The organism is Rossellomorea vietnamensis, from assembly GCF_008180415.1.
GTDB classification, from domain to species: domain Bacteria; phylum Bacillota; class Bacilli; order Bacillales; family Bacillaceae_B; genus Rossellomorea; species Rossellomorea vietnamensis_C.
The window spans coordinates 1-57,671 of record NZ_VTEI01000008.1 but is presented as its reverse complement, the minus strand read 5'-3'; the positions used below and the strand labels follow the sequence as shown (position 1 = coordinate 57,671).

The following is a 57,671-nucleotide window of genomic DNA, read 5'->3' as shown; positions in this document are numbered from 1 at the left end:
GGCTCCCAAAAAAACAGTTCATCAGCTGAGGATGGACAAAGCGGTCACGTTAAATGGAGTGCCCGTGAATTGGACATATCCACTCAGAAAAGGAGATAAACTTCACTTCTCAATCGAGGAAAAAGATTATGGAGTCATCCCAGCAGAGATACCGCTGCATGTACTTTACGAGGATGAGCATTTGCTGATTGTCAATAAGCCAGCCGGGATGAATACACATCCCAATGATCCGGCAGTGGAAAAAGACGCTCTTGCCAATGCCGTTGCCTGGCATCTTCAGCAAAATGGGGAAAAAGCAGAGGTACAGCATATCCACCGGCTGGACCGGGATACAACAGGGGCTGTTATTTTCGCCAAGCATGCTTTGGTCAAAGGGATTTTAGACCGCCTTCTTGCGGAAAGAAAAATTAAAAGAACCTATTGGGCAATCGTCCAGGGGTTAATGAAAACGAAGAAAGGCACCATCAACCAGGCAATCGGCCGGGACAGGCACCATAATACGCGCCGGCGGGTTTCTCCATCCGGCCAGGCTGCCACTACTCATTATCAAGTCCTGCAACTCAATGAAACCAAAGGGCTGAGTCTTGTGCAACTGGTTCTGGATACTGGAAGGACCCATCAAATCAGAGTTCATATGAGTGCAATCGGACACCATCTTGCGGGGGACACGCTGTACGGAGGAAAATCAATCGTAAAGAGGCAGGCCCTTCATGCAAAGTATATTGAGCTGCTTCACCCGCTGACTGAGGAAAAGATATCTCTGGAGGCTCCTTTTTTAGATGAAGATCCACTCTTCACTGTATTCTTTGATCTATAAGCAGCTTACAGACACAAAAAAACAGGCATCCCATCGGATACCTGTTTTTTTATAAATCGATTATTTTAAACCGTTTTTCACAGCTTCTGTTACAGCTACAGTACGTTTTGCCTGATGCTTGACAGCTGCTTGCACATCTTCGACCATGTTTCCTTCCTGATCGACTGTTACACTTGTGCCGTATGGGTTTCCGCCAGCTGCGAATAATACTGGGTCAGTGTAACCTGGTGCAGCAAGGATTGCTCCCCAGTGCATCATAGTTGTGTAAAGGGCAAGGATGGTTTGTTCTTGGCCGCCGTGCGGGTTGGCAGCTGAAGACATTCCGCTCACTACTTTATTCGCAAGTTTGCCTTGTGCCCAAAGTCCGCCTGTGGAATCAAGGAATTGCTTAACTTGGCCAGGAACGTTTCCGTAACGTGTTGGTACACTGAAAATGATTCCATCTGCCCACTCAAGATCGTCTGTAGTTGCTACAGGTACGTCTTTTGTGTTTTCAAGATGCTGTTTCCAAGCCGGGTTGGAAGAAATAGCTGCTTCTGGTGCGATTTCTTCAACTCTTAATAGTTTTACTTCTGCACCTGCTTCTTTAGCTGCCTCTTCTGCCCATTGTGCAAGTTGATAGTTAGTACCAGTAGAACTGTAGTAAATTACCGCGATATTTGTCATTTTAAAATCTCTCCTTTTCCTTCTCTATATTTTTAACCTGGTGACAGGTTAAATTCTTTCCAATACATCTAGGTTCTAGACCCATTCGCTACCTATTACAATTCCCTATGTAGCCCGCAATAAACTATATGAGTTCATTTATCACGAAAATATTTATCTTTAATTCGAGATAATTATATCGCTTATGAAGCTTGTCTGTCAAATAAGAAAATTAAATAATTTTGCTATAGCACGTTTATACGTTAAAGCGCTGAGAAGGACAGTCCCTCTCAGCGCTTTTGATGCTGTAAAGTTTAAAAATCAAAATTATCGGGATCGGCCCCGAATCTTTCGTCCATATTAAGTGAGTTGATTTGAGTCATGTCTTCGAGCGTAAGACTGAAGTCAAAGATCTCACTGTTTTCTTTCATTCGGTTTGCGTGGATTGATTTTGGAATGATGATGGTATTATTTTGCAAGTGCCAGCGAAGAATGACCTGCGCCGGTGTTTTACCATGTTTATCTGCGATATGGTTTAAAGTCGGTTCCTCAAGAAGTTTTCCTCTTGCAATCGGTGACCATGCTTCTACCGCAATGCTGTGATTGTGGCAGTATTCTCTTAGTGACTGCTGACTTAATCGTGGATGAAGTTCCACTTGGTTAATGACCGGCTTTTCATTGCTTGCATTCATTAAGTCATTCAAGTGATGTTCCTTGAAGTTGCTGACACCTATCGCCTTGACAGTTCCTTCCTCATACAGCCGCTCAAGAGCTTTCCAGGTGTCTTGGTATTTCCCGGCCACAGGCCAGTGGATCAAATAGAGATCAAGGTAATCCATGTCCAGCTTTTTCAGGCTGTCTTCAAAGGCTCTTAACGTACTATCATAGCCTTGGTCAGTATTCCACACCTTGGAAGTAATGTACAGGTTTTCCCTTCCGACTGAGGATTCTTTTACAGCTTGGCCGACGCTTTCCTCATTATTATAGAGAGAAGCTGTGTCGATTGATTTGTATCCTAAATTTATTGCCGTTTTGATAGCACTGACTGCTTCGTCGTGGTCTTCCATTTGATAGACTCCCAGACCGAGATAAGGAATTTCCACCCCGTTATGAAGCTTAAAAGTGCTTTGTAGATTCTTAACCATTTGCATTACCTCCTTTTTTCTATTGTACAAATCCTGTCATGAAAACGCTAAAAAAATGCCCTCTCCCGGCTGACAGGAAAGGACGATTTTTTCACACTCTAGTAATCCCGTTCGTTCTGCATCCCAGGATTGTTTTATTCCAACAAAAAGTCAGCTTTATCTTTTCCGAAAAAATAAAGCCTGTGCAGAGGCCTGGTCATTCCAACATATAAAAGTTTAATATCAAGCTCGTTTTCTTCTTTATATTGTTCATCTATTGAGGCAATGATGACAGCATCAAACTCGAGCCCTTTTGATAGATAGGAAGGAACGACGACTATCTTATTTTTAGGAATGCTTTCCTGTTCGGCAAGAAGCTTCACTCCTTCAGGAAATCTCTTTTCCAAAAGGGAGGCAATCTTTTCACAGTCCCTCATTGTTTTGCCTATTACAGCAAAGGTCTTGAAATCATCTTCTTCCCTCAGCTCGGAAATCAGCTTGGACAGCCTCTCTGTTAATTCTTCTTCCTCTGTATAAGAGAAGAATTCTGGCTTATTTCCATGCCTGACAACCGGTGTGACTTGTGGAAAGTCATTGGGCAGTTTTTTTAACAGTTTATTGGCTTCTTCCATAATTTCAATCGTGGTTCTGTAGCTTTTTTGCAGCTCCGTATAGGTGGCACGCGGAAAGATCTCTTTGTAAACGGGCTCCCATGATTCTAATCCCCGGTAGGAATGAATCCCTTGGGCAAGGTCCCCGACAAGGGTAAACATGTCCGTTTGCAATGCGGTTTTCAGTGCATACAGCTGCAAGTAACTGTAATCCTGAGCTTCATCAATGACAACATTTTTAGCTTTATAAAAAGAATCAATCCCGTAAAGAGCAGTCTGCAGATACAGCAGAGGAGCAAGGTCTTCCATCTCAAAGGTTTTTTTCTTTAACTTTTTCAATGTGTATTCACAAATTTCCCTTGCCTGTGCAGACGACAGTTTTCCATTACTATAATGAACGAGTTTATCCCAATCCGAGAATAATTCTTCATAATATCGAAAGAGTGATTTTTTCTCAAATTGCTTCATGTACTGAGTCAGGCCTGTTCTGATCGACTTTTGGACATTCTTCATTCTTTCCGCTTTTTTATCCAAGGCTTTGGAAATATACTCTTTTCGATTGGCAGCGTATTTCTTGTGGTAGAGTGCTTTTTCAATCTTTTCATCAAAAAATTTCTCCACTTTATCAACCATTATCTTCTTATTGGAACGCACATAGCTTTGCAGCAGCAGTTTCAATTTTTCAACTCTTCTATAGAGGGGCATATACGTGTAGTCATCTTTCAGAAGAGAGGTGAATTTCTTCGCAGAGAAAAGCCGGTACTTATCGATGACAAAATCCTCTTCTGGATAAAATCTGGTTTCAATTTCAGCAATATAGGCATCAAGGATTTTTCTGAAATCCTTTGAACCTTTCCAGCCGGATATCCAGGCGGCCTGCTTGGCTTCCTCATCCGTTTTTTCAATCAGACGAATCAACTTGTTATCTTCAGCGAGCTTCAGTTCTTTTTCAAGGCAGGTCATGACGTAATCACTGAAGGTCGTCTGGCGCACCCTTTCCACTCCAAGTTCTGGCAGAGCCTCCGAGATATAGTCAATGAACAGATTGCTGGGTGCAAGAATCATCAGCTGACGCGGATCGAAATGCTGTTTGTAGTTATAGATAAAATAGGAAATCCTGTGAAGGGCAATAGTTGTTTTTCCACTTCCCGCAGCTCCCTGGACAATAATTGGCTTATTCAGATCAGCACGGATGATCCGGTTCTGTTCCTCCTGAATGGTGGAAATGATTTCAGTCAAGCGGTTGCTGGAGCTTTTCGAAAGCGACTCTTGAAGCAGTTCATCAGTAGTGGTCAAGTCAATATCCCGGATTTCTTCCAGGCTGCCGTCCTCAATCATATACTGTCTCTTCAAAGAAAGGCTGCCCTGGTAGGTTTCATCTTCAGCTTCGTAAGACACCTCCCCAATTCGCCCCTCATAATAAAGGTTTGCAATCGGTGAGCGCCAGTCGACAATGATTTGCTCCTGGTTTTCACGCTGATAAAGCGACGTCTTTCCGATATAATGCCTTTCTTCTTCCTCGGAATCGTCATGCTTAAAATCAATCCTGGCGAAATAAGGTTTCTTCTTGGCTTTAAGAAGCGCTTCCAACTCTTCCTTCGACATCTCGAAAAAGCTGGCGTTGGTCAGGATATCAATGTAGGCGGCGGAAGACTCCAGCCAGTCGACATCACCAAAGGCACTTTCAATATTCTCTTTGAATTTGTCTTTGCTTGTCTGGGCAGTTTGAATGACAACATCGATGTAGCGTTTCGTAAATTCGAGCCTGTCTTTTTCCTTAAGAAAATCGGGGTGGTATTGAGTTTCGTTCGTCATGTATTTCTCCTTTCCATGTGATTTCAGCCGCAATGGAGAAAGTTGACAATTATGTAGGCGTTTTAGTGAGCAGAAGAACATATTATCAGAAAAATGGAACGAATACAATAACTATTCTCGGAAAAGATGGATTACATGTTATTACGGTGTTAGGGTCACATACTTGGGCGCTGGTTTTACCCTAAGGTGTCCCTCGAAAATCCTGTGAGGGACACCTAGGGCCTGTTTTTCTACTTCAGGTGGCTCTCATGGCTTCCACGAAGGACACCTGAGTACTTTTTACACGCTCTTGGTGTATCTCGAGAACCCGGTGAAGGACACCTGGACACTGTTTTTCCACTTCAGGTGGCTCTCATGGCTTTCACGAAGGACACCTGAGTACTTTTTACACGCTCTTGGTGTATCTCGAGAACCCGGTGAAGGACACCTGGACACTGTTTTTCCACTTCAGGTGGCTCTCATGGCTTTCACGAAGGACACCTGAGCTCGATTTTCGCCCTTTTGGGTCCCTCGAAAACCCTATGAAGGACACCTGGACACTGTTTTTCTACTTCAGGTGGCTCTCATGGCTTCCACGAAGGACACCTGAGCTCGATTTTCGCCCTTTTGGGTCCCTCGAGAACCCGGTGAAGGACACCTGGACACTGTTTTTCCACTTCAGGTGGCTCTCATGGCTTTCACGAAGGACACCTGAGTACTTTTTACACGCTCTTGGTGTATCTCGAGAACCCGGTGAAGGACACCTGGACACTGTTTTTCCACTTCAGGTGGCTCTCATGGCTTCCACGAAGGACACCTGAGCTCGATTTTCGCCCTTTTGGTGTCCCTCGAAAACTCCTCGAGGGACACCTGGACACTGCTTTTTCCCCCTGATATCTTTCAGAACTCGTTCGCTCATCTCCTCCCCTTTCAACACCGGTCATTGAGCCCAAAAAATATGAGACTGACGCATCCAGCCATCAGTCTCTTTTCTTGAATCGTATGGATGTCCTTCTGCCTTTGACCGGCGGAAGATCATCATCTTTTTCATCTTGCATTCTCTTTAAAATTTCCCGGATTTCGGTCAGGACTTCCAATTGAGTTGCTGCCTTGATTTCATAGGAATTGCCTTTTCCACGCAGCCGGTTGAAGATTTTTATCATGAGGAAGATCGACGCCGCCACGAGGAAGAAGTCGACCAAGGCCTGAATGAAAGCTCCATAATAGATGACTTCAGCCTTAATTCTATAGCTCATCCCTGCAAAATTGACGCCGCCAAAAAGTATTCCAATGACCGGCATCATCATATCTTTGACCAAGGATTCCACGATTTTGCTGAAGGCTGCTCCGATCATGACAGCCACAGCCAAGTCAAAAACATTTCCTCTTGAAATGAACTCCTTGAATTCTTTATACATGATGTCCTCCAAGCCCGTTACAATTTTTAACCTTGTAACACTCTATGCGGCGGAACACTTCTTAAGAAGCATGATCGTGCGGGGGAACCATTCCTTTGAAGGAATTTACTTTGACAATATAAACAACTTCAACAATCATTCCAACAATAAGAGCTGCAAACAATGAAACTGACACGATATCGTTAAAAATCAGCATTAGGGGAAGCGCCATAATCAGAATTAGATTGAATACAAGATAAAAGGTTTTAAATCCAGAGACAGACCCCTGCAGTTCATCCTCATCCTGTACCGTCTCCTGCAGAGCTGACAGCAGGTTCATATGAAAGAAAAGCGACAGGATGGAAACGATTCCTCCTATGATTACATACCAAGTGACATCCTGCCCCGTTTCATTCAAATTAATAGTAGTGAACCCAAAGATCTCTGTAATGGACAACAAGCCCAGTATGACCGCAGCTGTCTTAGCGTAAGAAAGCCATTTTGAATAAGGCAGTTCCTGCAACCCTTTATATAAAAGAATATAGCCAATTCCATCATGGACAAGATCCAAGGTGACAATCCTTATATCGATCAGCACAAACAGCAGACCCCAGACAAGCAATTTGACTCCCCGTTCCATTATTGATCCCCCTCTTCCCTGAGTTTTTTTAATTCTTTTATTTGTTTGGAAGTTAAATAAGGCTTTTCGCTAATCCGGATCAAGCTCTGCTCTATCTTTTCATCTTCAGTTTGGAAAACTCCTCTGATGTCTGCTTCTATCGCATGGATATTGCTTTTATACATAAGGGATTTATCAACCACCGCATTTACTTTTATCATCTCACCTCTTGCTGCTTTGATTGGAAGAGCGATGTCTGCTGCGCTCTGTTTTTCATTAGAGCTTAACAATTGTTCATGATTGCCGCGTGAATAATTTCTGCTCATCTTTTCCACACCCAGTTTCAAAACAGGATCTACCATTTCCGGAAACGGAAGAGCGATTTCTGTTAATCCTCCATCTCTCTTTACGCCTCCAACCGTATAGGATTCCCCTGTATTGCTGCTGCCGCTTGTAGAAAAATTAACGACAAGGTCTTCTGGATCTGGACTTTTCATGGGAATCAGCTTGATTGAGCCGATATCCCCTTGAATTGCTGTTCCGTTTGAAAAATGAAAAATCAATTTATCCAGAATCACTTCCTCCTGCAAACCATCAATACTGATGATCGCTTCGTGCTGTTTGTATATCCCTTCTCTACCTGTGATAGAATCATGTTCAACGAAAATCATTTGACCAGGAAGTGCTTCTGACTCTACGCTTACCAACTGAAAATGATCATCTTGGTTGGTAATATAGTACAGAGGTATATAATCAATCTTTGATTGAAAGTACTCTTTTTCATAATAATGGGTTAAAAGCAGCGGCTCTTGCAGCTGGGAAGACTTTAAATATGTAAAAATGCCGTAAAACAAGATTCCATAGGCCAGCATAATGATCATCAATGTCTTTATTTTCATCTCTTTTCCCCCTTCCATTTATTTTATCAAAAGCTCAATGCCCACAGACCATTTCACACGAAAAAACCTGGGAAGCAGTAAAATGCTTTCCCGGTTCGATAAAATTAAGCTCGACTAAAAGGATTTTTTAAAGATCATCCTGTGGTCAAATGATAAACTTAATGACGATTACAACTAAAAGTAAAAAGGCGAGCGCAAACATGGTAATCATCAGAACTTTTTCTTCTTTATTTCCCTGCAACAAAAACACCCTTTCTGCTCTAAGTATTAGTGATTTTTTCTTGTTTCGTTTCAGAGCCTGGACAGCAAATTGCTGCTATATGACTCGTATCTTTTTTATCTTTAGTAAATACTACTGTGTAAGTACTGATTATGAAAACAAATGTGCAGCTATGTACTTCTGATGCCCGATCCTTGACGCGTAATGGCATCTTCTATAAGATGTCACTATTAATCCTTACATAGAGTAAGAGAATCACTAAAAGATACCATATCTACTTTCTATAAACAATTCAGGGGGTTATCATCTTGGAAAACATCTTTGATGCAATGAGAGAAAGACGTTCCACTAAAAGTTATGATTCAACCAAAGAGATAGCAACAGATGAACTTGTAGAAATCCTTCAATTAGCGGGCAGAGCTCCGTCCGCCTGGAACTTGCAGCAATGGCATTTCCTTACTTTCCACAATAAAGAAGCTCAGGAAAAGCTGCTGCCAATCGCCTACAATCAACAGCAAATTGTCGACGCTTCAGCCGTCATTGCGGTTCTTGGTGATCTGGAAGCGAATAAAAATGCCGATCCCGTTCTCGATCCTTCCATCGAAAAAGGCGAAATGACACATGAGTTAAAAGATATTCTTGTACGTCAAATTGAAGGTGCTTATTCGCGGGCGCTTTATCCCAGGGACGCTGCATTCAGCAATGCCTCTCTGGCCGCAATGCAATTAATGCTGGCTGCCAAAGGAAAAGGCTGGGATACCTGTCCAATCGGCGGATTCAACCCGCAAAAACTGATGGAAGAGTTTCATGTTTCAGATCGGTATGTACCCATCATGCTGATCACCATCGGAAAACCCATTCAGGAAGCACGAAAGACGGACAGGCTTGATATCAAAAGCCTTATCACGTGGGCAAAGTAAATTCAAATGTATTAAAAGGAGCAGATGTTGGGCTTCTTTTTTTTTGTGGCTGTTTGTTTATTACCCCTGTTAAATATTTTCATGTGCTGTGTATGCAAAATTTCATGCTGGAGTCTCGGGAATGCCGTTTACTGAACTCTTCTTAATAGACAGTAATAACGAGATTGTGAAATATTTTTGTGGATTCATTATCCTTGCGGGCCATCTCGGGGTTAGGGGCTACTAACTGCGCAGTGCCTCTCCTTATTGGGCCGCATCCATCCATTGCGGGCCATTATCTGCACAACCCCTTCTTCTTAATGGCCCGCATCCACCCGTTGCGGGCCATTAACTGCTCAATCTCTTCTTCTCACTGGACCGCATCCACTCGTTGCAGGCCATTATCTGCATGATCTCTTCTTCTCATTAGACCGCATTCACCCGTTGCGGGCCGCTAACTGCGCAGGGGCTTCTCCCCATTGGGCCGCATCCACTCATTGCGGACCATTATCTGCACAATCTCATATTAACAGCCCGCATTGAGAGTGTTCGTGACTTTTCAGCAGCAAAAATGGCTGGCAACCTATGCCGCCAGCCACTCCAATTACTCTATTTTTAAAAGCTCTTTAGTCACTCCCCGGATGATTTCAGGGAGAGTTGAAAAGGTGTATGGTTTATAGACTCTCTCTGTCCATTGGTGGCCGTCTTTTCCGTACACGCCAATGTTTATTGAGGGGATGTTGAGGTCACGGATCCGGTCAATCGGCACAGGATAAAGTTGTTCGATCATCGGCATATTGTCCTTAAAGGCTTCGATTTCTTCATCACTTTCATGCAGAGAAAGGAAGCTTCCGTCCGCCAGATACGGGAAAAATCGTTTGATTTCGAATTCCTCTCCCGTTTCTTCGGCGGTTTTTTCTAAACATGCCTTCAATACTGAATTTACTTTTTTTCCGTATTCATTTTCGTTGTTTAAGTAGTTATGCGGCAGAAACGGCGGCGAGAAGAAGATGATGATCCTTGGTGTTTTGTCAGGATCGAGCTTCTGCAATGCCTCCACAATGGCGAACGCAATCTCACGGTTATCTTCGCCCTTCATCTCACTCAGTGTTTCATTCATCACCTTTTCAGGATTCAATCCTTTTTCGCTAAGATCTTCTACTAAATCTTCGAAGGCCGTCACCTCAACCTTCCATGAAACCTCCCTTTCCGGAAAGTCATGCAGGCTCCGGTATTTTTCATAGGTTTCCTTTGAAGAGGCTTCCAATTCCATGACTGAGTCTTTGGCAATGTTCATAAGCTCCTCCAGCACCTCTTTAGATGTCTTTTCATACACAAAATAGTTGAAATACATCCGGGTTTCCAGCGGAGTCTGTACATTATAGACGTTTTTCTTATCTTTAAGGTACAGACAGGACGGCGGGAGGACAAACTCCCCCTCTATGTCTTCAAGCAGGTCAATGTTCTGATTGACCCTGAGATTGATATGAGATGCAATCCTGGTCGGATCAATGGATGTCAGGATATCGCCGACATGCGCTTCACGTCCTGCTATATAAAAACAAGGCAGCAGTTTTCCGGCAGCACCTGTGTATATATATCGTTTACAATCACCATCATAGACAGGAGATATAAAGTCATTGTTGATGGCAGCGAGAAATTGAGTTCCTTTCATCTTTAATCTGTACAACTCATCGATCGCCGTAATCATTCCAGCATGTTCACTTTCTTCATCTGGATTAAACAGGAATAGCAGACTTCCGTCCAAATCTTCTGACATGCTTGAAAAATAAAGAAGGTTAGCCAGGTGTACAGCTATCCCGCTTTGCATATCAAGCGAGCCACGGCCGAACATCCACTTGCCTGATTGAGCATCGTTCTTTACCTTCTCATCTCCATCATACCTGGAGAAAAACGTTTCCAGAAATTCAGGGTCGTGTGCAGCTGGTTTAAGGATTCCGTAATCATCTGTCCCTACAGTGTCCAAGTGTGCATGGAAAAGCAGGGTTCGTTCCGACTTTCCACTTATTTTCGCAAAAACGTTGAAGCGTCCGTTCTCGTCACCGGGAACGGGCTGGGTCCAGAGGTGCCCCGGATTCTGTTGAAAATAAGGAAACGTTGAAATAATAGTCTTGATCTGCTCAGCTTTCCTTCTTTCTCCATCGGTGTTATTATAGCTTTCCTGATCGATTAAAACTTTCGTTAAAAATTCAATCTGGTCATAGACAGATTTCCCTTGAAGTTCACTGTACACTTCTGAACACCCTTTCATTTCTGTGTTTTTACTATCTTACCGAAGTCACCTTTCATTTGGAAGTAATTACGGTTAAAAAATTGTATAGAATTAGATTATCCTCTTGAAAAAACAACCATTAACGAATAATATAGAAATTGCGTTTAAAAATCGTTCGTCTTTTTGGAGGTTTCTCTATGTTTAAATTAAAAGAACATAATACAAGTGTCAGAACTGAAATCATCGCAGGTATAACAACTTTTTTAACAATGGTATACATCGTGATTGTCAACCCGGTTATCCTGGCAGATGCAGGGGTCCCTTTTGACCAGGTATTCACAGCCACGATCATCTCGGCTATTGTCGGTACATTATGGATGGCTCTGTTCGCCAACTATCCGATTGCAATTGCTCCTGGAATGGGCTTGAATGCGTACTTCACCTATTCAGTAGTAGGCGCCAATGAAAATATCTCTTATGAAACAGCTTTTGCAGCAGTATTTGTTGCAGGGATCATCTTTGTTATCTTGTCCCTTACACCTTTTAGAAAAAAATTAATCGAAGCAATCCCAGAGAATTTAAAACACGGAATCACCGCTGGTATCGGGTTATTCATCGCTTTTATAGGCTTGCGTCTGACCGGAATCATCACGTCTCATCCAGAAAACCTGGTAGCACTAGGTGATCTTCATTCTTCTTCAGTAGTGCTGGCGTTGGTCGGCCTGGCTGTCACGTTGGTTCTAATGGTCCGCAATATTCATGGTGCGCTTTTCCTTGGCATGATCGTTACAGGAATCATCGCTTTCTTCACTGGGGATTTGAAGTTTGAAGGAATCGCGTCTCTTCCTTCTCTTCCTGAAGGATTAATTGTTGGCAATCCTTTGACTGCATTTGCCGATGTTTTTCAACACAGCTTGTATGCAGTCGTTTTCTCCTTCCTGCTAGTAACAATCTTTGATACTACAGGAACAATGATCGGCGTTGCCGAGCAGGCAGGATTGATGAAAGGCAAATCAATGCCTCGTGCAAGAGCAGCCCTTTTGGCCGATTCTGCTGGAACAACCATTGGAGCTATGTTTGGTACAAGCCCAACGACAGCGTATATTGAATCTTCCGCTGGTGTTGCAGCAGGAGGAAGAACAGGTCTAACCTCTTTGACCGTTTCCGTTTTGTTCCTCGTTGCCGCGTTCTTCGGTCCGCTGGTCAGTGCGGTTTCAGGCATTTCAGCTATCACAGCCCCTGCCCTGATTATCGTCGGCAGCCTGATGATGGGAAGCATCTCTCATATTAAATGGGGAGAGTTGGATGAAGCATTCCCTGCCTTTTTGATCATTCTCAGTATGCCGCTGACATCCAGTATCGCGACAGGCATTGCTCTTGGATTCATTTCTTACCCGCTCTTGAAAGTGGTTAAAGGACAATGGAAACAAGTTCACCCGCTTGTATACCTGTTCGCCGTCCTGTTTATGTATCAATTAGCATTCCTGCCTCACTAATACAGTACCCTAAGCCTGAACTCCGAAAGTGGAGTTCAGGCTCTTTTATTTGGAGTATGTTAGAGGTAGTTATCAAATTCTTAAACCCATGCCGGCTCTTTGGGGACATGTTCTTAGGAGTTCGACCCCGTTCATGGACCCAAGGCGGCCCCTTGCAGAAATGTTCTTCAATATTCGACCTAATTCATGTCCTTAAGACGGCTTTTCGGGGACATGTTCATTGTATTTTGATCCGTTAAGGGCATTGTTTACCCTTGTCTAAAGAAATAGTGCCTATTTCCAGTGTTTAAATCAATTAGGAGAATTTCTTCCTATGTTTAAACTCTTTCAGATGGTACTTAGAAAATAAGGGAACTTTTTACCGTTATTTGTGATCAGCTCATTTTACCCCTTTTTTTGGAAGAAGCACCTAATTTAATTCCAGGGGTTAGCATGCCTCTATGCAGGCTTTTTAGAAACATTCTTTGAAATAAAACCTCTCTCAGGTATTCAAGGCACCACCTTGTTAACATATTCTCCTGAGTCAACATACATTCATGGCCACAATCACCAAGATTCTCTCCTCAGCAGGATAAACCTAACGATTTACACCTATACAGGAGCAATCTTGGGAAAACTTTAAAGTCACTAAATTTTCACGTGATTTTTCAAATAGCTTATGGTATATTTAACTTGTGAAATAATTCACAAACTATTATTATACAAACAAAAACAAACCTAACCAAAAAACTCAAACAAGGGTGATTACATTGGCAAATTTCAAAAGTAAAGTTGCTTTAATTGGAACTGGATTCGTTGGATCAAGTTATGCCTTTGCATTATTGAATCAAGGCGCTGCCCGTGAACTTGTATTAATTGACTTGAATAAAGAAAAAGCAGAAGGAGATGCACGCGATCTCAACCACGGCCTTCCCTTTTCTTCTCCATTGAAAATTTGGGCCGGCGACTACAGTGACTGCAGCGATGCCGACCTTGTTGTCATAACTGCTGGTGCCAATCAAGCTCCTGGCGAAACCCGATTAGACCTTGTTGAAAAAAATATAAAGATTTTCAAAAGCATAGTTGGAGAAGTAATGAAAAGCGGATTCGATGGCATATTCCTGGTAGCAACCAATCCGGTTGACATATTGACCTATGCGACATGGAAGTTCTCCGGGCTGCCGAAGGAAAGAGTAATCGGTTCTGGCACCATTCTTGACACTGCCCGCCTGCGTTATCTTCTCAGCGATCATTTTGACATTGATGCCCGAAACGTCCATGCCTATATCATGGGTGAACACGGAGATACTGAATTTCCTGTTTGGAGCCATGCAACCATCGGAGCGAGTCCTTTACGGGAGATGATTGATATGGATGCACCTCAAACCCAAAAAGAACTGGAAGAGATTTTTGTCAATGTGCGTGACGCTGCCTATCACATTATTGAAAGAAAAGGTGCCACCTATTATGGAATTGCAATGGGGCTGGTGAGAATCACGAAAGCCATTTTCAATAACGAAAACAGTATCCTGACCGTTTCTGCTCTGTTGGAAGGAGAATTCGGCATGGATGACCTTTATATCGGAGTACCGGCGATTATTAACCGTGACGGCATTAAAAAAGTGATCGAAATGCCTTTGAATGAGAAGGAAAAGGAACAGTTTGACAACTCTGCCACTACCTTGAAAAATGTAATCCAGACAGCTTTTCAGCAATAAAGATTGAATCTAACTTACCATTACAGCCCCTGGCACAGGCGAATGCCCCTCTGCATATAGTGAAAGTGACTATATTTGAGAGGGGTATTATCTATGTTTGATTATCGGCAAATGCAATTTCCCGGGTTTCCCCCCGGACAAGGCGGACCCGGATTTCCTTCTTTTCCTCCAAGCGGCCAAGGGCAGGGCTTTCCAGGATATCCTCCCGGTCAGCAAGGGATGGGCCAGGGGCAGCAGGCTCCGGCTGGACCTCCGCCTTCCTTTACTCCGACACAGGCCACAGCACAGACACTCAGCACAGGAGGACAGGGACCAAGTGCTTTTGCAGTCGATCCCGGAGCCATCCGCGGATGCTTGTTCCGTTACACATACCTTTGGCTTACCAGCGGCCAGTCCTTCTGGTTCTACCCAACTTTCATCGGGCGCCAGTCGATTTCAGGGTTTAGATGGACCGGTTTCAGATGGGTGTTCTATGGAACTGACCTGCGGAGAGTCCGTTCCTTCCAGTGTTTTTAGGTGATGGGCATGTACTATCAGCAGCCCTACAGGAATGTAACGGAAAAGAAGAGCAGCAGAACCGTGACCGTCACAGGCGAACAAACAATAGATGCCCGGCCTGATATGGCGGTTGCCCAAATTGGAGCAGTAACCAGTGATAAGGAATTAACAGAAGCACAAAGAATGAATACAGAGATAAGCTCGGCCATCTTAAATTCCTTCAAGCAGAATGAAATCGCTGAAAAGGATATCCAAACATCCACTTATCAGATTTATCCACAGTATGATTATCAGGATGGAAAGCAGCTATTCAAAGGATATGAAGTAAGGCAGGTTTTTTCAGTTAACATCCGAAACATTGAAAAAATTGGTGAAATCATTGATGACGCTGTCCAAAGCGGGGCTAACATTATAGAAAGAGTCCAATTCGCTATAGCGGAACCTGGGATCTTTTATCAACAGGCATTGACGGAAGCTTATGCGGATGCGTTTGAAAAGGCCCAAGTCCTTGCAGCATCTTCAGGGATGACACTAAGTCCTGCCCCGCTGGAAATCAACGAAGATACCAGTATTCCGATGATTCCAGCTCCCGGAAAAGCATTTGTCCTGGCTGCCGAAAGTACAGCACCCGTCCAGCCAGGGGAGATTGGGATTACAGCCCGGTTGACGGTGAAATATAAGTTGATGCCGTAATCCCGGGTGAGTGGATTGTCATTTTCCACTAGTTAAAATCTCCTGCTGCTCCGTCTTCAATAATGGGTATAGAAGAAAAAACACCTTTGATGGTGTTTTTTTCTTCTGAAACCCATTATTCATGTCAATTTTTCCTCTAAAGCTTTACTACATAATGATATTGAATTTGAACAAAATAAAGAAGTCCCAAGAGGACATATGAATTCAGGGGGGTTATCAGTTTGCAGATAAACAATCAAGCACAGCAGCAGCCAATGTCTATGCCTATTCAGCCTTCACCAACAGGACAGCCGCAAGCAAATCACGGCGGCCATGAAGTATTTGATGCTCATGAAAATTTATCAACAATGGTGGATGTACTGGATCAGTATTTGATGTTTCAGCAATATATCACTGACCCTGAGCTCAATACAATTCTTACACAGCAGCGCAGTTTTATTGAACAAACTTACAATTGCGCAGTTGAAGCCTTTTCCACAGGAAAGGACCCATCTCAGCCGACACAGCAATATAAAATGATTGAAAATAACACTGTCACTTATGGACTTACTCCTTCGCAGCCAAGAAAACCTGCGGAAAGTCTTCCAGAAATCAATGATATGAAGATATCCGGCCAGATGCTTGGTTTGACCAAGTCAACAGCCTCTCTTCTTACGATGACGGCTTTAGAAGTGACCAACCCTGTTCTTCGCAGGGTTTATGCAGACAGTGTGCCTAACTTCATCGAGATGAGCTATGAGATCTTTTTATACCAAAACAAGCATAAGTATTATCAGGTGCCGCGTCTTCAGCAGCAGGATATGCAGCAGATGCTTCAAGGATTTGCTCCTTCAACAGGGGCTCCTATGACACAAAATAATAAGCTTCAATAAGTAAAAAGGGATTTCCTTAAAATAGGAAATCCCTCTTTTTTTCATTAGGCTGTTTTCAAATACATTGTCGATTTCTAAAAAATTCAAAGGCTACTTCCCCCCAGAGGTTTTTCACTCAAAACGGGGAGAGCCGCAAAGGTTAGAACATTAATTAATCAATCATATTGGCCGATTTTTTATAACAGCTTTCCATAGCCGACAGGACAGAAGCACGGAATCCTGTTTTTTCAAGAGTGCTGACGGCTTCGATCGTTGCACCTCCGGGAGAACAAACGGCATCTTTCAAAGCTCCTGGGTGGGTTTCGGTTTCGAGTACCATTTTCGCAGCACCAAGAACAGCCTGGGCAGCCATCTTATAGGCTTTTTCCCGTGCAATCCCCTGCTTGACCGCACCATCAGCAAGAGCCTCAATGAACATGAATACGTAAGCCGGCGATGATCCGCTGACGGCAGGTACCGCATCCATTAAGTGCTCCTCCAGCACCTCTGCACGCCCGAAGCTTGAAAACAGCTCGACTACTTCTGCCAGTTCATCAGGTGTCACGTATTCATTTGGGCAAAGGGCGCTCATTCCTTCTCCTACCAAGGAAGGTGTATTTGGCATCGTCCGAACAATTTTCACTTCTTGGCCGAGCTGTTCTCCCAAGGAACGCAATGTGACACCAGCAGCAATCGTAATGACTATAGCCTTCTCTTTTAGTGCGCCTCTCACTTCTTCAATAACTGCCTTATATTGATCGGGTTTAACCGCAAGAAAAAGGTAGTCGGAGGATTGAGCGACGGCCACATTATCCTTTGTCGTTTTTATATGGAACTCCTTATTGATTTCGCTGATCGTTTTTTCTGTTAAAGCGCTTGCTGTAACATTTTCCGCAGAAGCAATCCCTGAAGACAGCAGACCGCCTAAAATGGCCTTTGCCATATTCCCGCTTCCTATGAAACCTATCTTTTTTTCCATCCTATTCACATCCTGTATCGTATAATTGCTTACTGTTACAGTATTATAACGGAAGTTGGTTTTCAAGGAATTGCGCTATTTCACTTTGCTAAGAATACTCTCGTAATCGAGTTCCACTATCAATTCATTGTTCACCAGCCTTTTCTTTATGCCTGCAACAACCCCTGCTTCTCTTTCTGATAAGCTGCTCATATCGAACTTTTTATGAAAAACAGTGTAAAGAACGATATCCCTGAGCCTTAAAAATAATGGGATCCGCTTGATCCATTCCTCATCAAGAGTATTTTCTTCGAAGTAGCCGGACAAAAAGCTTTTCAGAAACTCTTCACCAAAGCGGGAGCGTTCTTCAAGCTCCTTCCCTGGCATCTTAGCCCATACCGCGTAGAAAAGAGGGATGGCGATATCACTGGCATACCAGTGGTAAGAACAGTCATCAAAATCAAAAACATGAATCTCTCCTTCATGAAGGAAGAAGTTTCCAGAATGAATATCAGAATGAACCAGTCCATATTCCCCCCTGCCTGTCGAGAAGGAATGAAGTTTTTCAATTAATTCTTCTCCTTCTTTTATAATTGCTGTATCCTCTTCGGACAGGTAAGTACTCATATTCTTTAAAAGGTCATCTTCGTACCAGTGTTCCCGGTGAGCTCTCCCTTCAGAGAATCCTTTTGCCGCCTTGTTCATCTTTCCAATCGTTCTTCCCCATTCTTTGAAAAGCGGAGGTGAAAATAAGTCTGATTGGACCCTGACCGGCTCCCCAGGGGCTTTATCAAATAAGCAAACAAAGAAAAATGTATCTCCCGCTGGAATTTCCTCCACCAGATTTCCGGCTAAGGAATGACTGACCAAAGAGACATTCACACCTTGTGCATTAAGGTAATTCACATATTCCAATTCTGCCTCCACTCCAGCCCTGTTTCTGTGGGAGCTGTGTGTCAGCCTAAGAATATAGGGTATTCCTTCTCTATGTACTTCATATACGTAATTCTCGAAATCTCCAAGTTTTTTCGCTTTTGTAACCTCCGCACCGTAAAAATCGGCTGCTTTCTTTAGAATTCCTTCATTAAAGAGGTCCTCAACCCACTTTTCCATTTGTATACCCCCATTTCTAATATGTCTATACTATTCGGCACCCGTAGGCGGAATCCTCTGTAATACTTTATTGCGCTGAGAGGGACTGTCCATTTTAGCGGGTAAAAGTGTTAAAACAACACAGTGAAAAAGACAGGTTTCCCTGTCTTTTCAGGCGTACATTTTGTTTTCTTCTTGTTTGAAAAAGCTTTTCATAGCGTGGAAAACGTCTGCCTTTTGTTTCAGTATGAAGTATCGGAATTGTTCATCCTTGATGTTCTTATATGCGCTCATCAAAGTGGAATGGCGGTTATACTGGTTGACCTCTCCGTAGCCGAACATGTTCGAGACTTTCATCAGTTCTTCGACAAGCTTTACACACCGGACATTATCTGAAGTTAAATTGTCGCCATCCGAGAAGTGGAACGGATAAATATTGTATTGCGAAGGCTGGTATTTCGTTTCAATTAGCTCCAATGCTTTTCGGTATGCAGATGAACAAATCGTTCCCCCGCTTTCTCCTCTTGAAAAGAAATGCTCTTCCGTTACCACCTTTGCCTCCGTATGATGAGCAATGAACTCAATCTCCACTGTCTCATACTTCGTTCTGAGGAAGCGTGTCATCCAGAAGAAGAAGCTCCTGGCCATATACTTCTCCCATACTCCCATACTTCCGCTCGTATCCATCATCGCCAGCACGACGGCTTTTGACTCAGGCTTCAGCACTTCGTTCCATGTCCTGAATTTCAAATCTTCCTGATAAATCGGGTGAAAGCTTGGTTTTCCGCTTATAGCATTTCTTTTGAATGCTGTCATCATGGTTTTCTTTTTATCAATATTGCCCATTAATCCAGTTTTACGGATATCATTGAATTCTATATTCTCCACCGTTTGGACGTCTTGTTCTTTTTTCTTCAAGTTGGGCAGTTCCAATTGGCTGAACAGCGCCTCTTCGATTTCCATCATTGATACTTCCGCTTCATAGTAATCTTCTCCAGCCTGATCCCCTGCACCTTGGCCTTTACCAGGACCTTTTTGCTGTGAGCCGTCTCTAGCTACCACATCTCCAACCTGACTGTCTCCCTGTCCCTGGCCCACATGTTTATTCTTATCATGATTATAACGAATTTTGTACTCATCAAGTGAGCGGATCGGAATCTTTACTACGTCTTGGCCATTTGACATGATAATGTTTTCTTCAGAGATTAAATCGGGGAGATTATTTCTTATCGCATCTTGAACTTTTTCCTGGTGTCTTTGTTGATCATCATAGCCTTTGCGGTGGAGGGACCAGTCTTCCTTCGAAATCACAAACTGATGTTTATCCATTTGACTCATTCTATTCCCCTCCTTATTAGATTTTTCACAAAGATACAAAAAGTTGCATATACTGTCTTGAGTGCCAAAATTAGAAAAGCAACAGAGTTAAAAACTATTGCTGATTACTCTATACTATGCAGAAGCGCCGATAAATTTACAAATAATTTCGACAATTGTACACTCACCTATAAAATAGACAAGCCTGCTTTTTCCGGGTAATCAGCTGTGTATAAATAAGTATTAAAGGGATTGGCTGCTTATGAGTAAAAACCTCCGAAAGTAAAAATTGGGCGCTGGCGTCATCTAAACAATAAAGTCTTCAGCGACCTTGGGCAGCAGATCCCTTCTTGGTTACCTTTTTAATCAATACTCTGACACTTTGGGCAGCTAGAACCCTTCTTGGTTACCCCTTTCACCAAAACCCTGGCACTTTGGGCAGCTAGCCCCCTTCTTGGTTACCTTTTTCATCAATACCCTGGCACTTTGGGCAGCTAGCCCCCTTCTTGGTTACCTTTTCATCAATACCCTGGCACTTTGGGCAGCTAGAACCCTTCTTGGTTACCTTTTTCACCAAAACCCTGGCACTTTGGGCAGCTAGAACTCTTCTTGATGCCCTTTTTCACTAAGATCCTGTCATTATAGGCAGCTAGATCCCTTCTTGGTTACCTTTTTCATCAATACCCTGGCACTATGGGCACCTAAAACCCTTCTTGGTTACCTTTTTCACTAAAACCCTGGCAGTTTGGGCACCTAGCCGCCTTCTTGGTTACCTTTTTCACTAAAACCCTCTGGCTTTGGGCAGCTAGAACCCTTCTTGGTTACCTTTTTCACCAAAACCTTGACAGTTTGGGCAGCTAGCCCCCTTCTTGGTTACCTTTTTCATCAATACCCTGGCACTATGGGCACCTAAAACCCTTCTTGGTTACCTTTTTCACTAAAACCCTGGCAGTTTGGGCACCTAGCCGCCTTCTTGGTTACCTTTTTCACTAAAACCCTCTGGCTTTGGGCACCTAGAACTCTTCTTGGTTACCTTTTTCACTAAAACCCTCTGGCTTTGGGCAGCTAGACCCCTTCTTGGTTACCTTTTCACTAAAACCCTCTGGCTTTGGGCAGCTAGATCCCTTCTTGGTTACCCCTTTCACCAAAACCTTGACAGTTTGGGCAGCTAGCCCCTTTCTTGGTTACCCCTTTCACCAAAACCTTGACAGTTTGGGCAGCTAGATCCCTTCTTGGTTACCTTTTTCACTAAACCCCTCTGGCTTTGGGCAGCTAGCCCCCTTGTTGATGACCTTTTTCTCCAAACCCCTCTCGCTTAGGGCAGCTAGAATCCTCTTGATGACCTTTTTATTAAACTCCTCTCTCTATTCCCCACATCACAGCCTTCATAATAAACAGAAAGCCGGCAGCCCCAAAGAAAGGCTGCCAGCTCTGAAATTAACGGTTCAATAAGCTTCCTACATATTTCAATAGATCATTGGCTGAAGTGGAATTATAACCATGCTCATCTATCAACCGTGCAACGACTTCATTAACCTTCTTCAGCTGCTGCTCATCCGGCGTTTTGGAAGATGTCGTGATTTTGACGACGTCTTTCAGGTCGGCAAACAGTTTCTTTTGAATTGCTTCTCTCAAGCGGTCATGAGAGTTATAATCAAATCTTTTACCTTTGCGGGCATATGCGGAGATACGTATGAGAATTTCTTCACGGAATGCTTTCTTCGCATTTTCAGAAATGCCGATTTGCTCTTCAATGGAGCGCATGAGCTTTTCATCCGGATTGATTTCCTCCCCGGTCAATGGATCGCGCAGCTTCGCTTTATTGCAGTAGGCTTCTACATTATCAAGATAATTGTCCATAAGTGTTTTCGCGGATTCCTCATAAGAGTACACGAATGCCTTTTGGACTTCTTTCTTGGCAATATCGTCATATTCTTTTCGGGCAACAGAAATGAAGTTCAGATACTTCTCCCTCAGTTCCTGTGTAATGGAAGGATGCTGATCCAGTCCTTCTTTCAGGGAACGAAGAACATCCAGTGCGTTAATGGACGACATATCTTTCCTGATGATGGTGGACGAAATCCTGTTGATGACGTAGCGGGGATCGATTCCGCTCATTCCTTCATCCTGATACTCTTTTTTCATTTCTTCTAAATCCGCAGAGTTGAATCCTTCCACATTTTCTCCATCATATAATCTCATCTTTTTAATCAGATCGATGTCTCCGCGCTTCGGTTCTTTTAAACGTGTCAAGATCGTAAACATCGCAGCTACTCTCAATGTATGCGGGGCAATGTGGAAATCCGACACATCACTTTCCCGGATCATTTTGTCATAGATTCTTTCTTCCTGGGTGACTTTCAAATTGTATGGAACCGGCATGACGATAATCCTGGAGTGCAGGGCCTCATTTTTCTTGTTGGAAATGAATGATCTGTACTCGGTCTCATTTGTATGGGCCACAACTAATTCATCTGCGGAAATGAGCGCAAACCTTCCTGCTTTAAAATTGCCTTCCTGCGTCAAAGACAGTAAGTGCCACAGAAACTTTTCATCGCACTTCAGCATCTCCTGGAACTCCATCAGTCCGCGGTTTGCTTTATTCAGCTCGCCATCGAATCGATAGGCGCGCGGATCAGATTCCGACCCATATTCGGCGATGGTGGAAAAGTCAATGCTGCCTGTCAGGTCGGCAATGTCCTGTGACTTAGGATCTGACGGGCTGAACGTACCGACACCGACCCTTTTGTCTTCAGAGAAGAAGACCCTTTCCACAAGAACGTCTTCCATTCTTCCGCTGTACTCTTTTTCAACTCTCATCGTATTTAACGGTGATAGGTTGCCTTCGATTCTAATGCCATACTCTTCATAAAAGTCAGCCCGCAAATGCTGCGGGATCAAATGCAGTGGATCTTCATGCATAGGGCAGCCTTTAATTGCATAAACCGCACCATTGTCTGTCCGCGAATACGCCTCGATTCCCCTTTTCAGCATTGACACTAACGTAGATTTCCCCCCGCTGACCGGACCCATCAGCAGAAGAATTCTCTTCCGGACATCCAGGCGTTTAGCAGCTGGATGGAAATACTCTTCCACCAGACGCTCTAAAGCCTCTTCCAGTCCAAACAGCTGACCACTGAAAAATTTATACTTCCTAACACCATTAACTTCTTCTACCCCTGCATCTTTAATCATATTGAACACACGTGAATGTGCTGACTGAGCTACAATTGGTCTTTCCTTGATAATGTTCAGGTAATCAGCAAATGTGCCTTCCCATTTTAACTTTTCTTCTTCTACACGATAGCCTTCAATCTTTTTTAAAATATCCATAAAGGACCTCCCCTGTCACTTGTTGAGAGCGATTATTATACTCTATGCCCGCCAAGAGACAATCATGCTAATTAAAGAAAAATGGGACTCGTGTTTGAAATGTTGTCATAATCTAGAAGAAAAATATCAGGCTTAACATTCACATCAGCAGGGAAATAGGCTATACTAAGAGAAGGATTGACTTCGAATCAATTATTGAGGAGGATTACATAGATATGGGTACAATTATAATCTTAGGCGTTACTGCCACATTCCTTTCAGCGATCTTTACAGCCGGCTACAATAACAAGCCTGGCACGAACAAAGACTGATTAAAAAACCCCATGCCGTCACTCGGCAAGGGGTTTTTTCAGATGTATTTACTTCAAATCATATTTCTTCTTCTCGACAAACTCTTTCATATACATACGCTTCTTAGCTGAAAGCATTCTGGCCATCTGCGCTGACCAGGTATCGACTCTCTGTCCATTCGTTCGTTTATGGTAATAGCTGGCCACCGTTTCATCATACTCTTCCAGCTCTTTTGCCACCGATTCCTTGTCAGAACGATACGTATTTTCATGATACACATGAGACAGCGGCCTTCTTGGCTTAAGATCGTTATCTTCATCAGGAACACCCACTGCCAGGCCGAATAAAGGAATGACTCTGTCCGGGATATCAAGGACTTCAGAGACAGCACCAAGGTCATTTCGGATTCCGCCGATGTAGCAAATCCCTAATCCCATTGATTCAGCAGCAACACTTGCATTTTGTGCAGCAAGAGCAGCATCAATCAGCGCCACCATAAACTTCTCTGTGCTTTCTAGCGACTGTGCTACTTCCGCACCTTCTTTTTCCCCGATGACCTCATGACGGTAAAGGTCCGCACAGAATACAAAGAAGTGCCCGTTCTTTTCCACATAGCTTTGATTGCCGGCAATGGCGGCAAGTTCAGCTTTCTTCGCAGAATCCGTAACACCCATGATGGTATACGCCTGGATCATGCTGGAAGTAGAGGCTGCCTGAGCGCTTCTTACCAGGGTTTCCACCTGCTCCCTTGACAGTTTTTCATCCTTGAACTTTCGGACAGACTTATGAGATAAAATTGTTTCGATAGTTGAATTCATTCATTTCGACCTCCATGACATCTTTTATATCCTCTATGTTAAGCTTCCCCTTTTTTCTATACAAATAAAAAGAACCGGAAAACCGGTCCTTGTAAAAAATCCTATTTCAAATGGAGATAATCCTGCTGGCGCAGCGCTTCATATATAAGAATCGCAGCGGTATTAGAAAGATTCAAGGAACGGACGTTATCATTCATCGGAATTCTCAGGCAGCGGTCCTTGTTGTTCTCGATGATATCATCCGGCAGCCCGGTCGTTTCTCTTCCAAAGATGAAGAAATAATCCTTATCCTTGCCGGTATAATCATAGCCGGAGTGAACGTTCGTCCCGTACTTTGTAAGATAGAAGAACTCTCCGCCCGCATTCTTTTCAAAAAATTCCTCAATGGAATCATAATAAACAATCTCTACAAACTGCCAATAATCAAGACCTGCCCTCTTCAGCATTTTGTCATCTGTTGAAAAGCCCAATGGCCTGATCAAATGCAGGGTCGTGTCTGTCGCTGCACATGTTCGGGCAATATTGCCTGTGTTAGCCGGAATCTCTGGTTGATAAAGTACTACATGTATACCCACTATTCGTCACCTCGTTAATAAACTCTATGTGACATTATACCACTGTTTTTTTTCTGAGAACAACACTCTAGGCATTATCCTCAATTGTGAAGAATTTGTATTTGATGTTGGGCGTGTAGGCAGTCGAGTCCTCATAGTTCCAGTACCTGAGCCTGCTATTCGTGGTATGGGCGTTGACAAGCGGCAGCCCAAAGGCATCTTTGGACGTCACGATGGTGTTGTGATTGTACCTGCCGTCTCCCTCGAAGTCATAGCAGATAACATCCCCAAGCTTCAGCTCATCCGGACTGCTCACTTCCCTGGCTTTCAATCCTGCATTGGAAGATGGCAGATACATTCGAAGGGCATGGGCTACTGACCAGCTGAAACTCCAATTGTTATTTCTCATCCACCAGCCTTTGCCGCGGCTCGGGTATCCCCTCATGGGTGCGTTGCCGGCATGAAGGCACTGCGAGATAAAATTGGTACAGTCGACTTCAAATTTTTTATAAGCAGGATTATAGCTGTTCCACCACTTCTCTGCATATTGAACGGCCTTCAACCGGTCGTAGTTATACGACAACCGTTCACTCTCCTCGTCTTCCAGTTCGCGCAGATTAATAGCGGGTGTCACCTGCTGGCTGTAATTAACCGGAAGCTCATCGTCACTCACCAGCTCTTCTCCATAAAAAAAAGCCTCTCTCGCCTCTATTTCCTCTTCAATATGAAGGAACCCTTTTTGTTTGATCAGATATTTCAGGTGAACCGTATAGTCCACACGGCTTCCATTTTCAACTTCAGCAATCGTTTCAACTTTCCCTATTCCTTCAACCTTCACAATCTCGCCTTGCCTGTCTCTTAATAACTCATTCTTTCTCTGAATCTTTTCAGAACCGTCGCCGTCAAAAAACTTTAAGATTCTCTGCTCCAGCACTGTCTTCAGTTGCTTTCTCATTTCCCCGCCTCCCTCTCTAGATATTTCTATGACAGAAGGAAGGCAGGCAAAACTAATAATGGGGGAAAGCTTTTTAAAAAGATGCTTTTGCAAAGATTGTATTGTTTTAAGAGTATAGGATTTCCGCTCCAATCCTTCTAAGTAAAAGATGGTGGTGGATAAAATAGCATCCAAAAGCAGCAATCCTCTAGAAAAGAGCCTTTTATCATGATTGGATTGAGCCGGGCTCATATCCCGCTTTTTGAACCCCGCTCAAAAATAGGTGTCACACATTGAAATTGCAAGAAAAAATGGGTATCACCCCCTGACCATCCGTCCCAATTTTGCATATTTTAGTTATATAGGGTTTGAAAATAAGGGAAGGAGGAAGCGTTATCAAAATATTGCTCTCATTGTTTCTCAGTTTCTCTTTGTTCTGTTTTCTTAACGGAATGGCCCAGTTTTCAGCCGCTGAGAAAACCGGAAGGACATTGATTGTTGCCCACAGAGGTGCTTCGGCTTTAGCGCCTGAAAATACTCTTTCTGCCTTTGATGCCGCGGTCAGTCTTGGAGCAGATTATATAGAAGTGGATATTCAAATGACGAAGGATGGCAAACTGGTTGCCATGCATGATGTGACTGTGGATCGGACAACGAACGGAACCGGGAGAGTGAAAAATCTTACCTTTTCTGAATTAGCCTCGCTGGATGCGGGCAGCTGGTTCGGCCCATGGTTCAAGGGAGAAAGAGTCCCCTCGCTTGAAAGCATACTTGACCGGTACAGCGGCAGGACTGGTATTCTGATTGAACTTAAACATCCTTCCATTTATCCTGATATGGAAGAAGAGTTGGCGAAAACCTTATCAAGCCGGATATCCTCAAGTGCCCCCCCTCCTAACATAATCGTACAGTCTTTTGATAAGCAATCCATTCAGGAATTTCATCAATTGCTCCCCGCTGTACCGACCGGCCTGATTGTATCGGCATCAGAGTACTCTTCCGAAGAAGACATGCTGGCGGTTGATGGCTTTGCTTCTTTCATAATCCCTCAATCTACGTTGGTTGATGCAGGATTTATGCGGCAGGCAAAGGAACGAAACCTGAATGTCTTTTCTTGGACGGTTTCAGATCCAGGGACCGCTCGGACACTGCGCAATCTCAATGTAAATGGCATCATCACCAACTATCCAGTCAAGGAATACCACTATTCCAACGAAGTACACCAGAGGATTTCCTTTCTCATTAGTGCTATTACCTTTATCGTTATGCTTGTTCTAAAAAGATGACTCAGTTTTCTTGTACCACTCCTTCAGCATCTTTGTGAGCATGTGCTGTAAGAGTTAATGTTCACTCTTTATGCAAATTCCCCCTCAATTTAAATCAGGAGGCTTTAGCCTGGTGCTCAGTGATCTGCGCCTTAAGACTACACCATTTGGCAGAGGCGATGAGAGGTTTTTTTCCAGCAATCTATTCCTCGCCAGCATCCCCAGTCTCTTCCTCTTCTGTCTCTACGTCATCAAGAGGCAGCCACTCAAGCAGTTCAGCGATCACTTTGTTTACTTTCCCATTCACTTCTTCGCCGCCGAACTTGATGATGGCTTTACTCAATAATCCTTCATTGTCTTCTGTCAGTTGCAGCAGGGGCTTGTCTTCCACCGATTCATTATACAGCTCGATAAAGGCGTCCAATCCCTCAGACAATTGGTCGATGGCCTGGCTGAGCTGATTTCTTTCCTTATCATCCACTTTCACTTGTATCAGCTCCTTTGGTCGATTTCTTTTAGTATGTCCAGGTAAGAAGGAAATTTTTTATTCTTTTGAATTTGACTCAGGTGGAATGAAGTATAAAAGGATTGGCTTTTCTGAGTGTACATAGATGACTTTCAGCCAATCAAGGCTTACATACTTACATGGACATAATCTTAAGGAGGCATACATTATTGGATACACCTTCATTCATCCTCACTCTAGTCGCTCTCAGTGCGCTTTTACTCATAAGCAAGTGGGTAAGAATTGTAACTCCTTTATTTCAAAGATACTTTATACCCACTTCCATCATCGCCGGGCTTCTCGGTTTGGCAGCAGGCCCTCAGGTGCTTGGTAAAATAGTTCCTGGTGAAACTTTTGATTCCGGTCTTTTTACAGAAGGAATCATGGAAACATTCGGACTCATGCCGGAAATCTTGATTACGATTATTTTTGCTGCCTTATTCCTGGGCAAATCCCTCCCAGGTCCAAAGTCAATATGGAAGCAGGCCGGCCCTCAGTTATCGTACGGACTGACAGTCGGTTGGGGGCAATATGTCATTGGGCTATTGCTGGCGTTGTTTGTTTTATCAACCTTCTTCGATCTGCCTCCCGCAGCTGGAGCACTGATAGAAATCAGCTTTCAGGGAGGACCGGGAACTGCAGCCGGATTATCCAGCACTTTTGAATCCTTGAATTTTGAAGATGGTGCGGACCTTGCCTTGGGATTGGCGACAATTGGAATTCTGTCGGCAGTCATTGCCGGGATGATCATAGTCAACTGGGGAATCCGAAAGAATAAGACGAAGCAGGCTGAGAAACCTTCCGAGCTTTCTCAATCGGAAAAGAAAGGCATCTTTACAGAGGAGGGGGTATCCGCTGGAAACTTGACCACCCGGCAGCAATCGATCGAATCACTCACCATTCATGTTGCTCATATTGGTGCAGCAATCGGTATCGGATTGCTAGTGCAATGGGCCTTTGTTGAACTCGAAAAACTAACTTGGGGCGCTATGTTCGATGTGTATATCTTTGAATATGTCCCCCTCTTTCCGCTGGCTATGGCAGGCGGTGTCGTGGTGCAGCTTTTATCCAGGAGACTTTTTAAATACAACATCATAAATAGAGATCTCGTAAAACGCATTCAGGGACTGTCCCTGGATTTGCTCATCACGGCATCCGTGGCGTCCCTTTCCCTAACAGTCATTGGCAATAACCTTCTGCCGTTCCTGATTCTTGCTGCGGCAGGGATTCTCTGGAATGTCCTGGCTTTACTGTTTTTAGCACCAAGAATGATGCCTGATCATTGGTTTGAACGTGGAATTGTTGATTTTGGACAATCAATGGGGATGACTCCAACAGGGCTGCTTCTTCTGCAGATTGTTGACCCTGAACGAAAAACACCAGCCTTTGACAGCTTTGGCTACAAACAGTTACTATTCGAGCCAGTGATGGGCGGCGGATTATTTACGGCTGCTTCCCTGCCTTTAATCGTGCAGTTTGGAGCAGTACCGATGCTCATTCTTACATCCGTCTTATTTGTCGTATGGCTTCTGATCGGACTGCTTCACTTTGGTAGAAAATAATAACCTCTATGGAAGAATATCTCAACATGAACCATGTAGTGCAAGGAAATGATAGTCACGACTACTTTTTAAAATGGGGGATGTTTTATGCACGATGTGTATAGAGATATGGTGACGGTTGAAGATGAAAACGGACAGCGTGAAGACTATACAGTAGAAGCTTTATTTGAAATGAAAGGCCGCTCATACGCAATGTTGAAATCTGATCATTCCAATCACACAATTGTTATGAAGGTGGAGGAAGAAGGAGACGATCAATATCTCGTCAGCATCAAAAATGAGGAAGATGTTGATTCCATCCTGGATGCGTACCAAGTGGCAGTGGCAGGAACGGAAGATTTGGAAGTGGACAGGCAATAAACAGACCGTACTGTAAATTCTGCTCCAGGTGTGCGGCCTCCTTTGGACCAAGGTACTAAGGAGGCCGCACCACTTTCGCTTTAATCCATCCTGACCTTTTAAGGCCATTTTGAATTCAAAGTCCTAAGTCATTTACGACTCATTAGCACCGGCCCTTCTGTTAGAACTAACTCTTCCCCTGATAGGTATAACTCAGCTCCCCATTCAAAAGGCCTAGCACTCCACCGCGATGATAAGGCATCCTCTCATCTGCCGTTTTAATATCGACCCATGAAATGGCCTCTATTTCTTCTTGATCCAAAATAGAAATCTCACCTTCCAACACTCTTGTTTTAAAAGTAAAAAACAGGGGATGAACCTCTTTCTTCAAGAAAAATGCTTCATTCACAGCAAGAAGTTCTTCCACTTCCACTGTTAGATTGGTTTCTTCCTTTACCTCGCGGATCACTGCCTCTTCAAGGGTTTCCCCTGTTTCAACAGCACCTCCTGGAAGCGTCCATACTGACCCGGCATTCTTGACCATGAGCACCCTTTTTTCGAGCTCATCAAAAACCAGTGCATACACAACATCTTCTCTTTTCATAAGCAACACTCCTTCCTATTAAGATGATACCGCTTCTTTTGTGTCAGGCTCACTCTCGGCTTCTTTTATATGAAGTTTTTTCATGATAACAGCATAGAGGGCAGTGCCGGAGAGCCCCAGTGAAAGCAGCAGGATTCCCATGGATACGGGCGGAATCCATTCCCCTGCTATGATTAAAAGCGAGGCGACAATGGTGGCTCCGTAAAAAGTCATGCTGTAGCACGCCATGTAGGTGCTTCTTGCATGAGAAGGAGCAAGATCCCCTATCATGGCCTGCTTTATGGGAACATACATCAGTTCCCCGATGGTGCCGATAAACATCGCTATGAACAAGAACATTATGTTATTGGTGAAAGCAAAGGTGCTGTAGCAAACGCAAAAAATAAACATACCAGTTACAAGTGTCCAGCGGTCTTTCCATTTCTTCGTCAAAACTAATACGACAGCCGACAGGAGGACGACTAGTAAAGTACTTTCCGTCCGCAGAAAACCAAGCATTTTTGTTCCATCAATTATAAAATCAAAGTTCAGCAGGGAAACCGATTGTTCAGGAATATCCCTTTCCAGCCGGATTCCCACGTAGTTCGTGAGGGATTCCTCTAAAGACAGAATCAGTACCGCTCCAATAATATAAAACATGAACAGTTTATCTTTCATCACAGCGGCATAATCCCGAAACATTGATGCAGGGGCAGTATTTTTGGCAGGTTCTGATGAAGAGGCAGGTGTGTAGGTCTCTGAGATGAGGAAAACTGTGACAAGGACTGAAAGCAGGGAAATCGCCGATACTCCTATGAATAGCTGGAATAAATAGTCTTTAAAAAGGAACGCTCCGATTATCCCTCCAATCGCGGAGGCCAAGTTGCCCAGCCAATAACTGATCGTGAACACAAACTTTCTGGAGCCTGTGTCGGTGACATCTATCATCATCGCCTGTGCAGCAGGCTGAAACATCCCTCCGCAAAACATGTTGATGATGAACAATCCAGCTGAAACATAAGGAAGATCAAACCAAGGAGAGTTGCACAGCGAAATCAATAGATAGGATAGTAAAATGCCAATTTCGGCATAAATCATGATTTTCCTGCGTCCGATCTTATCAGAGATATGGCCTCCGATAAAACCGCCGGCAACTCCGCAGATGACGATCAAAACAAGGAGGATACCTGTTACCGCGGCACCAATCCTTTCAGCAAAATAAATCGCCAGAAAGGGAATCACCGCCATGGAGACGAGTCCTCCTAAAAATTGCATAATCAAACGCAGTCTAATATTGGGATGAATATCTTTCAGTCTCACTCCGTTTCCTCCTCATCATTTCGTCACTGGGCCGAATAAACGCAACGCCTGGATAGTCAGGCTATTCCATATAGAGTGAGTGGACTCATCGGTGAATGTCAGTCTCATTCCATTGAGGATCGATAAATACGATTCGGCAATCAGCGAAGGAGACTCTTTATAAAAAACGCCCTCTCTCTGCCCTTCTTCAATGACAGGAATCACACTGCCTACAAAGTCATTGACAAACGACGCCAATTCCTCAAAAAGCGCGGGAAAGCGTTCCGGGCTTCCCAGTACCTGTTGAATTAAGCGCAGGAATTCGCTTCGGTCAGAAAATAGATTGATATGACATTGAATCATTTCCTTGATTTTTTCCAAGGGGCTTCCCTTAAATTGATCATTTACCTCTGAAAAATATGGTTTGATTTCTTCGAGCGGCTCCAAGATTGCTGCCTCATACAGCGCTTGTTTGGTCTCAAAGTATGTAAAAACCGTCCCGAAGCTGACTCCAGCCTCTTTGGCCACGGCTGCGATGGTTGTTTCTGCAAAGCCATTTTCACTGAATTGCTTGACGGCTGCTTTTAAGATACTGCTTCGTTTCAATTTCTTCTTTTCACTCATCGATTGAGTTTCGGGCATAGTTAAATCTCCTTTTAAAAAATGATTGATTGATCAATCAAATATATCATACAGTTCATAAATTGTAAATATTTCCTTTCGATAACTGTAAAAAAAGCCGGCCACCTATCTCTTTACAAGATAAGAAGCCGGTTCCTAATGAACGAATGATCAATTTCTTTTTGTACTAAATTGCAAGCCTGCCATCCGCTTCTCCCCCGTTAAGGTGAAGAATGCGACTGCACCAAGCGAAGCGGTAGTAAATAGAATTGCTCCCATCGGAACTGCAGTCGACTCATTAATGCCGACAAGCGGGGATACAATCGATCCCACCACAAGAGGAAGCATTCCTAAGACGGCACTAGCACTACCTGCGCGATGGCCCTGATGTTCCATCGCCAGAGTGAAGGTGCTTGTCAGAACCATTCCCATCGATGTCATATAAATGAAGATCGGGATGACAACCGCCGCCAGAGGGCCCTCAATAATTGTCATGACGAGAAGGAAAGCAGTCGCGCTCACAGCGATGATAACAGCCGCTCTTAGCAATTTTCTTTCCGGAATGATGCCTCCCAGCCTGCCAATGAGGAAACTGCCTGTTATAATCGCCAGGCCGTTAATCCCAAAGAGAATGCTGAATACCTGGGGAGATACTCCATAGATACCCTGGTACACAAACGGCGTTCCTGCAACATAGGCAAAACTTCCTCCATGAATCAATCCGATGGTCAGCACGTATCCGATAAAGGACCGGTCCACAAGCAAGCTGCCCATTGTCCTGACAGTACTTCCAAGAGTACTCGGAATCCGCTTTTCGGGCGGAAGAGTTTCCTTCAGCTTCAGGGCGATGACTGCTACAATCACAAATCCAAGAAACCCAAGAAAATAAAATATGGTATTCCATGTGGAAAAAGGAAGAAGCAGTATAGCTCCGCCCGTTATCGGGGCAATCATCGGTGCTGTCGCATTGATGACCATCAACAGAGCGAAGAATTTCGTTAACTCTCTTCCGCTGAACACATCCCGTACAACTGCACGCGAAAGCACTACTCCTGCTGACGCAGTGAAGCCCTGCAGAAATCGAGCAATAATAAGCACTGTGATACTTGGTGCGATGGCACAGAGTATCGAGGCCAGGGCAAATAAAAAGATAAAAAGCAGCAAGGGGCTCCTTCGCCCTTTTGCATCACTGATCGGTCCTACCACAATCTGACCGGCAGCAAGTCCAATCAGACAGCTTGTCAAACTAAGCTGAACCTGTGAAGCCGTTGCCCCAAGGTCACTGGCTATGCCAGGAAAACTCGGCAAGTACATATCGATATTCAGCGGGCCGAGCACACCCAGCATTCCCAGTAGAAAAGCCAGGGCTATCCGTTCTCTGCCTGTTGGTTGTTGTATCATGCTTGTTAAACTTCCTTCCTTTAATACACTTTCAATGTATAAAACTCTTATACTTAAATTTCCAATAAGTTCAATTGATTCTAGCAAAAACCTATTCATAGGACAATAAATTTGTCTTTTTATATAGGCTCTTTTTGTAAACTTGTCGCTATTCTATACTAATTCCGAAAAACTAACTATAATTCACCTTAAAAACCTGGTTATCATGAAAAGAAAAGAGTTGTTTCCCCGATTAGAGAGAAATCCCTTACAATCCGGCTCTTGGGATTTTTCCGAAAGCAACAATATATGTGAAACCAGCCTATATTTATGATTAACTTTGTTCTGGTCTCTTCGTGTGCTTGTTTCCACGCCGTAGCGCTTGGGAATAGGGACTATAAGGAGGTTGGAGAATGATTATACTCAGCTTTTTTCTCATATTATTATTTGTGGGTGTCCACTTTTTTGTTAAGTACTTTACCAGTTTGATGGAGCAGCCTCGGAAACCGCTTCTTTCCATTGCCAGCGGAGCATCAATCGCATATGTGACCGTGCACTTATTCCCTGAATTTCAAAAACTTCAAAAAGAATTCAACCTATTATGGAGTATACCGGAAAGGTTTCACGACTATAGCTTGTACCTGATTGCCACCATCGGCTTCCTTGCCTTTTACTCTATCAACCACTTCGTCAAACGCCGCAAGCAAAATGGAGAAAATCCTAATTTTATGGTATTCAGCATCCATATCGGGGCATTTGTCATTTACAATTCCTTTATTGGGTATTACCTTATCAAAGGGTTGAAGCAGGAGCCGAAGCACTTGGTCATTTTTTCAGCAGCCTTCTTATTGCATCTCATGGTCAACGATGTCGGCTTACGGCTGGACCATAAAAAACGCTATGATCCAGCAGGTTCGACAGTTCTGTCCCTATCTGTCGTCGGAGGCTGGTTGCTAGGATGCTTTGTCACCCTTCCCACACCTATCTTTGCCCTCTGGTTCAGCTGGCTTGCAGGCGGAATCCTTCTCAATACAATAAAAGAAGAACTGCCAAGTGAACGCAAGAGCAGACTGCTTCCGTTTGTTCTCGGAATCGTTTTGGCTTCAGCCTTATTTGTCCTCTTATAGTAAAGCTGTTCTTAGAAATCGGGTAGAAAAGGACGTTATCTTCCTGAATTTATATTAAATAGCAGTAAATTTACAGAGGACCCTATAGCAGACAACCAAAAACGGACCAGGCCTTTGCGGCAGGTCCGTTTTTAAGTAGCCGAAAGCATCTCCAGCCCCTTATGAATTTCAGAAATCACTTCTTCATCCTTTTCTTTTTCAAGAAGCCTTTGCAGAGCTTCTTCCGCTTCCTTGCCGCCTATCTTCCCTGCTGCCCACGCAGCTGTGCCTCTGATGACAGGTCTCACATCGTTCTCCATCACAGAGATCAGATCAGGAATCGCAGTTTGATCTTTATAATGAGCCAGGGCAATGATGGCGTTCCGTTGAATCGGCTTCTTCCCTCTCCATGAACCGGATACGTGCCCATATTTCTCTTTAAAATCCCTGTTGCTTATCGTCAGCAAAGGTTTCAGCAGCGGCTTGGCGATTTCAGGATCCGGCTCCATTTCCCAATGGTTATGGAAGTCCTTCCCTTTGTTTTCAGGACAAACTGTCTGGCACGTATCACAGCCATACAGCCTGTTGCCAAGTTTCGCCCGAAATTCATCAGGCAGAAATCCTTTCGTCTGGGTCAGGAAGGCAATGCATCGCTGGGCATTGAGCTGTCCGCCTTCGATAAGGGCACCCGTTGGGCAAACATCCACACACTTATTGCATGTTCCGCAATTCTCTTCGATTGGCTCATCAGGTGCAAAAGGCAAATTAGTAATCATTTCACCCAGATAGACATAAGAACCAAACTCCGGTGTGATAATGGCGCAGTTTTTTCCGCTCCAGCCAATTCCCGCACGTTCGGCAACAGCCCGGTCGACAAGTTCACCGGTGTCCACCATGGATTTGAACTGAGCTTGAGGAACCTTAGAACGGATATAGTCTTCAAGTTTTGCCAAGCGGTCCCTTAGAACGGCATGGTAGTCGGTGCCCCAAGAGGCTCTGCAAAAAATACCCCTGCGCTCTCCCCTCTTGCTTTGAGGAGCATCTTGCATCCGTGAAGGGTAGGCAAGAGCAATCGCGATGATAGATTTCGGTCCGTCGAAAATCAATGAAGGATCGACTCGTTTTTCGATATCTTTTTCCTCAAACCCTGACTGATAACCAAGCATCTCCTGGCGCAGCAGGCGGTTCTTCATTTCCGAAAAAGTATCCGCTGTCGTAAACCCGATCTTATCAATGCCGATTTCCTTGCTGTACTCAATGATATCCTGCTTCAGCCCATCAAAATCCATTGCTCTCTCCTCCTTTCTAATTGAGTAGTTGATTTCCGCTCCAGGTGGACGACTCCGCGGGGCGGGCGGTGAGCCTCCTCGGCTTTCGCCTGCGGGGTCTCACCTGTCCCGCTAGTCCCGCAGGAGATCGTACACCCTCCGCTCCAATCAAGGCTGCATAAAAATTTCAAGTTCAATAAGTTTATTGTCCAACATACCTTCGCATAAAAATAAAAGCTATTTTATATAATTAATTTTTTATCTCTAAGTGCTAAGACTGTTGCTGTATTTCAAATAAAGTAAAGAGTAAATGATACCATCTATTACTAACGTTTAAAGTATCTTATTTTAAACAAACGAATTCGCTTATATGAAATATGACCGTGTACTATGATAAACTATTTTAAAATAAATGTGGAGGGAAAATAAGTGGAAATTACAATAAGCCCTGCAATTACAGAGAAAATAGATGGATTTAAAATTGGATTTATTCAATATAAGGATATCGAAGTCGGAGCTTCCCCGCAAATGCTGAAAGGAAGGCTTCAACTCTTTCAAGAATCCATCTTCTTCGACCTGCAGCAAAAAGGCGTCACCGAGATAGACGGCGTCGCCCAATGGAGAAAGATTTTCAAGACTGCCGGAAAAGATCCCAACCGCTATCGGCATTCAGCTGAGGCATTATTTCGCCGTATTCAAAAGCAGAACTACCTGCAGACAATCAATTCGGCCATCGATCTCAACACCTTCTTTTCTCTTCAATATGAAGTTCCGATCGGCATCTATGACCTCCGTAATCTGCAAGGAGAAAACATTCAATTAAGACTTGGAGAACCAAGTGAAACCTACATTGGCCTGAATGGCCGGGAAAACTCCCTTGAAAACCTGATTGTGGCAAGCGACAACAGCGGCCCCTTTGGCAGCCCATTTGTTGACTCTTCGCGGGCTCCGGTTGGAGAAGAAACAAAGAACGCAATACAAATTATCTTCCTCAAGCCTTCTCTTTCAGTCGTGGAAAGCGAAAAGCTGACAAAATCGCTGATGGATATGTTTGTTTCGATTCATGGTGGAGAAGGAACTTATACTGTTGTGGAAAATTAATAGAAAAAGAGGCTGGAACAGAAGGTATTTGGGCAAAGCGACCGATGTAGCGACAACTTCGGACGGGAGCAGCCCCAAAAATGCGCCGGGCGACCGATGTGAGATCAACTTCGGACGGGAGCAGCCCTAAAAATGCGCAGGGCGACCGATGTAGCCGTAACTTCGGACGGGAGCACCCCCAAAAATGCGCGGGGCGACCGATGTGAGATCAACTTCGGACGGGAGCAGCCCCAAAAACGCGCAGGGCGACCGATGTAGCCGTAACTTCGGACGGGAGCACCCCCAAAAATGCGCGGGGCGACCGATGTGAGATCAACTTCGGACGGGAGCAGCCCTAAAAATGCGCGGGGCGACCGATGTGAGATCAACTTCGGACGGGAGCAACCCAAAAAACGCCCAGGGCGACCGATGTAGCCGTAACTTCGGACGGGAGCAACCCAAAAAACGCCTAGGGCGATCGATGTAGGGGCAACTTTGGTCATCCACGGCACAAATGATGCACAGGGCCACATTTTTGTCTGGGTACCTTACGCTATTCGGCTTTTATAGGTCTGATCTTAGTTATGTCCCAGCCTCTTTATTATTGAAGTTTTAACTATAACACCCAGTTTTTTAATCTCGCTAAATTCTCTTCCAGGAAAACAGCATTTTTTTCAATACCTCTGCGTTTACACCATCCGATACTATTGAACGCATCTACAAATCGGTAGAAAGGCAGTACACTTTCTAGATCAATTAATGGCCTGATGCTGGTATATCCCTCTTTATATGCAATATACAGGTTATCATCCATACTTAAAAAATCCCGGTACAGTTTAGTAAAATCCACTTCCGTCGAACCAAATCTTACACTTTCAAAATCGATGATTCCTGAAACTTCCTCATTATTGACTATAATGTTTGCCGGACGAAAGTCCATGTGAACAAAGCCTGGTCCGTCGGGAGCCGGGAGCTGTTTTTTCAACTCTTCAAATTTCTCAATGGACTTTCGATATAATTCTTCATCTACTATGCCCTTTACATCTTGGGCAAAACTATAGAATTGTTCTTCGATAAATTGAGACCAGTTCGAAAACTCATTTTTTATGCCCTCTAACTCTTCATCTGCGGGTGGACTGACAGAGTGCATTTCTGCATGAAGAACCCCAACCTGATATGCAACTGATGGTGAAACCCTGGATGTCAGCGGCTTTCCCTTTAATTCAGATAGCAGGAATGCACCGGCACACTCCTCATCACCCCTCCAAAAGTCCAGCAATTCCGGAATGGCTACTCTTCCGTTTAATATCTTATAGGCTTCTAATTCCCGCTGAAACTTAACCTTGGAAAAAGGCATCTTCAAATATACGTTTTCACCATTGAACAAAGTACACTTATAAACAGTTGAACTAAAGGAATCTTCAACCTCATTGGTTGATAGTACCTCCAGCCCAAAATGTTGAATGATAGAAGTTAACATCAAGCTTTTCCCCTTTTACATTGAAATCCTTAAACAATCTGTAGGAATTTTCTTTCTATTATAACATTTCCTCAAATGCCTTCGTATAGAAGATGCTGATTTCCATTTACCATATTGAATAAATATATAATTAAGGTTTTAGTATTCTTTAAAACTACTAGATGATTTTCTCTCTTTCGTCACAACTGACTTATTAAGCTAAAAAGTTTATTCTTGAATCACCATATTAAAGTATCAGATGTTATTCACAGAATGATGTATAGTCACAATGGGTTCATAATTACTCAGAACTTCAAGGAGATTCACTGAATCAACAAAAACATAATCAGTTATTTCAGCTCCAAAACCTGGTCCTGCACCCTTACTCAAATACCATTTTTCAAATTCAGAGTTTTCCATTTTAAATAACGGCCATAATTCCTTTCGACCATACTGGCCGGGATTTCTTGAATCTACATATTTAAGGTTATTTATCTCAGAACGATGACATTCATCAGAAAATCTTAGGGAAAGAACTCCTTCATTAAATGTGAAGCAAACATATTTATCTAAGAGTTTTCTATCTTTAATAATTTGATATATAATTTTGACTTTGGGGAATATGTATTCAAGCTTTTCAAATTCTAACACTTCCCCAATTTCCTCACTTGGACGCCAGTAATGCATAGTGCTCCGACTCTTCATCAAATCCCACCTTATACAATCAGTAATTCCTCTATTTTATAGTTAGTCTACCATATACTGTATTTCCAAGACAGACAGAAAGCTGCCCTCTTGAGTACTTGAAACACTATATACAAATCACGTCATTACTCTTTTAAATTTTTTGAGATAATGCTCTATTAATATATGTTAACTCCTTATAAAAATGGGGAACTAGTATAGAGGAAGGTCTATCAGAGAAGTAAATGAAAAAGGAGTGGAATTTATGAATCAGAATCAATTAGATCGTATGAAGAATGGAAAAGGATTTATTGCCGCGCTGGACCAAAGCGGCGGCAGCACACCAAAAGCACTGGAAGCTTATGGCGTTATGGGAGATGCGTATTCGAATGAGGATGAGATGTTTGAACAGGTGCATACGATGCGCTCAAGAATCATCACATCTCCTGCATTCAGTTCAGAGCATATCCTTGGAGTCATTTTATTCGAGCAGACGATGGACAGCAAAGTAGAGGGTCAATATACAGCGGATTATCTGGCTGACCAAAACATTGTTCCCTTCTTAAAAGTGGATAAAGGACTAGCAGAAACAGAAAACGGCGTTCAGCTCATGAAGCCGAATCCCGATCTCGATGAGACCCTTCGCCGTGCGAATGAACGCAACATTTTTGGCACCAAAATGCGTTCGGTCATCCATGAACCGAATCAAGAAGGAATCAAAGCTGTGGTGGACCAGCAATTCGAAGTCGGCAAGAAAATCATCGCAGCAGGTTTAGTTCCTATCATTGAACCGGAAGTGGATATTAACAGCGAAAACAAGGAAGAATCCGAAGAAATCCTGCGGAAAGAGATCCTGCAGCAGCTGAATGGTCTGTCCGAAGATGAAAACGTGATGTTGAAGCTTACCCTTCCAACAAAGTCCAATGCCTACAAGGAATTGGTCGAGCATCCTCGCGTAGTAAGGGTCGTTGCCCTTTCCGGTGGATACTCTCGTGATGAAGCAAACGAGAAATTGAAAAAAAACGATGGGATGATTGCAAGCTTCTCCCGTGCACTTGCAGAAGAGTTGAGATTCAATCAATCCTCCCAAGATTTCGACGAAGCGATGAAGAGTGCCATTGAATCGATTTATGATGCATCTGTTAATAAAAAATAGAATGGTTTTGCCCCCAGCTTCCTGTGTGAAGCTGGGGGCTTTCTTTTTCAAACGTTGTATTTGTAAAGATTGTGGCTGTCAAATGTAATGCATTTCCGCTCCACTCCTCTTTCGGAAAAGCGGAGAAGGGTAATCAGCATTCAAAATCAACAACCTTTCAGAAAAGAGCTTTATTAAAGATAGCTAAATGTCTATTGCCTTAAACGTTAGCTATAGGAATCATCATTTCATTGAGGATCACTCTAGGTCTTATTAAAACTTATATTATACCTAATTCTTTTTGTCTTTTATGCTTAAACTCTATATAATCCTGTCCAAAGTTAGGATTCCTATTTTCAAATTTGCTCATGCCCTCTCCCCATCTTTTTAATTCATACTTGAATATCCCATTCTTAACTGTGGGATCATTTTCAATGAATTTTAATAAGTCATCTTCATTTTCTACATCTATGACAATTGCTCCGCCTGTTAAATCCTCAAAAGGACCAGCCAAAATAATATTGCCTTTATTATATTGTTCCTGAACATAAACTGCGTGTTCTGGCATAAAAGGTTGATTATGAAAATGTACCTCTTTTCTCCAATTAGTAGATGGAGTTAATAGAACTAAAAATCTCATTATTAAATCCCTCTTTCTTTTTGTAATTATTTTCACAACTTAATCGTTGAAAATTCCTATTACTGGTACCCAAGGATGTATATGAGCCACCAACTTGTTTTCAATAACCGCTGGATCATTTTTAATAATTTCTTCTATGTCCTTAATTTTTTCTGCCTCAACTATTACTAATCCCCCGAATTATCTTTATAAGGACCACCTGCCACTAACTTCTCCTGAAGATTTTCCACTAAATATTCTCTATGGGGAGTAAGCCCCTGTTCCCAGAATTGTTTACCTTTAATCCAACCTTCACCACCGCTATAATAAACAATAAATTTCATTATAGCCTCCTCCTTTTTTATGTGAAATAATTCACATAAAATATTAACATTATTTCTGTATATATTAAACAAATATTACTATTTTTTCATATCAGATAACCTTTTATTAGAAGAATTGAAACGTTTTAACCTGCTTTCATCTCCAAAAAATCTCTGGCACAGACACACCCATATCAAACAACACACTCATTATAAAAAAGATGAAGAATACTACAAGACAAATGGTTACAAATGTGGTTCCAAGGATGCCCATCTTATCATCAGCTTCTGTTTTATTCTTCTGTCTCTTTTTTCTATATAAGCCTTGCACTTTTCTAAGTTTTTGATTTTTATCTTGTTTTTCAGGATAGTCTTCTGCTTAAAGAAAGACGAATCAATGATAACAAATTCATTGAACTTAAAGCTGCCTTCCGAGGTACAGGAAGCAAGTTATCCTTCAAACGGCAAAGGCTGAGATCCATCTTCATCCGTAAAGCCATACTTCCTTGCCAAATCAGCGACCATAACTGCTTCACCAGAAATATTAGATACCTGGGAATCTGCTGCTAATGCTGCAACAGCAAGACCTACATACGCAGTGGTTTCCGTCGTTCCATCTTCTGGTCCATAACCTGAATCTATAACTCTTTCAGTACGCATCCAACCTGGACAGACAGCAATCGCTGAGACATCAAAGTCCTTCAATTCCTTTGCCATTACCAATGTCATTCGATTGATGGCATTCATGGCTAAGTCATAATATAAATTGCCTGCCACTCTATCTTTCATAAAGAAAGTGACATTTACAATCAACCCATTACGGTGCTGTGTCATCAGTGGTGCAGCATAACGAGTAGTCAGCAGGTAAGCCTGCGGACCGGCAACCATCATAGCATCCCAATGCTCCAGTGGGCGCTGCCAGAAAAGCCGTCCTTCTCCTGGGGGCAGCGAACTTTCAGAACCTCCAAATACACTATTGACGAGAATATCAATCCGTCCCTGTTCCCTTTCAATTTGATCAAACAGGTTTCTCACATCTTCGTCATTTGTATGGTCACACCGTATTGCGATGCCTTTGCCGCCCCGTGAAGTAACACCGGCAGCGGTTTCCTCAATCGTTTCTGGTCGATTATCGGTTGTCGCTCCTTTTACACTCCGACCTGTCACATATACTGTTGCTCCTGCCCTGCCCAACTCGAGAGCAATTCCCCTGCCCGCTCCACGTGATGCACCTGTCACAACAGCAATCTTTCCTTGCAATGGTTCCATTTATACTCCTCCACATCCACCCCTAAAAGGGTCACTACATTTAACAATATTCAACACAAATAGGCACTAATCCTTTAGGATAGGGGCCTTTAACCAAGTAAATGCTGACTGTTAGTTCAAGATGTTAACTCTTTCTAAGTAACCCATTGGTGAGCTGTTTTTACCCCTTCACTTGAATAACAAAAGAAATGATAGAAAAACTATCTCTCGTACATCCAATTCATAACGAGTGGAGGTAGAAATGAAAAAACTGTTGAGATTATTTGTAGTCTTTATGGTGATGAGTGTTCTTATTGGCTTTAAAAAACCAGAAATCCAATGATTTTTTTACATATTACTTCATGAACCTTTAAAGAAACTACCTCTTGTTTTCAATTATCCTAATATCTCTTATTGGATAATAAACAATATTGGTGGTACCTACAAGCTCTTCTTTAGGGATTGCTCCTATTTGTCTGCTATCTGTACTATTTCTTCTGTTACCTCCCATTACGAATAAATAACCTTCAGGTACAGTGGCCTTTCCAACAGCTGTATTCTCTAATTTAAATGGCTTAGTTAAATCCCCTTCAATGTTTTCTTTTTGCTTATCTAGAAATGGTTCTTTATAAGCCTTTCCATTAATGAATAGCGTGTCTTCTTTATACTCAATTCTATCACCAGGCAAACCGATAACACGTTTAATATAATCTTGCTCATCATTGGCATGAAAAACCACAATATCAAACCTCTCTGGTTCTCCTAATTTAGAGACAATCATTCTTTCCTGGTCGTGTAATATGGTGTTCATTGAAGCACCCTCGACTACGATTGGTGTAATTAAGAAAGTACGAACTATAAATACAATTATTAAGGCAAACCCCAATGCTTTTGCCCATTCTAATATCTCATTATTCTTTTCACCCACTCTTGATACTCCTCCCTTTATTTACTCTTCATTAAGCAAACCAGATTCTATAAGTTGACGCTTTCCATCTCACACTAAACCTATAATCATTTCCATCAAATTACACTTCAACTGATAAATGTCTTTATGTTGAATAAAAGTTCAATGATGCTGCCCGTTAGCTCAAATAAGAAAGGAGTGACCGCAACTAATTATGTTCAAAATGCTAAGTAGCTTTTTTGAAATAGTTTTTCTTATACCCACTAAGAAATTATTTTAGAATTTTCATATATTCTTTCTTCAATACGGAAAAAATGACAAAATCTAAAAATTCCCCTCTTTCGAAATAATAGTCTCTTAAATACCCCTCTTCTTTAAAATTACATTTTTCTAATAGCTTTCTCGAACGAATGTTACCTGGAGAAGTAAGAGCTTCAATTCGATTAAAGTCAAGATTGTTAAAGCCGAATTTAATAACTTCACTTAACGTCTCTCTCATTATTCCTTTTTGCCAATATTCTGGCGATAAACCGAATCCAACCTCCGCTTTGAAATCGTTCTTTTGCCAATTTTCAAAGCCACAAGTTCCGATAACACGATCTTCATCCTTAATCGTAATTGCCCATTTCATTCCTTTGTTAGTATCTATTCTCTCATTATGTATTCGGATAAGATTTTCAGCCTGCTCAACTTCAGTGAAGCATTCCGAGCCACTGAACTCAGCATACCTCTCATTAGAGAAATACTCGAATAAATCCGATGCATCAGTTGTTCTTAACCTTCTTAATAACAACCTTTCAGTCTTTATATCAGTAAATGTTTCCATAATGTATATCCTTTCAGTAGTATTATACTTTCTTATTCCACAAGCCTGCTCCGTTAATCCAATAACTTCAACAAAAGAAGCGTTAATCCTTCTTGGATCAACGCCCGCTTTAATGAAATGAATTTTACCCCTCGGTTAAACTCTTCCCTGTAATCAGCTCAAAGAATTCTTCTGCCTGCTCGTTATGAAAATACTCCCTTTTCAACTCTGTATCTGGTGAATTTTTATACACAGAAATTGAGTTATCTTGGCACCCTATCTATCATACTTACTCTAAAACTAACTACAATAAAACCCTAAACCCACCACATCTCAGAAGGCTGCTCTTCAATCAAAATAGATTTCAGATTTTTCACTGCACGCGCAAAGCCTTCTTCAATGGACATAATCGGGTCTTCGTGTTCGATGCTGACGACGTAATCATAGCCGAAGGTTCTTAATGCGCTCATCATGTCAGACCACTCCTGCAGGCTGTGGCCGCAGCCAACAGAGCGGAAGGACCATGCTCTTGACTGGATATTGCCGTATGGCTGCATGTCTGTCAGGCCGTACATGTTGACGTTGTCCTGGTCGATATAGGTATCTTTTGCATGGAAATGGTGAATGGCTCCTGCTTTTCCAAGGATTTTAATGGCTGCGACCGGGTCGATGCCCTGCCACCATAGATGGCTTGGATCGAGGTTGGCACCGATGGCGTCGCAGGTTTCTTCACGAAGCTTCAGCATTGTGTATGGGGTATGAACCAGGAATCCACCATGTAATTCTAGGCCGATTTTTACATTGTTTTCTTGAGCTAGTTTCCCCATCTCTTTCCAATAAGGAATCAGTTTTTCTTCCCACTGCCACTTCAGAATATCGCCATATTCGTTCGGCCATGGAGAGACCGGCCAGTTTGGATGCTTGGCGCCTTCGTGATCCCCTGCTGTTCCTGAAAAGCAATTAACGACTGGAACATTCATCAGCCCGGCAAGACGGATGGTCTTTTGAAGGGCGGCGTGAGATTCCTCCGCAAAAGCTTTTTCAGGGGAAATTGGATTTCCATGGCAGCTGAATGCACTGATTTCCAAGCCTCTTGAGGTTACTTTTTCAAGATACTCAGCGCGTTTTTCTTCACTTTTCAAAAGCGTGTCAAGGTCGCAATGTGCATTCCCTGGATATCCCCCAGTGCCGATTTCGACTGCATGCAGCCCAGCTTCTTTTACATAATCCAGCATTTCTTCAAAGTTCTTTTGCGAAAATAATACCGTAAATACTCCCAGTTTCATATATGGTTCCTCCTATTGCAATCTTATGCTTCCACCCTTTTCACTGCTTTGGTATATGGCTTCAATGATTTGGGATACTTTCATGGCTTCACTCGGTTTGACAACAAGTTCCTCGAATCCCAGGCAGCTTTTTATAAAATTTTCCGCTTGTGGGATGCCGGGGTCTTCTTCGCCCGGCACCCAGTCCGCGTTACTGCTGAGCAGCATGCCATGCTTCATTTGGTTTACATGAAGGGGAAACAGATCTAGGCCGCCCGTCAGCCCTGAGATGCTCATCACTTCTTCGTCCCTCTTCACATTTGCACTCCAGGATGTTTCAAACAGCATAGAGGCACCGTTATCAAATTTGATGTAGGCTGTCACATGGTCATCCACTTCAAAGTTTTCGCGGTCAAAGTCTCCCCACATGTTCACTTCATCAGCAATTTTGCTGAGCTTGTTATAGGTGGTACCGGTAACTTCTACAGGAGTTGGATTGCCAAGCAGCCATAGGGAGAGATCAAGGAAATGGCAGCCGTAATCGATCAGGCTTCCTCCTCCTTGAAGTTCCTTATTGGTGAATACACCCCAGCCGGGCACTTTTCGGCGGCGGATGGCCCTGGCCCTGGCGACAATCGGCTCTCCAATTTCATTCTGGTCAATCAGTCTTTTAGCGGCCTGGCTTTCTTTCATGAAGCGGTAGTGGTAGGCGATGCTTAAGACTTTTCCGGGCTTCTCCGCCGCATCGATCATCGCCTGGCATTCTTCGGGAGTCATCGCCATCGGTTTTTCACAGAAAACGTGAACTCCGGCATTTAAAGCGGCGATGGCAATTTCTGCATGAAACTTGTTTGGTGTGCAGATTGTAACCGCATCTATATGAGGAAACATGTCATGATAGTCACTGAATACTTGCGGGATACCGAAGTGTTCAGCAGCCTCTTCCGCGCGCTGTGTATTGATGTCACTGACGGCTTCGACAGTAACTATATCCTGAAGTTTTTGATAAGCAGGGATGTGGCGTGACTGAGCAATTCCGCCGACACCGATCATCCCCATTCGAAGTTTTGTCATAGCTGTATACACCTCAATCAGATTTTTACGATTCGTTTCGTTTCATTTGATTCCAGGGCAGCAAGAACCACCTGCAGAGACTTCATGCCTTCTTCCCCTGTTACAGCCGGTTCTGTATCCTCGACGATAGATTTTACGAACTGCTCAATGACGCGGGAACTTTTTTGGCCGCCTTCTTCATTGGTCTGAATACCGCCAAGCTCATATTTCACGACTTCTCCGTTCACATACTGGACGACGAGTGAATGGACTGGATCATCTTCCAGTCGCAGGATGGCCTTCTCTCCATAGATAATCGTTGAGTTATCTTCTTTTGAAACATACGACCAGCTGGCGGCAAGGGTGCCAATAATCCCGCTTTCTGTTTTCAATACACAAACAGCTGTATCATCCACATCGGCCTTTTCCTTTGAGCTGGTTTCAATGAAGGAACCGACTTCGGAAAACTCTTCACCAAGAATATAGCGAAGCAGATCTGTTTTATGTACTCCGAGATCTCCCATGGCACCGATGAAAGCTTCATCCTTCTTGAAGAACCAGCTGTCCTTGCCATCTGCGCTCCAGCCTTCAGGACCGCCATGGCCGAAAGCAGAACGGAAGCTGTAAATTTTACCGATTTCACCGTTTTCAATCAGCTTTTTCGCCTTTTCGTGTGAAGGAACAAAACGCTGATTATGCGCGATCATCAGCTTCTTGCCTGCCGCTTCTGCTGCTCCGATCATCTCTTCTGCTTCTGCAGTCGATGTAGCCATTGGTTTTTCACAGAGGACATGCTTCCCTGCTTTCAGTGTAGCCACCGAGATTGGGGCATGAAGGTAGTTTGGTGTGCAGACGCTGACAGCATCCACTTCCTCATTGGCCAGCAGTTCTTCATACTCTGTATAGGCACGGGCTCCGTACTTTTGAGCGATTTCTTCTGCTCTTTCTTTGACAATATCGCATACAGCCGTAATCTCAACAAGTTCGCTATTCCCATATTCAGGCAGGTGGCGGTGCTGAGCAATGCTCCCGCAGCCAATTACCGCAATTTTAATTCTGTTCATTTCATTTCCTCCTAGCTTTAGTTTGTGCCTTTAATTGTTTCAAGCGGCTGCGCATTTCCGTAGACAGGTCTTTCACGCTTCACTGGCGCAGCCCAGTTAACAGCATTGACAATGACCTTTTGAACTTCTTTGTTGTAGTAGGTAGGGTACGTTTCATGGCCAGGGCGGAAATAGAATACCTTGCCGTTGCCGCGCCTGTAGGTGCATCCGCTGCGGAACACTTCTCCGCCTTCGAACCAGCTGACCATCACGAGCTCATCCGGGGCCGGTATATCGAAGTGCTCACCGTACATTTCTTCTCTTTCAAGCTCAATGTATTCTCCGAGGCCTTCAGCGATCGGATGGCTTGGATCAACCATCCAGATACGCTCCTTCTCATTGGCTTCCCTCCACTTAAGATCACAGGAAGTACCCATCAATGTTTTGAAGATCTTTGAGAAATGGCCGGAGTGGAGAACAATCAGTCCCATCCCGTCCAGTACTCGCTGCGTTACTTTCTCCACCACTGCATCGGAGACTTCTTCATGGGCGATATGTCCCCACCAAAGCAGGACATCTGTGTTTGACAGGACTTCTTCTGTCAAACCGTGCTGGTCTTCATCGAGAGTCGCAGTTTTAACATTGAACGGTTCCTCTCCCAAAAATGAGGCGATGGCTCCGTGGATGCCTTCTGGATAAAGATCGCGGACGGTCTGGTTTTTCTGTTCATGTCTGTTTTCATTCCATACTGTAACGTTAATCATTTCTGATACCTCCAAAGTTTATATTTTTCCGGAAAGAGACTGCCTGAATTCATTAGGCGTGACTCCTTCTTGTTTTTTAAACACCTTGCTGAAGTACTTTTCATTCTGATAGCCGACTCCATAGGCCACTTCATAGATTTTCAGATGAGAATTTTCAAGCAGCTTCTTGGCTCTGTCCATTCTAATACTCGTCAAGTAGTCCGTGATAGTTGTCTTATAATCCTGCTTGAATTTCCTCGAAATGTATTCCCTGCTGAGATAGAAGCGGTCGGCAATCTCCTGAAGTGTGATGTCTTCCTGGTAATGCTGCTGCAAATACTCTTCAATTTGCTGCATGCTGTTCTTTTCTGTCTGGTATTTTGCCTGAGACAGCAGCTCCACAAGTTCCTTGAATTCTGCCGCTTTCTCCCTTTTAAACTTCTCAGGAGAAAAACTACCGTCTTCACTCCAATAATCCCGCCCAGTATAAAATGGGCCGTCACTGTCAATCTTGTATTCTTTCAGCCAGTTATTTCTCAGTAAATTGAACTGAGTCTCCCATGCTGAAACTTGCTGCAGCGAAAAAGTATGCTCTTTTTCCAGAGAGGTAAATAGAGTCCTGAGCTGCGCATCGACTTGTTCCATACTGCCTGAACGCAATGCCCACTTCAGCTCATTTGAATGATCCAGGAGATGAAGAAGGGTGCTGCTTGTCATTTCTTCCAGGGTCGCTATTTTCTTTGAAGATGTAAGGTCATGTTTCAGTAACACCCGATGAGCGGTATCATATGCCTTTTTAAGGTCCGCCGTGGTTTTGCCGGAAGCCAGAAGCGGGTGAACCTTGCTGTATTGATAGATGGCCCTCACAATATCATTAAAGATAAGAGTACCGTTCTGCTGGTTCCATATGATGATCACTAATTCTTCTTCATTGTCGAGGTTCCGGAAACAAACCCCCTCATTGGTTTTCCTTACTATTTCATTGGCAATGTTGCTCACGGTGAAAAATGCCAGTTCCCGGTCTCCCAGCAAGGCTGTCTTCACCAGCTGCTGGATCGGTATCAGGGCTATCTTCTTCTGCTTATTGGCGATCGAGAGGCCAAACTCTTTTCTGATTTTATAATCTTCCGCAGCCGAAACTTCTTGTGACTGGCACAGTTTGGAGAAGAAACGGTCCCAATAAAGAGGCTTTACTTCATTCAAAACCTGATTCTCTTCCGCTTGTGTTTTCCTTGAAAGTGCCTGATCCTTCCACTCTCTCACCGCTTTTCCCAAGGTCTCATTCAATACCTCCGGTTCAATTGGCTTCAAGATATAGTCAAAGCTTTTATAATAGAGGGCATTCCTCATATACTCAAAATCATCGTGGCCGCTGACGACGATGGTCTTACTATTGTTCTCAGCTGAATGCAGCCATTTTAAAAGACTGATCCCATCCCTTCGCGGCATCCTCATATCTGTAAAAATAATCTCAGGGCGGTGTTCCTTAATCACCTCGACGGCTTCCTCTCCATCTTCCGCTTCCAAAATGGTATCTATTCCGTGGATTTCCCACTGTGCCAGCAGGATCAATCCTTCCCTGACATGCTTTTCATCATCCACGATGAGTGCTTTCATGAGTCTCACCCTCCATCTCAGCCGGCAGCCTCATGGTAACCATAAAGCCCCCTCCTTCTATATTCTGAAAATCAAGGCTTGCCTCACAATCATAGTAAAGCTTCAATCTCATATACACATTCTTTAAGCCTATGCTTGTATCCCCGCCAGTCTTGTTCTTCGCACTGGTTTGAAAGTGGGCACGAATCTTTTTCAGCCTTTCTTCTGTGACCCCTGCCCCATTATCCTGGATTTCGATCACCAGGTATTCTTGTTCTCTACTACACTTCAACTTTAGTATCCCTGTTCCCTCCCTGATATCGAAACCATGTTTGAAATAGTTTTCAATAACAGGCTGAAGCAGCATTTTAGGCACTTTTGCTTCCCAGATGCTTTCATCTACCTCAACCGAATAATGGAGGTGTTCGCCAAATCTCTCTTTTTGCAGTAGAAGGTAGGCGTTTGTGTAATTGATTTCTTTCCTCAGTGTCACTATGTCTTCTTCCATATTCATCCCGTACCTCATGATTTTAGAAAGATGTGTAAGCAGCGTATAAATTTGGGGAACTTTATTTTTCAAGGCGATTGTGCCTATGGACTGAAAAGCATTATATAAAAAGTGCGGGTTGATTTGGGATTGCAGCACCTTCAACTGGTTTGTCTTATTTTCCAATTCCAGCTTGTATTCTCTGTTAATCAGATGATTGACCCTGGTGATCATCTCCTGGAAGCGAGACCCCAGCATCCCGATTTCATCCGTGCCAAAAGACTGAGATTCTATCTTCATGTCTCCCTCTTCGACTTTTTGGATATTATGAAGCAGCACTCTGATCGGTGAGGTAATTTTAAAGGAAACGAACAGGACTGACAGGATCACAAGAGTCAGGCCGATAACGCCGAACATGATATTGATTTTCGCCACACTAAAAGCGCTTTCGTAAAGATGAGCGTAAGACACCCTTTTGACTAGAATCCATCCGCCGGCAGACGGAGAAAGCCTGTCATACATCATCACCCCGCTGAAAGAGTCTTCCTTCCACTCAAGAGTGCCGGAGGTTTCTTTTCCTTCCACAATCTCCGGAATCCATTCCTGGCTCTTCTGATTGCGCGAAATATCGCTGTTTGAACTGTAGATCAGTTCTCCCTCCGACGTCAGGAGATAGAATTCCTCAGTATCGGCATTATATAGATTCCTGCTGAGATCCACGATTTTTTCAGGGGCAATGTCCAGTGAAATATACCCAAGAACTTCATCATCCGGGACATTAGTGAAAGCCCTGTGTATCTTCACAATATTTTTAGAAGTTTTTCCCGTGTTTGCCTGCTGGGTGTAAGCAGGCTCAATGTACATATTGTAGGGGCTGAGCCTGGCATTCGTGAAAGCCTCATTCCTGGAATCATTTTTTCTGTCTGAAAAGACCACAGTGGAATGTTTAGTTGCCGAAACGACCCGGTCATCCTCAGCAAAAGAAATACGGACACCTCTGATTGTGTCTTCTGAATATAGAATCGTTTGCACGACGTTTTTGACAATCCCTATGGTAAGGTAATTGCTTTCATATCCCGGCGACCTCATATAGTTAATGAAATCTGGATTATTGTAGAGTGAAATGGTCAGGCCATTCAATTCATTGACGTAGCTTTCTAAGTTGACTTTCCCCTGATAAAGAAGATTGCTGCTTTCCTCGACGACCTCTTCTTCTATTGAATCCTTGGTATATAAATATGTAATGATAATGGAGCTTCCAAAGGGAATAATTGTCGTCAGCATCAGCAGGACAATCAGTTTATTCCGGATACTGTTCTTGAGCATAAGGGTGGTCCTCCAAGTCTCTCATATACACTAGTATAGTGCGTATCCCCAAACGAATGAAAGCGTTTTTTCAGAAAGCTTCTGCCGGTTCATATAGAAATAGAAAGCATGTCTTTTGAAGACATGCTTTCTATTTAGATGCTTACTTCAAGTTATCCCAAGACTTCTGGAATCTTTCCAGCAATGTATCATAGTCGATTTTCCCAGCTGCGTATTCCTGAATAGCTGCAGCGAATTCTTTATTCGCTCCATCCGGCCATCTGAACCAAGTCCAAGGAATGGTTTTTTCCTCTTTAGAGTACTCAAGGATAGACTGTCCAAGGTCACCAAGACCTTCAGGCTCAATGTTATCGAATGCTGGAATGAAGGCGAATTCTTCAGTGATATAGCGTTTGCCTGTTTCAGAAGAAACCATCCATTCCAAGAATGTTTTCGCTTCTTCAAGATGCTCAGAGTTCTTATTCAGCACCCAGTTATTCGGTACTCCTACAGGCAGGCGGTCTGCGCTCCTTTCATCGTTGCTGTTCGGGATTGGCAGGAAGCCCATGTTGATTTCAGGATCAATTTCAGTGATCATGTTTTCAGTCCAGTTACCCTGTTGAAGCATAGCTGTTTCACCCGAAGCAAATAGAGTGACTTGTGTATTATAGTCAGTTGTTAATGGGTTGTCGTTTGCATATTTAAGCTCAGTATCAAGAACTTCTTTAAATTCCTTGAACTTCTCATTTCCTGTGATTTTTTCAGATCCATCATAGAGTCCTTCAATGAAAGCAACTGGATCATCCTGCTGAGCAAATGGGATGTTCAGCAAATGCTGCCCGATTACCCACCACTCGCCATATCCTGCAGAAAATGGAGTGATTCTAGCAGCTTTCAATTTTTCAGATGCATCTTTCAATTCATCGATTGTCGCAGGAGCTTCTGTAATCCCTGCTTCTTCAAAAAGGTCTTTGTTATACACAAAGCCATATCCTTCAAGGTTTACAGGCATACCATAAAGCTTGCCGTCTTCATCTGTCATAGGGACTTTGCCAATAGGAAGAACATGCTCTACCCAAGGCTCATCCGATAGATCCGCCAATTTTTCTTTCCAAAGTTCAAGTTCTTTGAAGCCGCCGTTGTTGAAAATATCCGGCTCTTCTCCTGATGCAAATTTAGCCTTAAGAGCTGCACCGTAATCTGCACCGCCGCCGACTGTTTCAAGCTTTACTTTGATATTTGGATGCTCAGCCTCGAATTCTTTAATCATTTCCGCAAGCTGGTCGGCAATTTCCACCTTAAATTGGAAGAAGTTTAGTGTAACCACTTCATCTTCATTTCCTGAATCAGAATTTCCATTGGAATTACCTGAAGTGTTTTCAGAAGAGCATCCGGCAGCAATACCGAATACGAAAACTAAAGACATACATAAAAGCAGAAAACGTTTCATAAAAATTTTAACCTCCCTGGTATTAATTCATATTTTATATAAATTCCTGGATATTACCAGGAACTTTATATCTACTTAATAGAACCTGCAGCAATTCCTTTAATGATATGTTTCTGTAAGAACAGGAAGAAAATGATAACGGGCGTGATTCCAAGAACCAATGCCGCAAGTCCCATATCCCACTGTTTTGTATATTGAGCAAAGAAAGAACTCGCTGCCAAAGGAATCGTCCTTAACTCCGCATCTTGCAGAACCAGCAAAGGAAGCAGGTAATCGTTCCAGATCCATAAGGTGTTCAAAATGATCACTGTAACGGTAATCGGCTTTAGAAGCGGGAATACAATTCTCCAAAACACTCCAAATGGACTGCAGCCATCAATCATCGCAGATTCCTCGATTTCTATTGGTACTGTTTTAACAAAACCGTGGAATAGAAACAATGACAGAGGTACTCCAAAACCGAAATACATAATGATTAATCCAAGAATGCTGTTGGTCAGATGCAGAGCACCGCCCAGTTTCATAAGAGGAATCATGACGGTCTGGAATGGAATGACCATGGCAGACACAAAGACCACAAACAGCACCTTACTAAACCTGCCTGGTGTCCTAACCATCTTCCAGGCAGCCATTGAACTGATAAGCACCAGACCGATATTACTGAAAACGGTGATGACCAGAGAGTTCCAAAACGCTCTTGGAAAGTTGATGATCTCCCACACCTTTGCGTAGTTGGAAAACAGAAATTCTTCCGGCCATGCAGCTGCATCAATTAATATTGCTGCAAAAGGCTTGACCGAGTTGATCAGCACAAAGTAAAAGGGAACCAGGAAAATAAGTCCTACAATAATACCGATGATTTCAAGTACAAAAGTTCTTTTGGTATAACGGCTGCCCATTATGCCTCAACCTCCTTCTTCTTTGTCAGCATCACTTGAACCGTTGTGAAAACGGCCACAACCACAAAGAATAAGATGGATTTCGCTGTACCCAAGCCATAACGGTTATTCTGGAACGCTTCCTGATAGATATTAATGGCCACTGACTGTGTCGAATTGAAAGGTCCGCCGCCAGTCAGGGAAATATTGAGATCAAATATCTTGAAGGCCATTGAAATCGTCAAGAAGAAACAAATCGTAAATGCCGGCAATATTAACGGGATAATGATCTTTGTTAAAATTGCCCACGCTGATGCTCCATCAATTTTAGCTGCCTCCAGAAGTGAATTATCAACTCCCTGCAAAGCGGCAACATAGATGACCATCATGTATCCACTTATCTGCCAGGCAAAGACAATCACTATTCCCCAGAAAGCAGTGTTCTCATCACCCAGCCATGGCATTTCGAAAAAACCGATACCTGTCATATTTCCAATCGCGGCAAACCCTTTTACAAAAATGAACTGCCAGATGAATCCCAGCAGCAATCCGCCAATAACATTAGGAATGAAGAAAACCGTTCTCAATATATTTCTAGTTTTCAAGGCTGCATTAAGCATCAGCGCAAAGCTGAACCCTATCAGGTTACTAATCACAACAGCTGCTAACATAAACAAAGTTGTAAATTTAAATGATTCATAGAAAGCCGGGTCATTGGTGAAAATTTTGATATAATTTTCAATTCCAACCCACTGCACAGCTGAACTGACTCCATTCCATGAAGTAAAAGAATAATAAAGACCCATTAAAAATGGCACAATCTGAATCACCAGGAAAAACAGCAATGCTGGTCCCACAAAGGCTGCATAGGTCAGTATGCTCTTATACCTTTTCTTCTTCATGGATGCCGTTTTGATCTGTATCTCCGGACCCACTGGCCCTGTCTCAATCTTTGTCTCCACCGGTATCACCGCCTGACTTAATACTTTCCTAAAGTATAATGGAAGCGCTTTCTTAAAAGGGTATACTGAATTGACAAAGAAGGGGCAAAATTTTGATTACTTACAATCAACTACAATAAAAGAGCTGATCTTCCCCGATTAGAGAGAAAACTCTTAGTATCCGTGGATTTCCGAAAGCAACAATATATGCGAATAGAGCCATTTTTAAAATGTAATTACCTTACAAGACTTCTAATTTGATAAGAGCAACTCGTTACTGTTCCTGATTCAAAAAGCGGTACTTAACTTCGACCTATTTAGGAATCATCTTTCCACCCGCGGCAAGCAACTGTTCTCAACAAATGAAACTAGGCACACGCTGGTCCAAAAGGAGATCTTAAATGTTCCTAATTGGCGCTGCATTAAAGTTAAAAGTGGTAATATAAACACTTTATGCTCATCCTTCGTATTAAACGTTTCCAGCATAATCGTAAGCATCAAAAGAACAATATCCTCCAATTTAATAAATATAAAAAAAGAACACAAAAAAGCCTTTCTCAATTTGAGAAAGGCTTGTGTATGTATGTATGGAGCGGGTGAAGGGAATCGAACCCTCATCATCAGCTTGGAAGGCTGAGGTTTTACCACTAAACTACACCCGCAATATACATATGGTACCGGTGGCCGGGGTCGAACCGGCACTCCAGAAGGAACACGATTTTGAGTCGTGCGCGTCTGCCAATTCCGCCACACCGGCAAGTGTTTGGAGGCGGCAACCGGATTTGAACCGGTGATAGAGGTTTTGCAGACCTCTGCCTTACCACTTGGCTATGCCGCCATTGGAGCGGAAGACGGGATTCGAACCCGCGACCCCCACCTTGGCAAGGTGGTGTTCTACCACTGAACTACTTCCGCAAATTGGCTGGGCTAGCTGGATTCGAACCAACGCATGTCGCAGTCAAAGTGCGATGCCTTACCGCTTGGCTATAGCCCACTGATATATTATATGCAGCTATGAAGTAATGGGTGAAAACTTATGGGGCGACTGATGGGAATCGAACCCACGAATGTCGGAACCACAATCCGATGCGTTAACCACTTCGCCACAATCGCCACAAGTTAAATTGGCAGGGGTAGTAGGAATCGAACCCACACTGGAGGTTTTGGAGACCTCTGTTCTACCTTTAAACTATACCCCTATGAAATTATCTTTTATTGATCTTACTTTGCCTAGTAAGAGATGGTGGAGGGGGGCAGATTCGAACTGCCGAACCCGAAGGAGCGGATTTACAGTCCGCCGCGTTTAGCCACTTCGCTACCCCTCCAAATATCCCGATGGTGCCGGCAAGAGGACTTGAACCCCCAACCTACTGATTACAAGTCAGTTGCTCTACCAGTTGAGCTACACCGGCAATCTGGAAAATGGTGGCTCAGGACGGAATCGAACCGCCGACACATGGATTTTCAGTCCATTGCTCTACCAACTGAGCTACTGAGCCTTATTAGTTTCGGCTTCCGCTAAGCTGCGAATTTCTTCGTCAGCGCCTTCGCTCACATCCTCACGCACCTGTCAGTGCGCTCCGGTGTTCACTCAGTTGCTTCCTTGAACTTCTTGCTTATCGAAACCCTCTTAGTTTGAGCTTAGTTTTTTTTGAAATTGTATTTGTTAATTTTAAAATGGCGGTCCGGACGGGACTCGAACCCGCGACCTCCTGCGTGACAGGCAGGCATTCTAACCAACTGAACTACCGGACCAGAGATTTTTGACGTTAGTCAAAATATCTTTTTACTACTTGACGTAAGTCAAATGGTATTGCGGGGGCAGGATTTGAACCTGCGACCTTCGGGTTATGAGCCCGACGAGCTACCGAACTGCTCCACCCCGCGACAATATAATGTAGTTTTTTACTCCGCTTCGTTTCGTAAAAAACATGGTGGAGGATGACGGGATCGAACCGCCGACCCTCTGCTTGTAAGGCAGATGCTCTCCCAGCTGAGCTAATCCTCCGTGAATTTAACAAGCACTTATGTATGCTTGATGATTACTTGCTTCGTAAAAAACCTGGTGACCCATACGGGATTCGAACCCGTGTTACCGCCGTGAAAGGGCGGTGTCTTAACCGCTTGACCAATGGGCCTTAAAGTTATAATGGCGGAGAGCAAGGGATTTGAACCCTTGAGACAGGGTTACCCGCCTACACGATTTCCAATCGTGCTCCTTCGGCCACTCGGACAGCTCTCCATTATTGGCTCCGCAGGCAGGACTCGAACCTGCGACCGATCGGTTAACAGCCGATAGCTCTACCACTGAGCTACTGCGGAATAATACTAAGCCTGGCGACGTCCTACTCTCACAGGGGGAGATCCCCCAACTACCATCGGCGCTGAAGAGCTTAACTTCCGTGTTCGGCATGGGAACGGGTGTGACCTCTTCGCCTTAGTCACCAGACGTTGTCTTTTTAGGGACAAGTTCTATTATAACGAGTTTTATAATTTTTGCAAGTGTTTTTTGAAAAAAATTATTCACTCAAAACTAGATAAAGTATTAGAAGAAAGAAGAAAGTATTCCGAGTTTCGCTGCATTTTGCAATCCAACTCCGGCGGCTAGAGGATCGGGGTCATATGCCTGTCGCCTCTGTTCAAGCCGCCTGTGCTTTTTACTGTGGTTAAGTCCTCGATCGATTAGTATCTGTCAGCTGCACGTGTCGCCACGCTTCCACCTCAGACCTATCTACCTGATCATCTTTCAGGGATCTTACTCACATAAAGTGATGGGAAATCTCATCTCGAGGGGGGCTTCATGCTTAGATGCTTTCAGCACTTATCCCTTCCGCACATAGCTACCCAGCGATGCCTTTGGCAAGACAACTGGTACACCAGCGGTGCGTCCATCCCGGTCCTCTCGTACTAAGGACAGCTCCTCTCAAATTTT

The 57,671-nt window shown here is 43.4% G+C and carries 50 protein-coding genes, 16 tRNA genes and 2 rRNA genes (1 of these 68 running past the window's edge); 13 read left to right on the top strand and 55 right to left on the bottom strand.

Going from position 1 to position 57,671, the window contains the following annotated elements; genetic code table 11:
* A protein-coding gene (locus FZC78_RS15625; protein WP_148940957.1) for an RluA family pseudouridine synthase crosses the window boundary here: on the top strand, positions 1-817 show its 3' portion. Its footprint begins 95 nt before the window's first position; 817 of the gene's 912 nt are visible here — the last part of the coding sequence; its start codon lies beyond the left edge, outside the window; its stop codon occupies positions 815-817.
* A gap of 60 nt (positions 818-877) precedes the next feature.
* Here FZC78_RS15625 and wrbA read toward each other — a convergent pair whose 3' ends face one another.
* The 6 genes from wrbA to FZC78_RS15595 all read right to left on the bottom strand — a co-directional run bounded on the left by wrbA (position 878) and on the right by FZC78_RS15595 (position 7,906).
* Positions 878-1,483, bottom strand: coding sequence for an NAD(P)H:quinone oxidoreductase (gene wrbA, locus FZC78_RS15620; RefSeq protein WP_148940956.1), 606 nt, complete (start codon positions 1,481-1,483; stop codon positions 878-880).
* A gap of 293 nt (positions 1,484-1,776) precedes the next feature.
* Positions 1,777-2,607, bottom strand: coding sequence for an aldo/keto reductase (locus FZC78_RS15615; RefSeq protein ID WP_148940955.1), 831 nt, complete (start codon positions 2,605-2,607; stop codon positions 1,777-1,779).
* Between the two features lie 134 nt (positions 2,608-2,741).
* The gene (gene helD, locus FZC78_RS15610) at positions 2,742-5,012 is read right to left on the bottom strand and encodes an RNA polymerase recycling motor HelD (RefSeq protein ID WP_148940954.1); all 2,271 of its coding nucleotides are present in this window, start codon (positions 5,010-5,012) and stop codon (positions 2,742-2,744) included.
* Between the two features lie 959 nt (positions 5,013-5,971).
* Complete coding sequence (mscL, locus tag FZC78_RS15605; RefSeq protein ID WP_148940953.1) at positions 5,972-6,409, bottom strand: large conductance mechanosensitive channel protein MscL; 438 nt, start codon at positions 6,407-6,409, stop codon at positions 5,972-5,974.
* A 61-nt stretch (positions 6,410-6,470) separates the two neighbouring features.
* Positions 6,471-7,028 carry a hypothetical protein gene (locus FZC78_RS15600; protein WP_148940952.1) on the bottom strand — a complete coding sequence of 186 codons (558 nt, stop codon included), beginning with the start codon at positions 7,026-7,028 and terminating at the stop codon, positions 6,471-6,473.
* Positions 7,028-7,906 (bottom strand): hypothetical protein, encoded by an 879-nt coding sequence (locus FZC78_RS15595; RefSeq protein WP_148940951.1) that lies wholly within the window; start codon positions 7,904-7,906, stop codon positions 7,028-7,030. The genes FZC78_RS15600 and FZC78_RS15595 overlap by 1 nt, the downstream gene beginning before the upstream one ends.
* Positions 7,907-8,428: 522 nt before the next feature.
* Between FZC78_RS15595 and FZC78_RS15590 the strand changes: the two genes are divergently transcribed.
* Complete coding sequence (locus tag FZC78_RS15590; protein WP_252183648.1) at positions 8,429-9,046, top strand: nitroreductase family protein; 618 nt, start codon at positions 8,429-8,431, stop codon at positions 9,044-9,046.
* 583 nt (positions 9,047-9,629) lie between these two features.
* Here the strand turns inward: FZC78_RS15590 and FZC78_RS15585 are convergent.
* Positions 9,630-11,279, bottom strand: a complete 1,650-nt coding sequence (locus FZC78_RS15585; protein ID WP_148940950.1) for a M20/M25/M40 family metallo-hydrolase — start codon at positions 11,277-11,279, stop codon at positions 9,630-9,632.
* A 176-nt stretch (positions 11,280-11,455) separates the two neighbouring features.
* On the opposite strand from FZC78_RS15585, the gene FZC78_RS15580 reads away from it, so the two are divergent.
* The 5 genes from FZC78_RS15580 to FZC78_RS15560 all read left to right on the top strand — a co-directional run bounded on the left by FZC78_RS15580 (position 11,456) and on the right by FZC78_RS15560 (position 16,514).
* A complete protein-coding gene (locus tag FZC78_RS15580; RefSeq protein WP_148940949.1) occupies positions 11,456-12,754 on the top strand; it encodes an NCS2 family permease in 1,299 nt (432 codons plus the stop codon).
* A gap of 749 nt (positions 12,755-13,503) precedes the next feature.
* On the top strand, positions 13,504-14,451 hold the full coding sequence (locus tag FZC78_RS15575) for an L-lactate dehydrogenase (RefSeq protein WP_148940948.1): 948 nt from the start codon (positions 13,504-13,506) through the stop codon (positions 14,449-14,451).
* Between the two features lie 93 nt (positions 14,452-14,544).
* Entirely contained in the window at positions 14,545-14,967 is a 423-nt protein-coding gene (locus FZC78_RS15570) for a transporter (RefSeq protein WP_252183641.1), read from the top strand.
* A gap of 9 nt (positions 14,968-14,976) precedes the next feature.
* Positions 14,977-15,642 (top strand): SIMPL domain-containing protein, encoded by a 666-nt coding sequence (locus FZC78_RS15565; RefSeq protein ID WP_187444957.1) that lies wholly within the window; start codon positions 14,977-14,979, stop codon positions 15,640-15,642.
* A 254-nt stretch (positions 15,643-15,896) separates the two neighbouring features.
* A complete protein-coding gene (locus FZC78_RS15560) occupies positions 15,897-16,514 on the top strand; it encodes a spore coat protein (RefSeq protein ID WP_148941105.1) in 618 nt (205 codons plus the stop codon).
* A 151-nt stretch (positions 16,515-16,665) separates the two neighbouring features.
* Here the strand turns inward: FZC78_RS15560 and proC are convergent, their stop codons facing one another.
* From proC to FZC78_RS15525, 7 genes are all read right to left on the bottom strand, one after another.
* The gene (gene proC / locus FZC78_RS15555) at positions 16,666-17,472 is read right to left on the bottom strand and encodes a pyrroline-5-carboxylate reductase (RefSeq protein ID WP_148940946.1); all 807 of its coding nucleotides are present in this window, start codon (positions 17,470-17,472) and stop codon (positions 16,666-16,668) included.
* Positions 17,473-17,547: 75 nt separating this feature from the next.
* The gene (locus FZC78_RS15550) at positions 17,548-18,564 is read right to left on the bottom strand and encodes a phosphotransferase enzyme family protein (RefSeq protein WP_148940944.1); all 1,017 of its coding nucleotides are present in this window, start codon (positions 18,562-18,564) and stop codon (positions 17,548-17,550) included.
* A 150-nt stretch (positions 18,565-18,714) separates the two neighbouring features.
* Positions 18,715-19,881: a sporulation protein YhbH gene (yhbH, locus tag FZC78_RS15545; protein ID WP_148940942.1), complete on the bottom strand. Its 1,167-nt coding sequence runs from the start codon at positions 19,879-19,881 to the stop codon at positions 18,715-18,717.
* Between the two features lie 1,416 nt (positions 19,882-21,297).
* Positions 21,298-23,193: a PrkA family serine protein kinase gene (locus FZC78_RS15540; protein ID WP_148940940.1), complete on the bottom strand. Its 1,896-nt coding sequence runs from the start codon at positions 23,191-23,193 to the stop codon at positions 21,298-21,300.
* A gap of 359 nt (positions 23,194-23,552) precedes the next feature.
* Complete coding sequence (nfsA, locus tag FZC78_RS15535; RefSeq protein ID WP_148940938.1) at positions 23,553-24,302, bottom strand: oxygen-insensitive NADPH nitroreductase; 750 nt, start codon at positions 24,300-24,302, stop codon at positions 23,553-23,555.
* Positions 24,303-24,403: 101 nt separating this feature from the next.
* Positions 24,404-24,877 (bottom strand): tRNA (uridine(34)/cytosine(34)/5-carboxymethylaminomethyluridine(34)-2'-O)-methyltransferase TrmL, encoded by a 474-nt coding sequence (gene trmL / locus FZC78_RS15530; RefSeq protein ID WP_148940936.1) that lies wholly within the window; start codon positions 24,875-24,877, stop codon positions 24,404-24,406.
* 67 nt (positions 24,878-24,944) lie between these two features.
* A complete protein-coding gene (locus FZC78_RS15525; protein WP_148940934.1) occupies positions 24,945-25,811 on the bottom strand; it encodes an amidase domain-containing protein in 867 nt (288 codons plus the stop codon).
* 383 nt (positions 25,812-26,194) lie between these two features.
* Between FZC78_RS15525 and FZC78_RS15520 the strand changes: the two genes are divergently transcribed.
* Complete coding sequence (locus FZC78_RS15520; protein ID WP_187444956.1) at positions 26,195-27,076, top strand: glycerophosphodiester phosphodiesterase; 882 nt, start codon at positions 26,195-26,197, stop codon at positions 27,074-27,076.
* A gap of 181 nt (positions 27,077-27,257) precedes the next feature.
* On the opposite strand, the gene FZC78_RS15515 is transcribed toward FZC78_RS15520, so the two are convergent.
* Entirely contained in the window at positions 27,258-27,542 is a 285-nt protein-coding gene (locus FZC78_RS15515; RefSeq protein WP_187444955.1) for a protein mistic, read from the bottom strand.
* Between the two features lie 188 nt (positions 27,543-27,730).
* Between FZC78_RS15515 and FZC78_RS15510 the strand changes: the two genes are divergently transcribed.
* Positions 27,731-29,122, top strand: a complete 1,392-nt coding sequence (locus FZC78_RS15510; RefSeq protein ID WP_252183640.1) for a sodium/glutamate symporter — start codon at positions 27,731-27,733, stop codon at positions 29,120-29,122.
* 87 nt (positions 29,123-29,209) lie between these two features.
* Complete coding sequence (locus FZC78_RS15505) at positions 29,210-29,482, top strand: DUF1292 domain-containing protein (protein ID WP_148940927.1); 273 nt, start codon at positions 29,210-29,212, stop codon at positions 29,480-29,482.
* A 166-nt stretch (positions 29,483-29,648) separates the two neighbouring features.
* Here the strand turns inward: FZC78_RS15505 and FZC78_RS15500 are convergent, their stop codons facing one another.
* From FZC78_RS15500 to FZC78_RS15485, 4 genes are all read right to left on the bottom strand, one after another.
* Positions 29,649-30,065 carry an NUDIX hydrolase gene (locus FZC78_RS15500; RefSeq protein ID WP_148940925.1) on the bottom strand — a complete coding sequence of 139 codons (417 nt, stop codon included), beginning with the start codon at positions 30,063-30,065 and terminating at the stop codon, positions 29,649-29,651.
* Positions 30,066-30,083: 18 nt separating this feature from the next.
* On the bottom strand, positions 30,084-31,364 hold the full coding sequence (locus FZC78_RS15495) for an MFS transporter (protein WP_148940922.1): 1,281 nt from the start codon (positions 31,362-31,364) through the stop codon (positions 30,084-30,086).
* 15 nt (positions 31,365-31,379) lie between these two features.
* Positions 31,380-31,985: a TetR/AcrR family transcriptional regulator gene (locus tag FZC78_RS15490; RefSeq protein WP_148940920.1), complete on the bottom strand. Its 606-nt coding sequence runs from the start codon at positions 31,983-31,985 to the stop codon at positions 31,380-31,382.
* A gap of 150 nt (positions 31,986-32,135) precedes the next feature.
* Positions 32,136-33,365 carry a Bcr/CflA family efflux MFS transporter gene (locus FZC78_RS15485; protein ID WP_148940918.1) on the bottom strand — a complete coding sequence of 410 codons (1,230 nt, stop codon included), beginning with the start codon at positions 33,363-33,365 and terminating at the stop codon, positions 32,136-32,138.
* 392 nt (positions 33,366-33,757) lie between these two features.
* On the opposite strand from FZC78_RS15485, the gene FZC78_RS15480 reads away from it, so the two are divergent.
* Positions 33,758-34,471: a hypothetical protein gene (locus FZC78_RS15480; RefSeq protein WP_148940916.1), complete on the top strand. Its 714-nt coding sequence runs from the start codon at positions 33,758-33,760 to the stop codon at positions 34,469-34,471.
* 131 nt (positions 34,472-34,602) lie between these two features.
* Here FZC78_RS15480 and queG read toward each other — a convergent pair whose 3' ends face one another.
* Together queG and FZC78_RS15470 are read right to left on the bottom strand one after the other, a co-directional pair.
* Positions 34,603-35,739 (bottom strand): tRNA epoxyqueuosine(34) reductase QueG, encoded by a 1,137-nt coding sequence (queG, locus tag FZC78_RS15475; protein ID WP_148940914.1) that lies wholly within the window; start codon positions 35,737-35,739, stop codon positions 34,603-34,605.
* Positions 35,721-35,915: a hypothetical protein gene (locus tag FZC78_RS15470; protein ID WP_148940912.1), complete on the bottom strand. Its 195-nt coding sequence runs from the start codon at positions 35,913-35,915 to the stop codon at positions 35,721-35,723. The genes queG and FZC78_RS15470 overlap by 19 nt, the downstream gene beginning before the upstream one ends.
* 232 nt (positions 35,916-36,147) lie before the next feature.
* Between FZC78_RS15470 and FZC78_RS15465 the strand changes: the two genes are divergently transcribed.
* Complete coding sequence (locus FZC78_RS15465; RefSeq protein ID WP_148940910.1) at positions 36,148-36,819, top strand: B3/B4 domain-containing protein; 672 nt, start codon at positions 36,148-36,150, stop codon at positions 36,817-36,819.
* 595 nt (positions 36,820-37,414) lie between these two features.
* On the opposite strand, the gene FZC78_RS15460 is transcribed toward FZC78_RS15465, so the two are convergent.
* Entirely contained in the window at positions 37,415-38,278 is an 864-nt protein-coding gene (locus tag FZC78_RS15460; protein WP_148940908.1) for a phosphotransferase family protein, read from the bottom strand.
* Positions 38,279-38,512: 234 nt separating this feature from the next.
* Positions 38,513-38,944 carry a hypothetical protein gene (locus tag FZC78_RS15455; RefSeq protein WP_148940906.1) on the bottom strand — a complete coding sequence of 144 codons (432 nt, stop codon included), beginning with the start codon at positions 38,942-38,944 and terminating at the stop codon, positions 38,513-38,515.
* A 262-nt stretch (positions 38,945-39,206) separates the two neighbouring features.
* On the opposite strand from FZC78_RS15455, the gene FZC78_RS15450 reads away from it, so the two are divergent.
* The gene (locus tag FZC78_RS15450) at positions 39,207-40,097 is read left to right on the top strand and encodes a fructose bisphosphate aldolase (protein WP_148940904.1); all 891 of its coding nucleotides are present in this window, start codon (positions 39,207-39,209) and stop codon (positions 40,095-40,097) included.
* Positions 40,098-40,356: 259 nt separating this feature from the next.
* On the opposite strand, the gene FZC78_RS15445 is transcribed toward FZC78_RS15450, so the two are convergent.
* From FZC78_RS15445 to FZC78_RS15290, 32 genes are all read right to left on the bottom strand, one after another.
* The gene (locus tag FZC78_RS15445) at positions 40,357-40,716 is read right to left on the bottom strand and encodes a YciI family protein (protein ID WP_148940902.1); all 360 of its coding nucleotides are present in this window, start codon (positions 40,714-40,716) and stop codon (positions 40,357-40,359) included.
* Positions 40,717-40,883: 167 nt separating this feature from the next.
* A complete protein-coding gene (locus FZC78_RS24335; RefSeq protein ID WP_252183639.1) occupies positions 40,884-41,039 on the bottom strand; it encodes a hypothetical protein in 156 nt (51 codons plus the stop codon).
* Positions 41,040-41,468: 429 nt separating this feature from the next.
* Positions 41,469-42,287, bottom strand: coding sequence for an SDR family NAD(P)-dependent oxidoreductase (locus tag FZC78_RS15435; protein WP_148940900.1), 819 nt, complete (start codon positions 42,285-42,287; stop codon positions 41,469-41,471).
* 358 nt (positions 42,288-42,645) lie between these two features.
* Positions 42,646-43,194, bottom strand: a complete 549-nt coding sequence (lepB, locus tag FZC78_RS15430; protein ID WP_148940898.1) for a signal peptidase I — start codon at positions 43,192-43,194, stop codon at positions 42,646-42,648.
* Positions 43,195-43,444: 250 nt separating this feature from the next.
* On the bottom strand, positions 43,445-43,999 hold the full coding sequence (locus FZC78_RS15425) for a GNAT family N-acetyltransferase (RefSeq protein WP_148940897.1): 555 nt from the start codon (positions 43,997-43,999) through the stop codon (positions 43,445-43,447).
* Positions 44,000-44,295: 296 nt separating this feature from the next.
* Positions 44,296-45,264: a sugar phosphate isomerase/epimerase family protein gene (locus tag FZC78_RS15420; RefSeq protein WP_148940895.1), complete on the bottom strand. Its 969-nt coding sequence runs from the start codon at positions 45,262-45,264 to the stop codon at positions 44,296-44,298.
* Positions 45,265-45,276: 12 nt separating this feature from the next.
* Positions 45,277-46,317 (bottom strand): Gfo/Idh/MocA family protein, encoded by a 1,041-nt coding sequence (locus FZC78_RS15415; protein WP_148940893.1) that lies wholly within the window; start codon positions 46,315-46,317, stop codon positions 45,277-45,279.
* A gap of 17 nt (positions 46,318-46,334) precedes the next feature.
* Positions 46,335-47,360: a Gfo/Idh/MocA family protein gene (locus FZC78_RS15410; RefSeq protein ID WP_148940891.1), complete on the bottom strand. Its 1,026-nt coding sequence runs from the start codon at positions 47,358-47,360 to the stop codon at positions 46,335-46,337.
* A 17-nt stretch (positions 47,361-47,377) separates the two neighbouring features.
* The gene (locus FZC78_RS15405; RefSeq protein WP_148940890.1) at positions 47,378-48,103 is read right to left on the bottom strand and encodes a ThuA domain-containing protein; all 726 of its coding nucleotides are present in this window, start codon (positions 48,101-48,103) and stop codon (positions 47,378-47,380) included.
* Positions 48,104-48,121: 18 nt separating this feature from the next.
* Positions 48,122-49,699 (bottom strand): response regulator transcription factor, encoded by a 1,578-nt coding sequence (locus FZC78_RS15400; protein WP_148940888.1) that lies wholly within the window; start codon positions 49,697-49,699, stop codon positions 48,122-48,124.
* Positions 49,677-51,491, bottom strand: coding sequence for a cache domain-containing sensor histidine kinase (locus FZC78_RS15395; protein ID WP_148940886.1), 1,815 nt, complete (start codon positions 51,489-51,491; stop codon positions 49,677-49,679). Before FZC78_RS15395 ends, FZC78_RS15400 begins: the two co-directional genes overlap by 23 nt.
* Positions 51,492-51,633: 142 nt before the next feature.
* A complete protein-coding gene (locus FZC78_RS15390; RefSeq protein WP_148940885.1) occupies positions 51,634-52,920 on the bottom strand; it encodes an ABC transporter substrate-binding protein in 1,287 nt (428 codons plus the stop codon).
* Positions 52,921-52,991: 71 nt separating this feature from the next.
* On the bottom strand, positions 52,992-53,819 hold the full coding sequence (locus FZC78_RS15385; RefSeq protein WP_148940883.1) for a carbohydrate ABC transporter permease: 828 nt from the start codon (positions 53,817-53,819) through the stop codon (positions 52,992-52,994).
* Complete coding sequence (locus tag FZC78_RS15380; RefSeq protein WP_148940881.1) at positions 53,819-54,760, bottom strand: carbohydrate ABC transporter permease; 942 nt, start codon at positions 54,758-54,760, stop codon at positions 53,819-53,821. The genes FZC78_RS15385 and FZC78_RS15380 overlap by 1 nt, the downstream gene beginning before the upstream one ends.
* Positions 54,761-55,327: 567 nt before the next feature.
* Positions 55,328-55,401: transfer RNA gene (locus tag FZC78_RS15375), tRNA-Gly, on the bottom strand.
* 10 nt (positions 55,402-55,411) lie between these two features.
* Positions 55,412-55,496, bottom strand: a tRNA-Leu gene (locus FZC78_RS15370).
* Between the two features lie 7 nt (positions 55,497-55,503).
* Positions 55,504-55,577, bottom strand: a tRNA-Cys gene (locus FZC78_RS15365).
* A 2-nt stretch (positions 55,578-55,579) separates the two neighbouring features.
* Positions 55,580-55,654 (bottom strand) — tRNA-Gly (locus FZC78_RS15360).
* Positions 55,655-55,658: 4 nt separating this feature from the next.
* Positions 55,659-55,733, bottom strand: a tRNA-Gln gene (locus tag FZC78_RS15355).
* A gap of 43 nt (positions 55,734-55,776) precedes the next feature.
* Positions 55,777-55,852: transfer RNA gene (locus FZC78_RS15350), tRNA-His, on the bottom strand.
* Positions 55,853-55,864: 12 nt separating this feature from the next.
* Positions 55,865-55,938 (bottom strand) — tRNA-Trp (locus tag FZC78_RS15345).
* A gap of 42 nt (positions 55,939-55,980) precedes the next feature.
* Positions 55,981-56,064, bottom strand: a tRNA-Tyr gene (locus tag FZC78_RS15340).
* Positions 56,065-56,075: 11 nt separating this feature from the next.
* Positions 56,076-56,151: transfer RNA gene (locus FZC78_RS15335), tRNA-Thr, on the bottom strand.
* 11 nt (positions 56,152-56,162) lie between these two features.
* Positions 56,163-56,238, bottom strand: a tRNA-Phe gene (locus FZC78_RS15330).
* Between the two features lie 179 nt (positions 56,239-56,417).
* A tRNA-Asp gene (locus FZC78_RS15325) sits at positions 56,418-56,494 on the bottom strand.
* Positions 56,495-56,552: 58 nt separating this feature from the next.
* Positions 56,553-56,626: transfer RNA gene (locus FZC78_RS15320), tRNA-Met, on the bottom strand.
* A 45-nt stretch (positions 56,627-56,671) separates the two neighbouring features.
* Positions 56,672-56,747 (bottom strand) — tRNA-Val (locus FZC78_RS15315).
* A 55-nt stretch (positions 56,748-56,802) separates the two neighbouring features.
* A tRNA-Glu gene (locus tag FZC78_RS15310) sits at positions 56,803-56,877 on the bottom strand.
* Between the two features lie 12 nt (positions 56,878-56,889).
* A tRNA-Ser gene (locus FZC78_RS15305) sits at positions 56,890-56,981 on the bottom strand.
* A 5-nt stretch (positions 56,982-56,986) separates the two neighbouring features.
* Positions 56,987-57,061 (bottom strand) — tRNA-Asn (locus FZC78_RS15300).
* A gap of 10 nt (positions 57,062-57,071) precedes the next feature.
* Positions 57,072-57,188 (bottom strand): 5S ribosomal RNA (rrf, locus tag FZC78_RS15295).
* 213 nt (positions 57,189-57,401) lie between these two features.
* Positions 57,402-57,671 (bottom strand): 23S ribosomal RNA (locus FZC78_RS15290); the annotation flags it as partial.

What these genes read in the sequence shown, in the direction of transcription:
- FZC78_RS15400 (WP_148940888.1), bottom strand. Translation starts at nt 49,699, where the DNA reads ATGAAAGCACTCATCGTGGATGATGAAAAGCATGTCAGGGAAGGATTG.
- FZC78_RS15420 (WP_148940895.1), bottom strand. Translation starts at nt 45,264, where the DNA reads ATGAAACTGGGAGTATTTACGGTATTATTTTCGCAAAAGAACTTTGAA.
- mscL (WP_148940953.1), bottom strand. Translation starts at nt 6,409, where the DNA reads ATGTATAAAGAATTCAAGGAGTTCATTTCAAGAGGAAATGTTTTTGAC.
- FZC78_RS15415 (WP_148940893.1), bottom strand. Translation starts at nt 46,317, where the DNA reads ATGACAAAACTTCGAATGGGGATGATCGGTGTCGGCGGAATTGCTCAG.
- yhbH (WP_148940942.1), bottom strand. Translation starts at nt 19,881, where the DNA reads ATGAGTCAAATGGATAAACATCAGTTTGTGATTTCGAAGGAAGACTGG.
- FZC78_RS15405 (WP_148940890.1), bottom strand. Translation starts at nt 48,103, where the DNA reads ATGATTAACGTTACAGTATGGAATGAAAACAGACATGAACAGAAAAAC.
- FZC78_RS15490 (WP_148940920.1), bottom strand. Translation starts at nt 31,985, where the DNA reads ATGCCCGAAACTCAATCGATGAGTGAAAAGAAGAAATTGAAACGAAGC.
- FZC78_RS15385 (WP_148940883.1), bottom strand. Translation starts at nt 53,819, where the DNA reads ATGGGCAGCCGTTATACCAAAAGAACTTTTGTACTTGAAATCATCGGT.
- FZC78_RS15505 (WP_148940927.1), top strand. Translation starts at nt 29,210, where the DNA reads ATGCACGATGTGTATAGAGATATGGTGACGGTTGAAGATGAAAACGGA.
- FZC78_RS15395 (WP_148940886.1), bottom strand. Translation starts at nt 51,491, where the DNA reads ATGCTCAAGAACAGTATCCGGAATAAACTGATTGTCCTGCTGATGCTG.
- FZC78_RS15390 (WP_148940885.1), bottom strand. Translation starts at nt 52,920, where the DNA reads ATGAAACGTTTTCTGCTTTTATGTATGTCTTTAGTTTTCGTATTCGGT.
- wrbA (WP_148940956.1), bottom strand. Translation starts at nt 1,483, where the DNA reads ATGACAAATATCGCGGTAATTTACTACAGTTCTACTGGTACTAACTAT.
- FZC78_RS15560 (WP_148941105.1), top strand. Translation starts at nt 15,897, where the DNA reads ATGTCTATGCCTATTCAGCCTTCACCAACAGGACAGCCGCAAGCAAAT.
- FZC78_RS15550 (WP_148940944.1), bottom strand. Translation starts at nt 18,564, where the DNA reads ATGGAAAAGTGGGTTGAGGACCTCTTTAATGAAGGAATTCTAAAGAAA.
- FZC78_RS24335 (WP_252183639.1), bottom strand. Translation starts at nt 41,039, where the DNA reads ATGAAATTTATTGTTTATTATAGCGGTGGTGAAGGTTGGATTAAAGGT.
- FZC78_RS15525 (WP_148940934.1), bottom strand. Translation starts at nt 25,811, where the DNA reads ATGAGAAAGCAACTGAAGACAGTGCTGGAGCAGAGAATCTTAAAGTTT.
- FZC78_RS15600 (WP_148940952.1), bottom strand. Translation starts at nt 7,028, where the DNA reads ATGGAACGGGGAGTCAAATTGCTTGTCTGGGGTCTGCTGTTTGTGCTG.
- FZC78_RS15595 (WP_148940951.1), bottom strand. Translation starts at nt 7,906, where the DNA reads ATGAAAATAAAGACATTGATGATCATTATGCTGGCCTATGGAATCTTG.
- FZC78_RS15480 (WP_148940916.1), top strand. Translation starts at nt 33,758, where the DNA reads ATGATTATACTCAGCTTTTTTCTCATATTATTATTTGTGGGTGTCCAC.
- FZC78_RS15580 (WP_148940949.1), top strand. Translation starts at nt 11,456, where the DNA reads ATGTTTAAATTAAAAGAACATAATACAAGTGTCAGAACTGAAATCATC.
- helD (WP_148940954.1), bottom strand. Translation starts at nt 5,012, where the DNA reads ATGACGAACGAAACTCAATACCACCCCGATTTTCTTAAGGAAAAAGAC.
- FZC78_RS15435 (WP_148940900.1), bottom strand. Translation starts at nt 42,287, where the DNA reads ATGGAACCATTGCAAGGAAAGATTGCTGTTGTGACAGGTGCATCACGT.
- proC (WP_148940946.1), bottom strand. Translation starts at nt 17,472, where the DNA reads ATGGAAAAAAAGATAGGTTTCATAGGAAGCGGGAATATGGCAAAGGCC.
- FZC78_RS15570 (WP_252183641.1), top strand. Translation starts at nt 14,545, where the DNA reads ATGTTTGATTATCGGCAAATGCAATTTCCCGGGTTTCCCCCCGGACAA.
- nfsA (WP_148940938.1), bottom strand. Translation starts at nt 24,302, where the DNA reads ATGAATTCAACTATCGAAACAATTTTATCTCATAAGTCTGTCCGAAAG.
- FZC78_RS15445 (WP_148940902.1), bottom strand. Translation starts at nt 40,716, where the DNA reads ATGAGATTTTTAGTTCTATTAACTCCATCTACTAATTGGAGAAAAGAG.
- FZC78_RS15450 (WP_148940904.1), top strand. Translation starts at nt 39,207, where the DNA reads ATGAATCAGAATCAATTAGATCGTATGAAGAATGGAAAAGGATTTATT.
- FZC78_RS15455 (WP_148940906.1), bottom strand. Translation starts at nt 38,944, where the DNA reads ATGCATTACTGGCGTCCAAGTGAGGAAATTGGGGAAGTGTTAGAATTT.
- FZC78_RS15425 (WP_148940897.1), bottom strand. Translation starts at nt 43,999, where the DNA reads ATGGAAACATTTACTGATATAAAGACTGAAAGGTTGTTATTAAGAAGG.
- FZC78_RS15615 (WP_148940955.1), bottom strand. Translation starts at nt 2,607, where the DNA reads ATGGTTAAGAATCTACAAAGCACTTTTAAGCTTCATAACGGGGTGGAA.
- FZC78_RS15540 (WP_148940940.1), bottom strand. Translation starts at nt 23,193, where the DNA reads ATGGATATTTTAAAAAAGATTGAAGGCTATCGTGTAGAAGAAGAAAAG.
- FZC78_RS15460 (WP_148940908.1), bottom strand. Translation starts at nt 38,278, where the DNA reads ATGTTAACTTCTATCATTCAACATTTTGGGCTGGAGGTACTATCAACC.
- FZC78_RS15500 (WP_148940925.1), bottom strand. Translation starts at nt 30,065, where the DNA reads ATGAAAAGAGAAGATGTTGTGTATGCACTGGTTTTTGATGAGCTCGAA.
- FZC78_RS15410 (WP_148940891.1), bottom strand. Translation starts at nt 47,360, where the DNA reads ATGAACAGAATTAAAATTGCGGTAATTGGCTGCGGGAGCATTGCTCAG.
- FZC78_RS15485 (WP_148940918.1), bottom strand. Translation starts at nt 33,365, where the DNA reads ATGATACAACAACCAACAGGCAGAGAACGGATAGCCCTGGCTTTTCTA.
- FZC78_RS15565 (WP_187444957.1), top strand. Translation starts at nt 14,977, where the DNA reads ATGTACTATCAGCAGCCCTACAGGAATGTAACGGAAAAGAAGAGCAGC.
- queG (WP_148940914.1), bottom strand. Translation starts at nt 35,739, where the DNA reads ATGGATTTTGATGGGCTGAAGCAGGATATCATTGAGTACAGCAAGGAA.